This window comes from Cognatundibacterium curvum (assembly GCF_014284235.1).
In the GTDB taxonomy this organism is placed as follows: Bacteria; Pseudomonadota; Gammaproteobacteria; order Burkholderiales; family Burkholderiaceae_D; genus Undibacterium; species Undibacterium curvum.
Map to the genome: position 1 here is coordinate 115,344 of NZ_JACOGD010000008.1, position 57,671 is coordinate 173,014.

General features: G+C 53.4%; 50 protein-coding genes and 1 other RNA gene (2 of these 51 cut by a window edge). 9 read left to right on the plus strand and 42 right to left on the minus strand.

Annotated elements, in window-relative coordinates:
• The 7 genes from H8K43_RS15410 to rnpB all read right to left on the minus strand — a co-directional run.
• Positions 1-1,300, minus strand: the 5' portion of a protein-coding gene (locus H8K43_RS15410; protein WP_186904652.1) for a UDP-N-acetylmuramoyl-L-alanyl-D-glutamate--2,6-diaminopimelate ligase. Its footprint begins 221 nt before the window's first position; only the first 1,300 of its 1,521 coding nucleotides appear in the window; it begins with the start codon at positions 1,298-1,300; its stop codon lies off the left edge, out of view.
• Positions 1,300-3,063 carry a peptidoglycan D,D-transpeptidase FtsI family protein gene (locus H8K43_RS15415; protein ID WP_186904653.1) on the minus strand — a complete coding sequence of 588 codons (1,764 nt, stop codon included), beginning with the start codon at positions 3,061-3,063 and terminating at the stop codon, positions 1,300-1,302. The genes H8K43_RS15410 and H8K43_RS15415 overlap by 1 nt, the downstream gene beginning before the upstream one ends.
• Entirely contained in the window at positions 3,060-3,332 is a 273-nt protein-coding gene (gene ftsL, locus H8K43_RS15420) for a cell division protein FtsL (RefSeq protein WP_186904654.1), read from the minus strand. The genes H8K43_RS15415 and ftsL overlap by 4 nt, the downstream gene beginning before the upstream one ends.
• Positions 3,329-4,291 carry a 16S rRNA (cytosine(1402)-N(4))-methyltransferase RsmH gene (gene rsmH, locus H8K43_RS15425; RefSeq protein ID WP_186904655.1) on the minus strand — a complete coding sequence of 321 codons (963 nt, stop codon included), beginning with the start codon at positions 4,289-4,291 and terminating at the stop codon, positions 3,329-3,331. Before rsmH ends, ftsL begins: the two co-directional genes overlap by 4 nt.
• A 9-nt stretch (positions 4,292-4,300) precedes the next feature.
• Positions 4,301-4,729 carry a division/cell wall cluster transcriptional repressor MraZ gene (gene mraZ, locus H8K43_RS15430; protein ID WP_162020737.1) on the minus strand — a complete coding sequence of 143 codons (429 nt, stop codon included), beginning with the start codon at positions 4,727-4,729 and terminating at the stop codon, positions 4,301-4,303.
• Positions 4,730-5,129: 400 nt separating this feature from the next.
• Positions 5,130-8,348 carry an EAL domain-containing protein gene (locus H8K43_RS15435; protein WP_186904656.1) on the minus strand — a complete coding sequence of 1,073 codons (3,219 nt, stop codon included), beginning with the start codon at positions 8,346-8,348 and terminating at the stop codon, positions 5,130-5,132.
• Between the two features lie 528 nt (positions 8,349-8,876).
• An RNA gene (gene rnpB, locus H8K43_RS15440) (RNase P RNA component class A) lies at positions 8,877-9,227 on the minus strand.
• Between the two features lie 334 nt (positions 9,228-9,561).
• Here rnpB and H8K43_RS15445 point away from each other — a divergent pair.
• The gene (locus tag H8K43_RS15445; RefSeq protein WP_186904657.1) at positions 9,562-11,268 is read left to right on the plus strand and encodes a thiamine pyrophosphate-binding protein; all 1,707 of its coding nucleotides are present in this window, start codon (positions 9,562-9,564) and stop codon (positions 11,266-11,268) included.
• Positions 11,269-11,364: 96 nt separating this feature from the next.
• On the opposite strand, the gene H8K43_RS15450 is transcribed toward H8K43_RS15445, so the two are convergent.
• Positions 11,365-11,652 carry a hypothetical protein gene (locus H8K43_RS15450; RefSeq protein ID WP_186904658.1) on the minus strand — a complete coding sequence of 96 codons (288 nt, stop codon included), beginning with the start codon at positions 11,650-11,652 and terminating at the stop codon, positions 11,365-11,367.
• A gap of 300 nt (positions 11,653-11,952) precedes the next feature.
• On the opposite strand from H8K43_RS15450, the gene H8K43_RS15455 reads away from it, so the two are divergent.
• A complete protein-coding gene (locus H8K43_RS15455) occupies positions 11,953-13,494 on the plus strand; it encodes a sigma 54-interacting transcriptional regulator (RefSeq protein WP_186904659.1) in 1,542 nt (513 codons plus the stop codon).
• Positions 13,495-13,582: 88 nt separating this feature from the next.
• Here the strand turns inward: H8K43_RS15455 and H8K43_RS15460 are convergent, their stop codons facing one another.
• The 3 genes from H8K43_RS15460 to H8K43_RS15470 form a co-directional block, all read right to left on the minus strand.
• Positions 13,583-13,996 carry a hypothetical protein gene (locus H8K43_RS15460; protein ID WP_186904660.1) on the minus strand — a complete coding sequence of 138 codons (414 nt, stop codon included), beginning with the start codon at positions 13,994-13,996 and terminating at the stop codon, positions 13,583-13,585.
• A gap of 22 nt (positions 13,997-14,018) precedes the next feature.
• Positions 14,019-16,256, minus strand: coding sequence for a serine/threonine-protein kinase (locus H8K43_RS15465; protein ID WP_186904661.1), 2,238 nt, complete (start codon positions 16,254-16,256; stop codon positions 14,019-14,021).
• Between the two features lie 172 nt (positions 16,257-16,428).
• The gene (locus H8K43_RS15470; RefSeq protein ID WP_186904662.1) at positions 16,429-16,611 is read right to left on the minus strand and encodes a hypothetical protein; all 183 of its coding nucleotides are present in this window, start codon (positions 16,609-16,611) and stop codon (positions 16,429-16,431) included.
• Between the two features lie 286 nt (positions 16,612-16,897).
• On the opposite strand from H8K43_RS15470, the gene H8K43_RS15475 reads away from it, so the two are divergent.
• Entirely contained in the window at positions 16,898-17,641 is a 744-nt protein-coding gene (locus H8K43_RS15475) for a DNA/RNA non-specific endonuclease (protein WP_186904663.1), read from the plus strand.
• Between the two features lie 107 nt (positions 17,642-17,748).
• On the opposite strand, the gene H8K43_RS15480 is transcribed toward H8K43_RS15475, so the two are convergent.
• From H8K43_RS15480 to pxpB, 25 genes are all read right to left on the minus strand, one after another.
• On the minus strand, positions 17,749-18,525 hold the full coding sequence (locus tag H8K43_RS15480) for an enoyl-CoA hydratase (RefSeq protein ID WP_186904664.1): 777 nt from the start codon (positions 18,523-18,525) through the stop codon (positions 17,749-17,751).
• Between the two features lie 153 nt (positions 18,526-18,678).
• Positions 18,679-19,875, minus strand: coding sequence for an acetyl-CoA C-acyltransferase (locus H8K43_RS15485; protein WP_162020725.1), 1,197 nt, complete (start codon positions 19,873-19,875; stop codon positions 18,679-18,681).
• 178 nt (positions 19,876-20,053) lie between these two features.
• Positions 20,054-22,441, minus strand: coding sequence for a 3-hydroxyacyl-CoA dehydrogenase/enoyl-CoA hydratase family protein (locus H8K43_RS15490; RefSeq protein WP_162020724.1), 2,388 nt, complete (start codon positions 22,439-22,441; stop codon positions 20,054-20,056).
• 187 nt (positions 22,442-22,628) lie between these two features.
• A complete protein-coding gene (locus H8K43_RS15495; RefSeq protein ID WP_186904665.1) occupies positions 22,629-24,419 on the minus strand; it encodes an acyl-CoA dehydrogenase C-terminal domain-containing protein in 1,791 nt (596 codons plus the stop codon).
• A gap of 113 nt (positions 24,420-24,532) precedes the next feature.
• Positions 24,533-25,135 (minus strand): TetR/AcrR family transcriptional regulator, encoded by a 603-nt coding sequence (locus tag H8K43_RS15500; protein WP_162020838.1) that lies wholly within the window; start codon positions 25,133-25,135, stop codon positions 24,533-24,535.
• Between the two features lie 238 nt (positions 25,136-25,373).
• Positions 25,374-25,796 carry an RNA-binding S4 domain-containing protein gene (locus tag H8K43_RS15505; protein ID WP_408058555.1) on the minus strand — a complete coding sequence of 141 codons (423 nt, stop codon included), beginning with the start codon at positions 25,794-25,796 and terminating at the stop codon, positions 25,374-25,376.
• 133 nt (positions 25,797-25,929) lie between these two features.
• Positions 25,930-26,748, minus strand: a complete 819-nt coding sequence (locus H8K43_RS15510) for a DUF429 domain-containing protein (RefSeq protein ID WP_186904666.1) — start codon at positions 26,746-26,748, stop codon at positions 25,930-25,932.
• Positions 26,748-27,911: a cardiolipin synthase ClsB gene (gene clsB / locus H8K43_RS15515; protein WP_186904667.1), complete on the minus strand. Its 1,164-nt coding sequence runs from the start codon at positions 27,909-27,911 to the stop codon at positions 26,748-26,750. Before clsB ends, H8K43_RS15510 begins: the two co-directional genes overlap by 1 nt.
• On the minus strand, positions 27,908-28,726 hold the full coding sequence (locus H8K43_RS15520; RefSeq protein ID WP_186904668.1) for an endonuclease/exonuclease/phosphatase family protein: 819 nt from the start codon (positions 28,724-28,726) through the stop codon (positions 27,908-27,910). The genes clsB and H8K43_RS15520 overlap by 4 nt, the downstream gene beginning before the upstream one ends.
• Positions 28,723-29,205, minus strand: a complete 483-nt coding sequence (gene nudB, locus H8K43_RS15525) for a dihydroneopterin triphosphate diphosphatase (RefSeq protein ID WP_186904669.1) — start codon at positions 29,203-29,205, stop codon at positions 28,723-28,725. The genes H8K43_RS15520 and nudB overlap by 4 nt, the downstream gene beginning before the upstream one ends.
• A gap of 159 nt (positions 29,206-29,364) precedes the next feature.
• A complete protein-coding gene (locus H8K43_RS15530; protein ID WP_186904670.1) occupies positions 29,365-29,874 on the minus strand; it encodes a DUF1648 domain-containing protein in 510 nt (169 codons plus the stop codon).
• 319 nt (positions 29,875-30,193) lie between these two features.
• Entirely contained in the window at positions 30,194-30,673 is a 480-nt protein-coding gene (locus H8K43_RS15535; protein ID WP_186904671.1) for a cache domain-containing protein, read from the minus strand.
• 309 nt (positions 30,674-30,982) lie between these two features.
• Positions 30,983-31,780 carry a CsgG/HfaB family protein gene (locus tag H8K43_RS15540; RefSeq protein WP_186904672.1) on the minus strand — a complete coding sequence of 266 codons (798 nt, stop codon included), beginning with the start codon at positions 31,778-31,780 and terminating at the stop codon, positions 30,983-30,985.
• A gap of 125 nt (positions 31,781-31,905) precedes the next feature.
• Entirely contained in the window at positions 31,906-32,433 is a 528-nt protein-coding gene (locus tag H8K43_RS15545; RefSeq protein WP_186904673.1) for a GNAT family N-acetyltransferase, read from the minus strand.
• A 117-nt stretch (positions 32,434-32,550) separates the two neighbouring features.
• A complete protein-coding gene (gene aspS / locus H8K43_RS15550; protein WP_186904674.1) occupies positions 32,551-34,356 on the minus strand; it encodes an aspartate--tRNA ligase in 1,806 nt (601 codons plus the stop codon).
• A gap of 62 nt (positions 34,357-34,418) precedes the next feature.
• Positions 34,419-35,021, minus strand: a complete 603-nt coding sequence (locus tag H8K43_RS15555; RefSeq protein WP_186904675.1) for a DUF502 domain-containing protein — start codon at positions 35,019-35,021, stop codon at positions 34,419-34,421.
• A gap of 56 nt (positions 35,022-35,077) precedes the next feature.
• Positions 35,078-35,443 (minus strand): FmdB family zinc ribbon protein, encoded by a 366-nt coding sequence (locus H8K43_RS15560; protein ID WP_186904676.1) that lies wholly within the window; start codon positions 35,441-35,443, stop codon positions 35,078-35,080.
• A gap of 79 nt (positions 35,444-35,522) precedes the next feature.
• Positions 35,523-36,947 carry a high affinity choline transporter 1 gene (locus H8K43_RS15565; protein ID WP_186904677.1) on the minus strand — a complete coding sequence of 475 codons (1,425 nt, stop codon included), beginning with the start codon at positions 36,945-36,947 and terminating at the stop codon, positions 35,523-35,525.
• A 164-nt stretch (positions 36,948-37,111) separates the two neighbouring features.
• A complete protein-coding gene (locus tag H8K43_RS15570; protein ID WP_186904678.1) occupies positions 37,112-38,161 on the minus strand; it encodes a M20/M25/M40 family metallo-hydrolase in 1,050 nt (349 codons plus the stop codon).
• A gap of 35 nt (positions 38,162-38,196) precedes the next feature.
• Positions 38,197-38,847 (minus strand): pyroglutamyl-peptidase I, encoded by a 651-nt coding sequence (pcp, locus tag H8K43_RS15575; RefSeq protein ID WP_186904679.1) that lies wholly within the window; start codon positions 38,845-38,847, stop codon positions 38,197-38,199.
• A gap of 76 nt (positions 38,848-38,923) precedes the next feature.
• Positions 38,924-39,907 (minus strand): DUF979 domain-containing protein, encoded by a 984-nt coding sequence (locus H8K43_RS15580; protein ID WP_186904680.1) that lies wholly within the window; start codon positions 39,905-39,907, stop codon positions 38,924-38,926.
• Positions 39,904-40,635 (minus strand): DUF969 domain-containing protein, encoded by a 732-nt coding sequence (locus H8K43_RS15585; RefSeq protein ID WP_186904681.1) that lies wholly within the window; start codon positions 40,633-40,635, stop codon positions 39,904-39,906. The genes H8K43_RS15580 and H8K43_RS15585 overlap by 4 nt, the downstream gene beginning before the upstream one ends.
• Positions 40,636-40,685: 50 nt before the next feature.
• Positions 40,686-41,414: a 5-oxoprolinase subunit PxpA gene (locus H8K43_RS15590; protein WP_186904682.1), complete on the minus strand. Its 729-nt coding sequence runs from the start codon at positions 41,412-41,414 to the stop codon at positions 40,686-40,688.
• On the minus strand, positions 41,371-42,342 hold the full coding sequence (locus H8K43_RS15595) for a 5-oxoprolinase subunit C family protein (RefSeq protein WP_186904683.1): 972 nt from the start codon (positions 42,340-42,342) through the stop codon (positions 41,371-41,373). Before H8K43_RS15595 ends, H8K43_RS15590 begins: the two co-directional genes overlap by 44 nt.
• Positions 42,335-43,063 (minus strand): 5-oxoprolinase subunit PxpB, encoded by a 729-nt coding sequence (gene pxpB / locus H8K43_RS15600; RefSeq protein WP_186904684.1) that lies wholly within the window; start codon positions 43,061-43,063, stop codon positions 42,335-42,337. Before pxpB ends, H8K43_RS15595 begins: the two co-directional genes overlap by 8 nt.
• Positions 43,064-43,200: 137 nt before the next feature.
• Between pxpB and H8K43_RS15605 the strand changes: the two genes are divergently transcribed.
• A complete protein-coding gene (locus tag H8K43_RS15605; RefSeq protein WP_186904685.1) occupies positions 43,201-44,421 on the plus strand; it encodes an exonuclease SbcCD subunit D C-terminal domain-containing protein in 1,221 nt (406 codons plus the stop codon).
• On the plus strand, positions 44,418-48,380 hold the full coding sequence (locus H8K43_RS15610) for an SbcC/MukB-like Walker B domain-containing protein (RefSeq protein WP_186904686.1): 3,963 nt from the start codon (positions 44,418-44,420) through the stop codon (positions 48,378-48,380). Before H8K43_RS15605 ends, H8K43_RS15610 begins: the two co-directional genes overlap by 4 nt.
• 53 nt (positions 48,381-48,433) lie before the next feature.
• Here the strand turns inward: H8K43_RS15610 and H8K43_RS15615 are convergent, their stop codons facing one another.
• Positions 48,434-49,627, minus strand: a complete 1,194-nt coding sequence (locus H8K43_RS15615; RefSeq protein WP_186904687.1) for a glycerophosphodiester phosphodiesterase — start codon at positions 49,625-49,627, stop codon at positions 48,434-48,436.
• A 320-nt stretch (positions 49,628-49,947) separates the two neighbouring features.
• Here H8K43_RS15615 and H8K43_RS15620 point away from each other — a divergent pair, with 320 nt between their 5' ends.
• Entirely contained in the window at positions 49,948-50,265 is a 318-nt protein-coding gene (locus tag H8K43_RS15620) for a DUF2322 family protein (protein WP_186904688.1), read from the plus strand.
• A gap of 119 nt (positions 50,266-50,384) precedes the next feature.
• Positions 50,385-51,137: a substrate-binding periplasmic protein gene (locus tag H8K43_RS15625; RefSeq protein ID WP_186904689.1), complete on the plus strand. Its 753-nt coding sequence runs from the start codon at positions 50,385-50,387 to the stop codon at positions 51,135-51,137.
• Between the two features lie 15 nt (positions 51,138-51,152).
• On the opposite strand, the gene H8K43_RS15630 is transcribed toward H8K43_RS15625, so the two are convergent.
• The 3 genes from H8K43_RS15630 to H8K43_RS15640 all read right to left on the minus strand — a co-directional run bounded on the left by H8K43_RS15630 (position 51,153) and on the right by H8K43_RS15640 (position 53,974).
• Positions 51,153-51,686, minus strand: coding sequence for a hypothetical protein (locus tag H8K43_RS15630; protein WP_186904690.1), 534 nt, complete (start codon positions 51,684-51,686; stop codon positions 51,153-51,155).
• Between the two features lie 117 nt (positions 51,687-51,803).
• Positions 51,804-53,411, minus strand: a complete 1,608-nt coding sequence (locus tag H8K43_RS19205; protein ID WP_186904691.1) for a methyl-accepting chemotaxis protein — start codon at positions 53,409-53,411, stop codon at positions 51,804-51,806.
• Between the two features lie 314 nt (positions 53,412-53,725).
• A complete protein-coding gene (locus H8K43_RS15640; protein ID WP_186904692.1) occupies positions 53,726-53,974 on the minus strand; it encodes a hypothetical protein in 249 nt (82 codons plus the stop codon).
• A 523-nt stretch (positions 53,975-54,497) separates the two neighbouring features.
• Between H8K43_RS15640 and H8K43_RS15645 the strand changes: the two genes are divergently transcribed.
• Entirely contained in the window at positions 54,498-55,292 is a 795-nt protein-coding gene (locus H8K43_RS15645) for a type 2 periplasmic-binding domain-containing protein (RefSeq protein ID WP_186904693.1), read from the plus strand.
• Between the two features lie 90 nt (positions 55,293-55,382).
• Entirely contained in the window at positions 55,383-55,685 is a 303-nt protein-coding gene (locus H8K43_RS15650; protein WP_186904694.1) for a single-stranded DNA-binding protein, read from the plus strand.
• Positions 55,686-55,731: 46 nt separating this feature from the next.
• Here H8K43_RS15650 and H8K43_RS15655 read toward each other — a convergent pair whose 3' ends face one another.
• Both H8K43_RS15655 and H8K43_RS19210 read right to left on the minus strand, forming a co-directional pair.
• Positions 55,732-56,943 carry a hypothetical protein gene (locus tag H8K43_RS15655; RefSeq protein ID WP_186904695.1) on the minus strand — a complete coding sequence of 404 codons (1,212 nt, stop codon included), beginning with the start codon at positions 56,941-56,943 and terminating at the stop codon, positions 55,732-55,734.
• A gap of 209 nt (positions 56,944-57,152) precedes the next feature.
• A protein-coding gene (locus tag H8K43_RS19210) for an NHL domain-containing protein (RefSeq protein WP_186904696.1) crosses the window boundary here: on the minus strand, positions 57,153-57,671 show its 3' portion. Its footprint extends 1,842 nt past the window's final position; the window shows 519 of its 2,361 coding nt (coding positions 1,843-2,361); its start codon lies beyond the right edge, outside the window — the gene reads right to left on this strand; its stop codon occupies positions 57,153-57,155.

Here is a 57,671-nt window from a genome sequence, read left to right on the forward strand (position 1 = left end):
TCTGAGTGATGATGGCGGATGGATCTTCGGTACGCGGATTATCGCTGGTGACCACGATATGCTGTGCGGTTTCCGCCACCAGTCCCATTTGCGGACGCTTGCCCGGATCACGGTCGCCACCGCAACCGAATACACACCAGAGCTGGCCTGCGCGTTCAGTCGCGACCGGCAGCAGGGTTTCCAGGGTTTTTTGTAAGGCATCCGGTGTGTGCGCATAGTCGATCACGACCATGGCGTGACCAGGCGAGCCGAGTAACTGCATACGTCCCGGAACCGGCTCCAGTTTTTCTATCACCGCGACTGCCTTGGCAAAAGGAATGCCCTTAGCCAGCAGTACCGCAATCACAGCAAGTACATTGCTGATATTGAAGCGACCGATCAAATGCGTTTTGACCTGGGCATGACCAAATGGCGAATCCAAATGAAAGCTGGTACCGGCATGCGTAGTCTTCAAATGCGTCGCCAGCAGCGTCGCACTGCCGTCTTCAGCATTTTTTTCCAGACTATAGCTAAGCAGATTGACTTCGGGATGCTGAGCACGCATGTGCTCCAGCATCTGTGCACCGAATGCGTCATCCAGATTCACGATCGCATTTTTCAGACCTGGCCAGTCAAACAGACGCTGCTTCGCCGCTGCGTAGTTCTGCATATCGCCGTGGTAATCAAGATGATCACGGGTCAGATTGGTCAGCACTGCGGTATCAAAATGCATGGCATCCAAACGCCCCTGATCCAGACCGATAGACGAAACCTCTATCGCCAGTGCCTGTGCGCCCTGATCGCGCAATCCGCCTAAGGCACGCTGCAGTTGTATCGCATCCGGCGTGGTGAAACCGGTTTCCTGCAAATGCGCGACGCTGCCCTGCTGATACAGGCCCACACCCAATGTTCCGATCACTGCGCTATCGCATTTGAGTAAGGACAAGGCCTTGGCTATCCATTGACTGCACGAGGTCTTGCCATTGGTACCGGTGATACCGACGGTATGCATAGACTGATCCGGATGTGCATACCAGGCCGCAGCCAGTTCAGCGACACAGCTGTGTAAATCCGTCACCGCCAGATGCGGCACGGTCCAGTCGGCTTGCCAGCTAAAATCTGCTGCTTCATAGACGATGGCAGCCGCGCCCTGCTCGATAGCTTGCGCAATGAAATTGCGGCCATCGCCCTGATGGGTAAGCAGCGCGAAAAATACGTCACCCGCAAGTATCTGTCGGGAATTCGAACACAGCTGCGCATCTGCCGCATGTGTTCTGAGCCAGCTTAAGATTTCGTTCATGGAGACATCGGTGTTGATCATTACATGCTCTCCTGCACACTGTTATCAGGAATAATGCTGGTCACTGAAGAATCAGGAGGAACATTCATAGAGCGCAAAACATTGGCCGTGATGGCCGCAAATACCGGTGCGGCGACGATACCACCGTAATAGCCACCAATAGTCGGTTCATCAATCATCACCGCCACAATTACGCGTGGTCTGGAGACCGGTGCAAAACCGACGAAATCGCCTATGTATTTTTTGACATAGCGACCGCCTTCGAGTTTATGCGCAGTTCCGGTCTTACCGGCCACGCGGTAACCGGCGATACGGGCTCGGGGTGCAGTACCACCCGGCTCAGTCACAGACTCCATCATCAGGCGCATTTGCTGCGCGGTTTTTTCTGAAATCACGCGCTGACCATGCGGCATTTCTGAGGTTTTTTCAAAGGTCAAAGGAATCAAGTCGCCATTGCGTGCAAAGATGGTGTAAGCACGCGCCATCTGGATCAGCGACACCGAAACACCATGGCCATAACTCATGGTCGCCTGTTCGATAGGACGCCAGTTTTTATGATTGCGTAAGCGACCTGCGACTGCACCAGGGAAACCGATTTTTGGCTGCTGACCAAAGCCCACCGTGGTAAATAACTCCCACATTTCTTTAGGCGGCATTTGCAAAGCCATTTTGACGGTACCAATATTCGAGGATTTCTGTATTACCTGCGACACCGTCAGCGAGCCTTGTTTATGCGCATCATGAATCGTTTCTGGACCGATTTTCATCACGCCTGGCGCTGTTTCTATGATGGTGTCCGGCGTCACACGACCGGTTTCCAGCGCCCATGCGACCGGAAACGGCTTCATGGTCGAGCCGGGTTCAAAGGTATCGGTCAAAACCCGGTTACGCAATTGCGCACCGGTCAGTACCGAACGGTCATTCGGGTTATAGGTGGGCAGATTCACCAGCGCCAGCACTTCACCGGTCTGTACGTCGATCACAACCGCACCACCCGCCTTGGCCTTGTGTTTTTCGACTGCCTCTTTCAAATGAGTGAAAGCGATGTACTGGATTTTGCTGTCTATCGACAGGGTCAGTTCCTTGCCATCATGCGGTTCACGAATCGCCTGTATATCTTCAACGATGCGGCCCAGACGGTCTTTGATCACACGGCGGCTGCCCGGCTTACCGGCCAGATTTTTTTCCGAGGCCAGCTCTATGCCTTCCTGCCCGATATCTTCCACGCTGGTAAAACCAACCACGTGCGCCATCACCTCACCTTCGGGGTAATAGCGTTTATATTCTTTACGCGCTTCGATGCCTGGGATGCCCAGTGCCAGGATTTTTTCTGCCACCGGCATTTCCACCTGGCGCTTCAGATACACCAGCTGACGGTCAGAATCGAGCTTCTTACGCAAATCGGGCTCGCTCATTTCCAGCAGGCTGGCCAGCTGGCTTAATTTTTCTGCGGGCGCAGCGCGCACATCTTCCGGATCGGCCCAAATCGCACGCACCGGTACAGAAGACGCCAGCACCTGACCATTTCTGTCAGTGATTTTGCCGCGCGTGGCAGGTAATTCTATATTGCGGGTATAACGGCTGGCGCCCTGCTTTTGCAAGAAATCTGTACTTTTCACTTGCAGGAATAAGGCACGCGCAATCAGCGCAAAAAATGCGCTGAACAACAGGAACAACACCAGACGTGAACGCCAGGTCGGCAGTTTCACTTCCAGTAAAGGATTCGACGCATAGGCGACGCCGCGTGAGGCGGCAGTGCGGGACATATTGCGGCCGCGACTCATTTGACTTCCACCGCTTTCAGATACTGCGTGCGATCCGGTGTGATCGGCAGCATATTCAATTCACTGGCCGCTGTGGCCTGGATGCGCGAATGCTTACCCAGCGTGGACTGATCCAGCTTGAGCTGGGTCCATTGCAATTCGTACTGACGACTCAGGGTCTGTTCGCGCTCGAGCTCAATAAACAGGCGACGCGCCTGATATTGCGCATTGATCAGCAGCAGTGCGCAGCTGATCAGTAAGGCGGCGAGCACGATATTCAGCTTGGTCATTGCGCGCTTCCCTCCGGCAAACGCTCTGCCACACGCAAAATCGCTGAGCGGGAACGCGGATTCACGGCGATTTCCTGCTCAGACGGTTTGATACGTTCGATCAGCCGCATTTTGGGTTGCGGCAGTTCAGTCTGACGTATAGGCAAACGGCGGTCCGGTTGCTCGACCTTGACCTTAGAGGCAAAGAATTGCTTGACGATGCGATCTTCCAGCGAATGGAAGCTGATCACCGACATGCGTGCCTGCGGTGCCAGCGCCGCATAGGCGGCGTCCAGACCTACTTCGAGATCTTCGAGCTCTTTATTGATGTAAATCCGTATAGCCTGAAAGGTGCGAGTTGCCGGGTCCTTACCCTTCTCGCGAGTTTTGACGGCGTGTGCGACCAGTTGTGCAAGTTGTCGGGTTCCAGTAATGGGATCCGTTTTCCGGCAAGCAACAATCGCCTTTGCAATCTGAAAAGCAAACCGTTCTTCCCCATAATTCTTAATCACCTCCCTGATTTTTTCCTCGTCTTCTTGCGCCAGCCATTCTGCAGCAGAGATACCACGGGTGGTATCCATACGCATATCGAGTGGACCATCGGCCCGAAAACTAAAACCACGTGCGGCATCATCCACCTGCGGCGAAGAAATGCCGAGGTCGAGTAACACACCGTCTACGTGCTGAATTTGCAATTGCGCCAGCGCTTCTGTGATGGTCGCAAAACTATTGTGTACGATCGTAAAACGCGGATCGCGTATTTCTGCGGCATTGGCGATGGCCTGGGTATCTTTATCAAAAGCGATCAGACGACCGCGTTCCGATAACTTTTCCAGGATCAGGCGACTATGCCCGCCACGCCCAAAAGTGCCGTCTATATAAGTGCCATGCGCACGCTCGCCACTCAAATCGAGGGCATCCACCGCCTCGTGCAAAAGCACGGTGGTGTGCGTGAATTCTGTCGCCTGCTGATTGGTCATTGCTCGCGATCAGAAAGTGAAATTATTTAAAACATCCGGCGCACCTGCCGCTTTGGCATTGGCTTCATTCTCAGCCAGACGACCGGCATCCCAGATTTCGAAATGACTGCCCATGCCTAACAGCATGATGTCGCGCTGTATGCCCACTGCATTACGCAGCTCCGGTGCCAGCAGGATGCGCCCTGCGCTATCCATGTCGACATCGAAGGCATTACCAAGAAAAATACGTTTCCAGTCACGCGCCTGGATAGGCCAGGCAGCGATTTGTTCACGGTGGGATTCCCAGGTGGGGCGCGGAAACAGCAACAGACAACCGTCAGGATGACGGGTCAGGGTGATTTGCCCCTGATAGCGTTCGCTCAGGGCATCACGATAGCGCGCAGGAATACTCATCCTGCCTTTCGCATCGAGATTGAGTGCGGATGGACCCTGAAACACGCTATTTACCTTTTGTCTGAACTTGTACGCGGAAGTGGTTTGGTGAAGATATAAGAATGCTGGGATTTTTTCCCACAAAATTACACTTTTTCACACTAATGCCCACTTTAGAGGATGCATGAGACATGGTCAAGCAAAATTACAGGCGAAAAAAGCAATTTCTTTAATGAAGTCAATGACTTAGCTCGCAATGCAAAATGTTTCCAAAATAAAATTCTTAGATAAATGAAAGACTTACACAGCTTTGTGCAAGTGAGACCTCAGAAATAAACACAAAATGCCGGAATTTCCCGGCATTAAATTTTTACAATTTGGAAGAATTTAAGCGATCTTAGCGACGGCTTCCCGCTTTTTACAGGCGGGAAAAGCCGTCACAGCGGCGCTGGCGGCCGGTTCTGCGTCAGATGCTATCAATCGCGATAGGCTGACCGCTACTGACCTGCTTTTGAAGCAGAGTCTGGAAGTCTTTAGCAGTAATCGCTTTGCTGAAGTAAAAGCCCTGATATTCATCACAGGCAAAGTTAAGCAGGGTATCAAGCTGCATGCGTGCATCCACCCCTTCCGCGATCACCTTCAGGCCCAGCGTGTGCGCCATCGCGACGATGGCCAGCACGATCGCCGTGTCATTCGGATCATCGGGGATATCTTTGATGAAGGAGCGGTCCACCTTCACGCTGTCGACCGGGAAGCGTTTGAGGTAGGCCAGCGAAGAATAGCCAGTACCAAAATCATCAATAGACAAGGTGAAGCCCGCATCCTTGAAGCCATCCATCAGCTTGATCGCCTGTTCCCGGTTATGCATCACCATGCTTTCGGTGATTTCAAATTCGAGTGCATTGGCCGGTACGCGCCAGAAGTCGACTACGCTTTTGACCTCTTCCAGCAAGCCCATATCATTGAACTGTGAGCCGGACAAGTTAATCGCCACACGTCCGAACTGCGGGTCGGTTTGCCTGAAATTGAGCACGTCACGGCAGGCAATATCCAGCACCAGCATACCCAGACGCGGAATCAGCCCGGCCTCTTCTGCCAGCATGATGAAGTCATTCGGATACAGGATGCCGCGCTCAGGATGATTCCAGCGCACCAGCGCTTCTGCGCCAACGATCATGCCGCTGTCGACTGCGATCTTAGGCTGGTAATACACCACGAATTCACGTCGTTCCAGCGCCTTACGCAGGCGCGCCTCAAAGGCCAGCCGCTCGACGGTATGGGTATTCATTTCCGACGCATAGAACTGGTAATTATCCTTACCTTTGTTCTTGGCGCGGTACATCGCGATATCTGCATTTTTCAGCAAGGTCTGCGCATCCTTACCATCGGTCGGGAAAGTCGCAATCCCGATACTGGCGCTGAGCTGACATTCCTGTCCGTCGATTTCAAACGGCTGCGAGGCTTCATACAGCAATTTGTCGGCGATATCACCCAGGTCGCGTGGCTCATGGAACTGATCGATCAGCAGTATGAATTCATCACCACCGATACGCGCCACAATATCCGATTCACGCAAGGTATGGCGGAAACGCTGAGCCACGCTGCGCAATACTTTATCCCCCTCGTCATGACCAAAGGTATCGTTGATATTTTTAAAGCGATCCAGATCCAGGAACAGCACCGCCAGCCGGCTGCGATTCCGCTCCGCCAGCGCCAGCGCCTTCGCCAGATGCTGGTTATACAGAAAGCGGTTGGGCAAGCCGGTCAGTTCATCGTAATGCGCGAGCTGCAGGATTTTTTTCTCGGACCGGCGGCCTTCTATCGCGATACTGGCGATTTCTATCATGATCCCGATCAGGCCCATGTCTTCATCATTCAGCACAGGCTTCGCCGGAAACAGCAAGCTAAACGATCCCAGTACCTGGCCATGCTTATCCATCAGTGGCCAGGCTGTGGCCGAATTCAAATGACTAATGGCCTCCAGCTGATTTACAAACTGCATACTGGGCGCAGTCAGCAAGTCATCACTCTGGACCGGGCAGGCAACCAGCACGGCTTCGCTCCAGATACCATTCCCATGTGTGACCGGCAAACCCGACAACTGATTCAGCAGCACCTCCGGAAAGCGCTTGCCCACGCCCTGTACAAAGGTACGCTGATCGTCTGACAGCAGCTGTATGCCAGCTATCCACTGCGGGCGCATCTCTTGCACAAAGTCGCAAACCGCATTCAGTATGTAGATAGGATCTTCATTCCCGCCTATCAGCTGCAGCAAGCGGTTCTGACCTTCCAGCAGCCGCTCTGTGCTTTTGCGTGAATTGATATCACGCTCCATACAAAATACCAGCATCTCGCCATTCAATTCGACCCGGCTTAAGCTGACTTCATTGTAAAACGGCTTACCATTGCGGTTCATGACCCATTCAAAGCGCTGCGGAATACCGGCGAATGCACGGTCTACCAACAGTCTGACCAGCTCATCACGTTCAGTTTGACTGAAGCCAGTCACAGACTGTGCAGCTTGCGAAAAACAACCGACTGGCTTGCCAATAATTTGCGATTCATTATTCAGTCCCAGTAAAGTGACTGCAGCCGGATTGCAATCGACATATAAGTAATCGCGGCTGATCAGCATGATGGCGTCCTGCGCACCGGAAAACAGCAGACGGTAACGGCTTTCACTCGCATCAAACCTTGCCTTGGACTCCTGCAAGCGCCTGAGCTGTATCAGTAACAATATCGCCAGGACCAGGATGAAGATCACGGTGGTGGCAGTAAACATCGTCCTTTGACGTACCCGGCCATTCCAGTCGGCCAGGATATCGTCGATATTCCTTGCATATACCAGCGTCAGCGGCACACCGGTGATCTTACGATAGGTGTACAGGTAATCCCCTGCGCCGCCCATCAGCGGGCCGCTTTGTAATGAACCTTCGTTACTGACATCGGTAATCGCCTTCATCACGTTGCTTTGCGTGAGCGGCGCATCCAGATAGGCTTTATCAAAAGGCGCACGGGCCAGCACATTACCACTGCTGTCATGCAAAGAAATCGCCGCTGCACTGCCGCGCGCGACCAGTTCATAAAAATCCTGAAAATAGGCCAGACGGATGTCAACCTCAAGTATCGCCAATAGCTGACCATCCTCACTGTAGACATTGCGAGCCACTGGCAAAATCCACAAATCAGATTCATCCAGCCTGAGCGCGGAACCAATCGCCAGCGACCGGTCTTTAGGATTTTTCAATAAGGTAGAAATATGCGTCTGACTATGGCGCTGAAGATTTTTTTCTGTCGTCATCTGTTCAGCCGGACGACTCGCAACTTCACGCAGACCGGCGCTGTTATAGACCGATACCGCATAGATAAACTGGGTTTCCTGATGCTGAGTGCGCAGAATTTTTTGCAGCCTGGCTTCCTGCTCAACGCTGCCAGGATTTTGACGGATTTCTGCACCGATCAGCTCCATTTCACGCAGGGCTTCACTCAAAGCCCGGCCCGCATGCTCTTCCAGGATGCGTACCGTGAAATAGCTATTCTGCTGTGCATCGGCCAAGGTCAGGCTATGGTCTTCGCGCACCGACCACCAGCTTTGCGCAATGATGACGAACAACACTAACGCGATGCAAATGACAAAGGCCATCAAGGGCACATCGCGCACTTTTTTAATCCCTGTTGTCTCCATGCGTTTCGTTTTTATGTGTTGTAGGACTGATGCAAAACCGCCCCAGCAAGGTTATAGCTCAAGGTTACGCCTGTACACTGCGTACTGCCTGCGCCGCCAAGGTGCAGCCAGCGTTTCAGGCAATATGTTACCTGCTGGTGTAACGGACATCGCTTACCAGGGAAGTTTCCCAAAGCACCAAAGAGTTTTTTAGCCTTGCCGGGACAATTTTGCGTAAGTCCTATGTTGTAATGAGTAGCTTTTTACGTCGAAGCTTGTTATCAGACACGGCAGACCCGGCAGACCCGGTACACCAGCTGCCACGCTGCATACTGCGACATACAGCTGCGATGGCAGCAGGAAAACGGCTAAGTGTAACACCAGTGATTTTGATTTTGCCTGAAACTTTGGACTGAAACTTCGATTTATCTCATCCTGAGCGTGAGCAGCGGTGAAATAGACCGGAAAGCGGGATGCGCGGGCTGATTTGCCCATGTGCTGCGGCCCTCAGCCCTAAGCTGCGCCGCACCGTGACAAGAAGTGAATTAGAAGTAAAGCAGGCCGGTAGGCCGGATTCTGTTACGGTCTTTCATATTGCTATGAGCGACTATGACAATCATTCCTCTAGGCGACGGATTGCTCCGCCGCTCAAGCTTTCTACCCGCACGCTCCGCGAGCCACATCAACGCGTGCCTATTTGAAATTGCTCCGGGTGGAGGTTACCGCGTTTCACCGTAACTAAATACGCTCGTCTCTGTGGCCCTATTCCTCGTCTTATATCGCAAGCTAAGCCTGCGACTTTCAACGTACGGCCGTTAGCCGTCACCCTGCTCTGTGGAGTCCGGACCTTCCTCCCGTCACCACATTGCTATGGCAACCAGCGATTGTCTGGCCTGCTTCGGGCGCTATTGTAACCGAAAGCAGGCCATCCCGCCCTGATTATCCACGCCGCGCCCTGATAGCGCCGCCATCCCGGCTAAGACCAGTTGATTGCCGTTGTTGTGATTTCCCTACGCCCGCACAGAGCTGAAATGACTGATTTTCAAATAGAAGACCTATATTCCATGCGGCTTTCCAAGCCAAAATGGCCTGTCATCCAGTCTGTATCAGGGCTATGGATTCCATTCCAAATATGGCGCAGTTTCTGGTAGCGTACGGTTTCCTTTGATAAAACACAGGCTTACCCAAACTTGCTGCGGCAGATCAGGTAAGACCAACAACGATAAAAAATAGAATGAAGACATTACGCTCTGGTGGTCAGTTGGTGGTGGACGCATTGCGCGTACACGGAGTTGAGACAATTTTTGGTGTACCCGGCGAGAGTTACCTGCCGGTGCTGGATGCGCTGCATGACAGCGCGATACGCTTCATCATTAACCGCCAGGAAGGCGGCGCGGCATTTATGGCCGATGCCTATGGCAAGATGACAGGCAAGCCCGGCATCTGCTTCGTCACGCGCGGACCGGGTGCCACCAATGCCTCGATAGGCGTGCATACCGCGTATCAGGATTCGACGCCGATGATCTTATTCATCGGCCAGGTCGGCAATGATTTTGTGGAACGCGAAGCCTTTCAGGAAATCGATTACCGCCGCATGTTTGGTCCTATGGCGAAATGGGTGGCGCAAATAGACCGTGCCGACCGTGTGCCCGAATACATCGCGCGCGCCTTCCAGGTTGCCACCAGTGGCCGCCCTGGCCCGGTGGTGCTGGCACTGCCGGAAGACATGCTGGCCCAGACCGTGGAAGTCGCAGACACCCTGCATTACACGCCGGTACAGGCTTACCCTTCACCAGCACAACTAAGCCAGTTGCGCAGCATGCTGGAGGCGGCTGAGCGCCCTGTGCTGATACTGGGCGGCAGCGGCTGGGATCAGACCGCCTGCACGCAGTTGCGTGAATTCGCAGAACTGAATCATTTGCCGGTCGCCTGCGCTTTCCGCTTCCAGGATTTGCTGGACAATGCGCATCCTAACTACATCGGTGATGTCGGCATCGGCATCAACCCACAGCTGGCAAAACGCATACAGCAAGCCGATCTGGTGATCGCAATCGGCCCACGTCTGGGTGAAATGACGACCGGTGGCTATACCCTGCTGGAAGCCCCGATACCCAAACAAACACTGGTCCATGTACACAGCGATGCGCTGGAACTGGGACGCGTGTATCAGGCACCGCTGATGATCAACAGCGGCATGAAGGAATTCGCGCATGCGCTGTCTGAACTCAGCAAACAGGGCAAGTTAGCAAGCGCCGCCCGCTGGCAGCAAAGCGTGGCTGAAGCCAAGGAAGAACTGCATGCCTGGCAGCAGGAACCCGCCATTTTTGCCAAAGAAAATGCGCCGCTCAATCTGTGGCAAGTGGTACAGGACATCATGCGCCTGGCACCGGTTGACAGCATCATTACCAATGGCGCAGGCAATTACGCGACCTGGGCCCATCGTTACTTCCGTTATGCCGGCATGCGCACCCAGCTGGCACCGACTTCAGGCGCGATGGGTTACAGCGTGCCGTCCGGCGTGGCCGCCAAGCTCACCGCACCGGAACGCTGCGTGATCACATTTGCGGGTGATGGGGAATACATGATGAATGGTCAGGAGCTGGCCACCGCCGTGCAATACCGCGCCGGCATCGTCATCATCGTGTTTAACAATGGCATGTACGGCACCATACGCATGCATCAGGAGAGGGAATTCCCGGAACGGGTGTCCGGCACGGAATTACATAATCCTGATTTTGCCGCGCTGGCGCGTGCCTATGGTGCGAGTGGAGAAACCGTATTGACGACGGCAGAATTTGGCCCGGCACTGGAACGCGCGCTGCAGCACACCCGTGACCACCAGTTGCCTGCGCTGATAGAATTGCGCTATGACGGCAATCTGATTACGCCGGGCGCGAGTCTGATGCAATTGCGTGCGCAGGCCAAAGCCAGCGGGAGATAAGTCATCGGAATAAGTCAGCAAAAAATCCTGCCATGATCGCGTAAAGACCAACGCCGCATACGCTCAAGCGTTGCGGCGTTTTCTCTTGCGGCAAAATCAGGATGCGCGAAAAGTCTTCAGCGCTGAATTCCAGGCAAACTCATCGGCATACGGTGCTTTTTGTCTGAGTACGTCCAGACATTCCTGCGTTTCCATCACCTTATCCTCCAAGGTATCCAGTTCTTCAAACTGGCTCAGCAATTCCTGATGCACGTTAGCGTAATACACATCATCCAGGATCAGACGCAGCGTCATTTGACGTGTTAATTTTAGTTTTCTGTGCAAGTACAAGACGCTGATCGCCAGAATCAGAATGACTGTTCCAGATAACAGATGTACCGGCATGCTTTTCTCCTGTGTATTCGTTCAAAATAAGCTCAATATCAGTTCCAAATGAGGGCATGCAAATTGCATGTTCCACCCGGCTGCTGTCAATCTACTGTAAAGCTGTCGGCTCAGACAGCAAAACTAATGCCAGCTTTAATGTCAGTGGCAAAGACAGCAATGTCAGCAGCTAACTCGTCCGGGGCATCTGGACAGCGCGTAACATGCGCTGCGGAGCAGCTGCTTTTATATGTAAATTGACATGACAGGCAATGAAATTTACATTCACTGCTTTACATGTATTTTCAAGAAAAGGTCTCCATGAGTTTCAGCGATCACACCATGACCTCTCCTTCTCTGCTGGTCGCAGGCAGTAACAGTCCGATGCTGGGGCTGACCATCGCCTGGCATCCGGACAGCAATCGCGTCGGCGAGCAGTTTATCGTTGCTGATCCCCAGGCCGAAATGGAGCTGAGCCGCTTCAGCCCCGCCTTCCGGCTGGCTGGCAAAGATGCACTGCCACTCGGTCATGGCGGCATATCGCGCGAGGCGCTGCGCATACAACGCAATGGCGATCAGGGTGTACTGATTACGCCGCCCGCCAGCCGTATGGTGGTCGAAGTCAATGGCGTACCTATCCATGCCGCGGTTCACATCACGCAGGAACAACTGAGCAAGGGTCTGATACTCGGACTCGGGCGCGCCGTGCTGCTTTGTCTGCACTGGATGCAATGCCTTCCTAAGATGAATGAGATGGAAGGCGTGATCGGTGTTGGCAGCAGCGCGATACTGCTGCGCGACCAGATCCGTCAGGTGGCCAATACCGATTTCCCTGTGCTGCTGCTGGGCGAGACCGGCACCGGTAAAGAAATTGCGGCACGAGGTATACATCAGCACAGCCAGCGTCGTCACAGCCAGATGGTGACCGTCAATATGGCGGCCTTGAACGAATCACTGGCCGCCGCCGATTTGTTTGGCGCAGCGCGTGGCGCATACACCGGCGCACAACAGGCACGTAAGGGCTTATTTGCCGAAGCGGAAAACGCCACCCTGTTTTTAGATGAAATCGGCAATACCCCGGCCAGCATACAACCCATGCTGCTACGGGTATTGGAAACCGGCGATTACCGGCCACTCGGCGCGGCCCAGGATTTACATGCCAGTGCACGCCTGATCGCAGCGACCGATCAGGATTTATACGGTGAGAATTTCAATCAGGCCTTGTTACGCCGTCTGGAAAGTTTTGTGATTCATTTGCCGCCACTGCGTGAACGCCGCGAAGACATCGGTGTACTGATCCTGTATCTGCTCAAGCAAAATAAACTCGAGTATCCGGTGAGCTTACCCACTTCACTGATCAGCGACTTATTGATTTACGACTGGCCAGGCAATATCCGTCAGCTCAGTCATGTACTGCGCCGCATACTGCTTGCACTGCAGGCCGGGCAGCCCGCCGACTTCCATCAGCTGGTCGGCGCCAGCAAAGAGCGCAGCAGCATCGCATCAGCTAAGCCAGTCACACCCACGGCGAGCCTTGCAACGAAAGGCATAGAGGCACCGCCTGCGGTACGTAAGAAACTGGCTGACCTGAGTGAAGACGATGTACTGCAGGCGATGGTACAACATGACTGGTATATCCAGGGCGCAGCGCAGGAACTGGGTATTTCGCGGCCCTCCATGTATAAATTGCTGGAGCAGCATAGCCAGATACGCAAAGCAGAACAGATACCGGTCGCAGAATTACGCGCCGTGCTGGATGCAAGCCAGGGCATCATCGAGCAAGCTGCCCACAAACTCAAAACCCCAGCCGAAAGCCTGCGCCGTTACGCACGCATCATCGCGATTAGCGCACTCAGCGGATAAGCTGCTGGCCTGATCGCCTTGCTCGTCGCAGTAAGAATGAAAACAAAAAAACCGGCCTCAGCCGGTTTTTTTATCCATGCAGTACAGATCAGATTGGACCCGGGCCCATTCCCGTCCCTACGTCTGCTTCAGGATCAATCAGGAAAGGGATGCTGATCGCTGCATGACCAAAGGTCAGGGTTGCCTGATAGGTACCCGTGATCACGAAGCTCCAGTTACCGGACTGTCTGTCGACGGTAAATGTATCGCCTTCTTTCACTGGAAATTTAAATCCCTCCTGCCCGGCAAATGGATTCAGTGGCAAATCATTTGCCAGCGGGCGCCAGTACATCGTACCATCCAGGACTTCACGTCCTTTAAATGAGAAACTAAGCGTGTCACCGTAAGCCAGCGGGGGCATGGTATTCAAAGGCAGGATATCCTTGCCATCCAAGAAGATCAGAAAAGATGGCGTGGTACCGCCGTATCTCAAATCCACAGTAAATACATAATTCTTTGCCATTCAGACTCCGCAATATTAAGTTCTACTTCAAATAAGCCGGATCACGGCGCAGGGCCATTAAATCCGGTTCCGCTTCTATTAACTTGAGCGAGACGCCAAGTTGCACAGCTTTTTTAACCTCAACCAAAGCCTGCTGCCTGTTACCTAGCAATTCATATGCCAGACAGGCATAAAAATGTATTTTCCCATTGTTAGGCGCCAGTTCCAGCGCATGCCGCATATGGCGCACCGACTCTTCTTTTTGGCCCAGCCTTGCGTTGTATAAGCCCATCCGATACAACAGCGTCACATTTTCAGGCGCACGCTGCAATTGCGGCATCAATAATTCCCTGGCTTTCAGATAAGCATTGCGCGCTTCTGGCTTACGGCCAGGTATCCATAGCAAAGTATCCGCCAGATTGGCCCAATACACATAATTGGCAGGATTCCCCTTGTCGGGTGCCACGGCCAGCTCGAACGCACTGGCAGCCCCCAGATAATCAGCCTTTTGAAATAAAGCGAAACCCAGCGCCGTATTCAGCCTGCCACTGGAGCGTATCTGTAAGCCCTGCTGAAGGACGTGTAGTGCATCTTCTGTTCGACCCTGAGCGCTCAAGGTCGCACTCAGATTTGCGTAGGCATTCACTGCGTCAGGTTGCAAACGTATACTGTCACGGAAGGCTTGTTCGGCAGAGGTGTAGTTACCAACAGTGTAATATGTCGTGCCCAAACTATCGGCAAATAAACGATCGTTTGGAAAGCGTTTACGTCCTTCCTGCGCAAAATTACGTGCATCTTCCAAACGCCCCAAAAACAAAAGAGCTTCAAACTTCCCATACCAGGCAAAGCAATTCATTACATCCAGTGAAAGGGCTTTATCGAAAATCTCCAACGCTTCTTTTCCGCGTCCTTTATTCATTTGAAAAAAACCATTGGCAGCATGCGCAATAGCGAGATTTGGACTAAGCTTCAGCGCATGCTGCACACTCGCATCTGCCTTGCTTAGCCAGATTTCATCTTTCTCATCACTGGTATAGCGAAGACTGTACACCAGTGCTATGCCAGCCATGGCAGCTGCGTTTTCGGGGTTGTGCCTGAGTATGGTTTCAAAATGCTTAGTCGCTTTATTCAGGTTACCCGGGCGGTCAAACAACTGCACAGCCTGTATGCCTTGCTGCATACTCAATGCTTCTGAATACGGTTTGAGCAGACTGAAATTATCTTCCAGATAAGGATAAGTCTTCCATACGACCAAGCTCAGTACTGCCATGACGCCGACGATACCGATATAACGTCGCCAGGAAGCCGAGAGTATCTGACTTTGCCCGGAAATCAGCTGGGCAGGCGCAGCGACTGGCAGCGTATCGGATACTGTCGTGCGGGCAAGCATGCCGCTGGCATCCGCATGCTCCAGCAAGTCTTGCATGCGTTCCAGCACTGCTGCCATGCCCACAATCCGGCGCTCAGGCTGGCGTGCCGTCATGCTGAGTATCAGTTGTACGACCGTGGTTTCTAACTGTGGCGGAAAGCTCCAGCTGTCGGAATTGGATTGCATATGTGCTGCTGCCAGTGCCAGCCCCTGTAATTCCGGAAAGGGCCGGTGACCAGCCACGGCCTCATACAACATCACACCGAGCGCATATACATCAGCCTGCGCATCGGCGGCGCGTCCTAACAAACGCTCCGGCGCCATGTAAGCAATCGTTCCTTGCGGATCCGCATAACTGACCGAACCGGTGGCCTGGGCATCGTCTTGCGAAGCCAGTCCAAAGTCCAGAATGCGTACACGGCCCGAAGCTTCCACCATCAGGTTCGAGGGCTTGAGATCGCCGTGTACCAAGCCAGCCTGATGCGCAATCTGCATCGCGGCCGCCACCTGCACCAGCCATTCGATTGCACGTAGCGCCGATACCGGGCCTTGCTGCATGAACTGCTTCAGGGTTTTCCCCTGTACCAGCTCCATCACAATAGCGGCCGGGGAGACATCATCTTCAATCGCAAATATCTGCACAAAGGCGGCATGTTTGAGCGAGGCGGCCAGGCGCGCTTCTTTGAGCAGCTTAGTGCTTGCCGGGCCAGATTCCTGACTGTCGATTTTCAGCTGTTTGATCGCGACATGGCGGCACAGCTTAGGGTCCCAGGCCTGAAAGACATGACCGAAGCCACCTTCACCCAGCCGCCCCTCGATCTGATAGTGCTTGTAATAATGCTGTGACGCTAACTGGGCCGCGTTGTCCGCATCGCTTGCGCCGCTGATCGTCACTGTAGGCTGGTTTTGCATGTGGTTTCAGAAATAAGTCCAGTGTGAAGTTGTGTTCTGCCTGCGCCAGCTACACGCAAACGATGTCAACAATTGCCATATGATAAGCATTTTATATGTAAATAACATGTCAATGAGAAATATGACTTGAAGTTGCCATCTGCTTGGCCAGCTTTGCGCCCCATGCTATTGCTCAATCCTCGCCCAGACCATTGCGCGACCTGGCGAGGGCCGAACGTAATTGTTGCTTTTGCTTACGCCTGTCCTCACGCAAAGGATGCGGCCCGCTATGGGCTCCGGCATTGCGTAAGCGCGCCGCCAGCGCATGCGGATTACGTGGCTTAGCCAGCGCAGATTGCAAATTTTTGCGTTTCATAGCGAAAAAATTCCTCTTTCAATTTCATCTGTTACGGCTGCGACAAGGATTTCTTTTGGCTATCCCGCGTAACTGAAGCATAAGCAGATTATCAATATTTACTCTAATTAACATTATCTTTCACGGAATTCAATCTTTCTTTTCTTATATTGCTGGACTTCAATAGATTTCTCGGTAGAATCTTGCACCGATACAAACATGCTGTATTGGAGACAATCCTGTCCCTGGATTATCCGCCGGATACGCATGCAGTAACCCCGTTTTTTGTCCTCTGAATTGCCCAGATATGTTCAAGAAGTTTGCTTTAAGACTGGTACTCGCTGCCGCAACCAGTATGGCCAGCGTCGTCAGCGTTGCCAGTGCCACTACTCCGTTTTCAGATTGCCCTCAGTTTTTTGCCAAAGAAACTGCACCTGTGATTCCGAATGCGCATCAGCTCAACACCCGGCCTCTGTGTTTTTCCAAGTTTGCGGTCATGCATTCCGGTAAAAGCCGCACCCCATTGTACGTCGCAGAAAAGCTGAACCGGCGCAGTGTGCTGGATGCCCAGGATAAGGAAAGAACCAATCGTTTCTTTGCCGATGCGCGTTTACCACGCGCAGAACGGGCCGAGCTGGAGGATTACAAAGGTTCTGGTTTTGACCGTGGTCACATGGCACCGGCTGGTGATATGGCGAGTGATGAAGGCATGGCGCAGAGCTTTTCTCTGGCGAATATGGTGCCGCAAGCGCCGGAAAATAATCGCAAGACCTGGGCCAATATCGAAAAAGCTGCACGCAAATACGCAATGCGCGCCACCGGCGATGTCTATATCGTGACTGGCCCGGTATTCGACACCCAGCCACAAACCATAGGCAGGAACCAGGTCTGGGTACCTAAGTATTTATACAAACTGATGTATGACCCGTCTGAAAAACGGGCCTGGGCGTATTGGGTGGAAAACGCTGACGATGCCAAAGCGGGCAAGCCTATCAGCTATGAAGAACTGGTGAAACGTACCGGCATCCAGTTCCTGCCCGGCATACTGTAAATCCGACAGCCAGGCTCAGAATGTGCATAAGGCCAGCATGATGCTGGACTTATTCACATATTCGTTGGTGCGGCGACCGCAAACCTGAGTTACAGCTCAGTGTCAGCTTAGTTGAACTGACTGAAATCCGGCTTACGTTTTTGGAAGAAGGCCATGAAGGCTTCACGCGCTTCCGGTGCTGCCAGCATCGCAGCGAAATGCTGGTTTTCCTCTGCCATCTTGGCTTGTATCGCGGCTGGCTGGTTCGCCTTCATCAGACGTTTAGTGACGCGGATGGAAGCAGCTGGCAAAGCGACCAGTTTAGCAGCAACCTGCTGCGCATAAGGCAGTAACTCAGCCAAAGGCAATACCTTGTTCACAAAGCCCATCTCCAACGCTTCCTGTGCGCTGAAGGCCTCGCCCAGCATCAGTTTTTCTGCTGCACGCTGATAACCGACGATTTGCTGGAACACCATGCTGGATGCGAATTCCGGGCACAGACCCAGTTGCGTGAAAGGCATGGACAGCTTGGCATTATCGGCCAGATAAATCAGGTCACAATGCATGAGCAGAGTGGTACCGATACCCACTGCTGCGCCGGACACGGCTGCGATGACCGGTTTGCTGGATTCATTCAGCGCCTGCATGAATTGGTACACCGGCGGTACCGCAGTGCTGGTGGCAAAGCTGCTGGCGTTTTTCATGAAGTCTTCCAGATCATTGCCCGCCGTGAAAATCTCTGGCTGGCCGGTGATCAGGATGGCGCGCACTGCGCTATCGGTTTCCGCTGCACGCAAGGCATCGGCCATGGTCTGGTACATGCTTTGGGTGATCGCATTCTTTTTTTCCGGACGATTGAACTGTATGGTCAATACGCCTTGTTCGGTCTGAGTCTGAATATCCATGTTGTGTCCCGTTATATGTTCTGTGATGTTCTGTAATGTGTTTGCACGTCTGGCATTGTAGCGTCAGCGGTCAGCGCCTGCGCGGACTTTGGGTCTGAAAAAAAACCGCACAAATCGCTCTGTGCGGTTTTTCTCAGAACCCAATGCGGACTATCAGCAGCGTTCGAAAATACCTGCTGCGCCCATACCGGTACCCACGCACATCGTGACCATACCGTATTTCAGGTTGTTACGATGCAGCGCATGGATAGTGGTTGCGGAACGGATGGCACCGGTTGCACCGAGTGGATGGCCCAGAGCGATCGCGCCGCCCATAGGATTGACCTTGGCTGGGTCCAGACCCAGATCCTGCACCACGGCCAGCGATTGTGCTGCAAACGCTTCATTCAGTTCAAACCAGTCGATCTGATCCTGAGTGATGCCAGCGGCACGGCAAGCAGCCGGAATCGCTTCTTTAGGACCAATACCCATGATTTCCGGTGGTACGCCACGTACTGCGAAAGACGCGAAACGTGCCAGCGGTGTCAGGTTGAACTGCTTGAGGATTTTTTCGCTAACGATCAGCAAAGCACCTGCGCCGTCGGAAGTCTGGGAGCTGTTACCGGCAGTGACAGAACCTTTGGCAGCGAACACTGGCTTCAGACGTGCCAGGCCTTCGATGGTGGTGTCTGGACGTGCGCCTTCATCACGGCTCACAGTGCGGGTTTTCAGTTCGATTTCGCCAGTGATCAGATTTGGTACACGGTCGATGATGTCCACGGAAGTGGTTTCTGCATCGAAGTAACCCGCATTCTGCGCAGCGATCGCGCGCTGGTGCGATTGCAGCGCAAATGCATCCTGCGCTTCACGCGAGATTTTCCATTGCTGTGCGACTTTTTCAGCTGTCAGACCCATGCCGTAAGCCATGCCGACGTTTTCGTCGTTCAGGATCGCCATGTTCATGGATGGGTTGCTGCCCATCATAGGCACCATAGACATGGATTCCACACCAGCTGCGATCATCACATCAGCCTGACCAACACGGATACGGTCCGCTGCCATCGCCACGGCAGTGATACCGGATGCGCAGTAACGGTTGATGGTGACGCCACCGATGGTATTCGGCAAACCAGCCAGCAATACGCCCATACGTGCCAGATTCAGACCCTGTGCGCCTTCCGGGAAGGAGCAGCCAACAATCGCGTCTTCAACCAGTTTAGGATCCAGATTCGGTACCTGTGCCATAGCCGATTGCAGTACGCGCACCAGCAGATCATCCGGACGGGTGTTACGGAACATACCGCGACCGGATTTACCGATAGGGGTACGGGTAGCAGAGACGATATACGCGTCTTGGAGTTGTTTAGTCATTTTTGATTACCTCAATTCGTTAAGGTCAGCTCAGGCTTAATCTTCAAAAACCCCTCACCACAGAGGCACAGAGACACAGAGGAAAAACAGAGGAAGTCAACACTACAGGGTGCTCTCTGTGCCATCTCTGTGTCTCCGTGTCTCTGTGTCCAAGGGTTTTTGGTCTTTAAGCTTTTAATTAGTTACGTACTGGTTTGCCGGTTTGCATCATGCCCATGATGCGCTCTTGCGTTTTCGGATGATTCAGCAATTCCATAAACGCTTTACGCTCCATATCGAGCAACCATTGTTCGCTGACCAGACTGCCATTGTCGATATCGCCACCGCAAACTACTTCTGCAATCATCTTGCCGAGTTTGAAGTCATGCGCAGAGATGAAGCCACCGTCACGCATATTGATCAACTGTGCGCCTATGGTCGCGATGCCATGACGGCCAGTGACAGGTACCAGTTTTTTCATCGGTGCGCGGTAGCCTGCATCGAACATCGCACGAGCCTCTACTTTCGCTACATGCAGCAACTCATAAGGGTTGAACACGATTACGTCGCTATCAGACAGGTAACCCATTTTCTTCGCTTCCAGCGCAGATTTGGAAACCGCTGCAGTCGCTGCATTGGTGAAGTAGTTCTTCAGGAATTGCAGCAAGTCTGTGCCTTTGGCATCCGCTGCAGCACGTACTGCGGCTTCTTTCAGACCACCACCGCCAGGAACCAGACCAACGCCGACTTCTACCAGACCGATGTAGGATTCGATCGATGCCACACGCTTCGCAGCATGCATCATCAATTCACAACCGCCACCCAGTGCCAGACCGGAGACCGCAGCCACGACCGGGATGTTCGCGTATTTCAGTGCCTGATGGGCATTTTGCAGACGGGAGATCGCAGGCTCAATCGCCTTGATGCCACCGGACATGAACAGCGGCAGCATCGCTTGCAGATCAGCACCGGCAGAGAATGCACCGCCATCGGCTGCATCCGCACTCCAGATCACCAGACCTTTGAAATTCTTCTCGGCTTCAGCGATGGCTTTTTCCATGCCTTCGATCACGCCTGGGCCAATCACGTGCATCTTGGTTTTCATGGACAGGATCAGCACATCATCGTTCTGATGCCAGATGCGGACCGATTCATCTTCGAAGAAAGTCGTGCCTGCATTGGCACCGCTTTCTGCGCCTGCACCCAGTACCGGTGCACGGAATACCTGACGGTCATATACCTTGAGTGCAGAGCGTGGTACATAGCTGCTGCTGACTGGCGACCAGGAACCTTCTGCGCTGTGGACGCCGGTGCGGCCATCGAATACCCAGGCTGGCAATGGTGTGTTGCACAGTGCCTTGCCTGCTTCGATATCTTCTTTGACCCAGCCTGCCACTTCCTGCCAGCCAGATGCCTGCCAGGTTTCAAACGGACCCACGTTCCAGCCAAAGCCCCAGCGCATTGCGAAGTCGATATCGCGTACATTGTCAGCGATCGTTGCGCCATGCACAGCGATGTAGTGGAAAGCATCGCGGAAAATCGCCCACAGGAACTGTGCCTGTACATGGCTGGATTCACGCAGAGTCTTCATTTTCTTGACCGGATCTTTTTCCTTGAGCATACGCGCAACTACGTCGTCTGCCTTGGCTCCACCCGCTACATATTCGCCGGATGCGAAATCCAGACGCTGGATGTCTTTACCGACTTTTTTGTAGAAACCGGCACCGGTCTTGGAACCCAGCGCGCCCGCCGCTACCAGCTTAGCCAATACGTCCGGCGTTTTGTAGACAGCGAAGAAAGGATCATCCGCCAGGTTGTCCTGCATGGTTTTGATTACATGACCCATGGTGTCCAGACCAACGACGTCCGCAGTACGGAAAGTACCGGAAGAAGCACGGCCCAGTTTTTTACCGGTCAGGTCATCCACTACGTCTACGGTCAGACCAAATTTTTCTGCTTCATAGATGGTGGCCAGCATACCGAAAATACCAACGCGGTTAGCGATGAAGTTCGGTGTGTCTTTAGCGCGTACCACGCCTTTACCCAGCGTAGTGGTCAGGAAGCCTTCGAGCTGGTCGATGATCTCAGCACGGGTAGACACGGTAGGTATCAGTTCCACCAAATGCATATAGCGTGGTGGATTGAAGAAGTGTACGCCGCAGAAACGGGCTTTCAGTTCTGCCTCGAAGCCTTCAGACAAGGCAGTGATGGACAGACCGGAAGTATTCGATGCGAAGATCGCATTTGGCGCAATGTGTGGAGCAACCTTTTTGTACAGGTCATGTTTCCAGTCCATGCGCTCAGCGATGGCTTCAATAATCAGATCGCAGCCAGCCAGTACATCGAGGTTGTCTTCGTAATTGGCGACTTCGATTAATGCTGCATCATCTTTGTTACCCAAAGGAGCAGGATTGAGTTTTTTCAGGTTTTCTATCGCGCGCAGAACGATGCCGTTTTTTGGACCTTCTTTTGCTGGCAGATCGAACAGGACTACAGGTACTTTTGCATTGACGCAGTGAGCGGCAATCTGCGCACCCATCACGCCAGCGCCCAGAACAGCGACTTTTTTAACGATGAAATTGGTCATTTTTAACCTCGGTTGAAATTCGTAAAACAACGAAAAGCAAATTATCTGTGAATGATCTTTTCCCTCAACAGCGGGTTGAACCGACAGGCCGCGCATCGCGCAGCCTGTCAATCCGGAAGATCATGGTGTGTTATCACACCTCACTACCAACCCGCAGCGTGCAATGCACACCCCGGGTGTTAAAACATCAGAACAAATCTGCTTCAAGCGACAACAGGTTAGCGGAACCGGAACGTGCCTGACGGATCAGCATCGCTGTTTCAGGATACAGACGGGCGAAGTAGAAACGTACGGTCGCCAGTTTCGCTTTGTAGAATGTATCGCCGGAATCCTGTTTTTCCAGAGCGATTTTCGCCATTTGTGCAAAGAAATAGCTGTACACCAGATGACCGACAACGCGCAGGTAAGGCACGGCAGCAGCGCCGACTTCATCCGGATTCTGGAAGGCTTTCATGCCGATTTCCATGGTCAGCTTAGTGACTTTATCACCCAGCTCAGCCAGCGGTGTCACGAATTCAGCCAGTGCTTCGTTAGTACCGTTGGCTTCAACAAAGGCTTGTACTTTAGCGCCGAATTTACGCAGTTTTGCACCGTTATCCATCAGGATTTTACGACCCAGCAAATCGAGCGACTGTACGGTATTGGTACCTTCGTAAATCATGTTAATACGTGCGTCACGGACATACTGTTCCATGCCCCATTCTGCGATAAAGCCGTGGCCACCGTAGACTTGCAGACATTCAGAAGTCGACGTCCATGCGTTGTCAGTGATGAAGGCTTTGACGATAGGTGTCAGCAGAGCGACTTCGTCAGCGCAATCTTTACGGGTTGCTTCGTCTGGGTGGTTCAGTTCTTTGTCGAGTTGCAGTGCGACGTAAGAGCAGAATGCGCGCGCACCTTCAGCATAGGCTTTAGCGGTCAGCAGCATACGGCGTACGTCAGCGTGTACGATGATAGGATCTGCTGGTTTGTCCAATGCTTTCGGGCCGGACAGGCTACGCATCTGAATACGGTCTTTTGCATACACCAGCGCGTTTTGATACGCGACTTCAGTCAGACCCAGACCTTGCATACCAACACCCAGACGTGCTGCGTTCATGAACACGAACATCGCGTTCAGACCTTTGTGCGGGCCGCCGATCAGCCAGCCAGTTGCGCCATCCAGATTCATCTGGCAGGTAGAGTTACCGTGGATACCCATTTTTTCTTCGATCGCGCCGCAGAAAATCGGGTTACGTGCACCGTTAGAACCATCTGCATTCGGCAGGAACTTAGGCACGATGAACAGGGAAATACCTTTCGAACCTTCCGGTGCGCCTGGCAGACGTGCCAGTACCAGATGGACGATATTGTGTGACATATCGTGTTCACCAGCCGAGATGAAAATCTTAGCGCCAGTGATTTTGTAGGTACCGTCTTCCTGAGGTTCTGCTTTAGAACGCAGCAGACCCAGATCGGTACCGCAGTGTGGCTCAGTCAGACACATGGTGCCTGTCCATTCGCCGGAAATCAGTTTAGGCAGGTACAGCGATTTTTGTTCGTCTGTGCCGTGCTCATGAATGCACTCGTAGGCGCCATGGGACAGACCTGGGTACATGGTCCATGCCTGGTTGGCCGAGTTCAGCATTTCATAGAAAGAGTTGTTGACGACCAGCGGCAAGCCCTGACCACCAAATTCCGGATCGCAGGACAAAGCAGGCCAGCCTGCAGCGATGTATTGTTCGTAGGCTTCTTTAAAGCCTTTTGGTGTCTTGACAGTGTGTGTCGCTTTGTCGTGGTGGCAGCCTTCGCGGTCACCGGAATGGTTCAGCGGGAACAGTACTTCAGAGGTGAATTTGCCGCCTTCTTCCAGAATCTGGTTGATGATATCGGCATCGACTTCCGCGTGTGCTGGCAATTGCTTGAGCTCGGATTCGACATTCAGTAATTCATGCAAAACAAACTGCATATCACGCAATGGAGCGATATATTGACCCATGATTATCTCCTGACGGCAAAATTAAATAGTTAAATTTACGAAACTAGTGACAGGCATGTCCGGCACATGACAAGCGCCCCTGTCGCTACTGAAAAAAACAGTCTGGTATCGGCTTAAGCAGCTTCTCCGACTGGTGCATAGCATTCGATCATACGTTCAAAACCTGCCTGGGCCCGGTCGACACTGCCAGGTTTGCGCAAGAAGCGCGCATCGTGGTGTAACGCCAGTATCAGGCCATACATTTCATACACTATCTGCTCCGGATCGACCCCGGCGCGCAAATGCCCAAGCTGAATTGCCTGGGTGGCAGCGCGGTGCAATGCACCCTGCCAGGCTCTGACCATGCCGACCAGTTCATCCCTGATCGGACCAGGCCGGTCATCGTATTCCGCCGCACCACTGATGTAGATGCAACCGGAAGCGATTTCCACCGTCACGCGCTTAATCCACAATGCAAACATCGACTGCAGGCGCGGTAAGCCGCGCTCTTCTTTCATACTCGGGTAGAACACTTCCTGCTCGAAGTGATGGTGATACAGCTTCAGCACTTCGATCTGTAAATCCTCGCGTGAGCCGAAATGGGCAAAAACGCCAGACTTACTCATGTTCATCTTGTCAGCCAGCAAGCCTATAGTCAGGCCTTCTATGCCGTCACGACTGGCGGCATCCAGAGCCACATCCAGGATAGCCGCGCGGGTCAATTCCCCTTTGCGCATGAATTTCGATGTCATATTCATATTACATTGCTTATTTTGAAATGCTTTACGTTTAGCAAAAATATGCAAACGAGTGAATTAATCGAACGCTCGTACTATTAGTCAGAGCGCATGAAAAGTCAAACTGCTTTCCGCCTTTAGAGGAGAGTATCTATTTGTTTTGCGACAGCGGTATTTCATTGCTTCAGGCTCCGGCTGTTTTTTCAATGTTGTCTGTGATTGCAAGCGTCCCGGCGACTCAGGAACGGTCAAAGTCGAGCTGACGGCGATCCCGCTTGGTCGGTCGTCCCTGTATCGCAGCGGCCGGTTCGCGGTAATACTTGCGGTTCTCAGCCTGGGTGTGACGGCGCGCCAGGCTGTCCTCGGTTTCCTGATACATGGTCTGCGCCACCGCTGCTGGCCCGCGCATTTCAAGGATGCGCAGGACATGGATTTCCCAGGTTTGCTCACCATGGGTAACCTGGATCAAATCGCCGGGTTTAACGCTGTGCGCCGGTTTAACTCTTTGTTCATTCTGTAACACGCGGCCTAATTCAACGGCGTGGGTGGCCAGACTGCGGGTTTTAAAAAAACGCGCAGCCCAGAGCCATTTATCAATACGGGTGGTGTCTGTCATGGGGATAGGTAAAACGAAGGTGGCGCAGTCAGTGCTGACGGACAGCCAGGCTGCGCAAAATTTTCGTACGTTCATTCTATTTTGAAGCAATGTATTGCAGCCTCAGATGAATTACAAGCCATTTCTGTGCTGCATCAGCGCTAGTACCAACAGCCGACGCAGCTGACGCCGGCATGGCTCAGGGGATCAGCAGATCACAGCCGACGATCCAGCCCTCCAATGCGTCAAAGGAAGGTAAGCCAAACTGTTGTTCCCGCCGCTGCCAGGCCCAGCCCGCCAGCAGCAGACACAGCACCGCATCAAGCAAATCGGCACTGCCATCGGCCAGAATCGCATCGCGCCACGGCCCTAATTGCAGCGGAGTTTGCCAGGGCGTGGCGCCGGTTTCAATGGCAGCGATGATGCGGCTGCGCTGCTCTGTACGGGATGCATCCTGCTTCGCTTTATCATCACTTTTATACGACAGCCGGGTGATGCTGCGTGCAACCATGCCGGGATAGGCTTCCAGCGCAATTTTGTGCGATTGCGCCAGATGCATGCCGGGCACCGAAAAGCCAGCTTGCACTATCAGCGGCATACCCGCATGCAGCATGTAGGCGACGGGTGGATTCACCCATTTCATCGAAGGTGAAGAACCGGCAGGCCGGTCGGTGGCGCGATGGGCAAATTTATTACCGGGTGGTCTGGCATCGCAAAAGGCTTTGCAGACCTCACGCAAACCGGCCCGGCTCAGCGTGCTCAGCTCAGCGATCAGCGCGGGCCAGTGCTGCGGCCAGCCCTGCTGCCCGATCAGTTCACGCGGCAGTGAAAACGGCAGGTCAAACGCGGCCACACAGTGTTCCTGTTGCTGTAACCACGCAGAGAATTCGGCCAGACTATGCAGCCTCGTGAGGCCACTCAGCGCCAGCATTCCATCCTGCGCGACCGCAGTCGCGATCGTCACGCCTTTCCGACGACTGGGTGCGGAGGTGAAATCTATGCCGTGTAGCAGCGTCATCAGCCGTAATGCCCGGAAGTCATGATGCGCATCAGATTGCGGTACACCAGAAAAGCGAAGCCATTCCACAGCTTGCGCGTCCACGGCAGGCTGGAAAAATCCGCCTCCTGCACTTCGCTGCCGTCGGCTATCCCCTGATTGAGTTCTGTCTCTAATTCAGCGGTAAATTCAGCATCCTGAATCACGATATTGGCTTCATGATTCAGAAACAGGCTCAAGGCGTCGAAATTACTCGAGCCGACCGTCGCCCAGTCATCATCGACGATGGCGACTTTCGCATGCAATTGGGTTTTATGATATTCGATAATCCTTACGCCCTGCCGTAACAGGCCAGGATAATAGGACTGCGCCACCGCATCCTGTAAGGCAAATTGTCCAACCCCGACCACCAGTGTTACCTGCACACCACGACTGGCCGCCGCTGTCAGTGCGCGCCGGAATTTCCGGCCCGGCGCAAAATACGGCGTGACCAGGATCGCACGCCGCTTTGCCTGCCCCAGCGCCTGCAGATAAGCTTTTTGGATCGTGCTGCGGTTACGCAGATTATCCCGGACCAGCAAGGCGGCCGGACTCAAACGGGTACGTGCGACTTTAGCTTCATGATGCAAATCCCGCATCAATGCAAAACGGGCGCGTAAATTGAGCTTACCGGTACGCCGCCATTGCGCATCCACCTCGTGAAACACAACGCGTACCAAGGGTCCACGCAGACTGACGGCGAAATCCCAGCGTGGGTAAGGGAGAGGCAAGTCCCAGCCATCATCCGACACCAGATCGTCAATAATATTCAAGCCACCAACCAATGCGACGGCACGGTCGGCCACCAGAATTTTTCGGTGGGTACGCGCCAGTCCACGGCGGAACCAGGGATTGAAACAACGTGCAGCCACACCTGCAGCGCATAAGTCAGCCACCAAGGTTTCTGCCGCCGCCCTGCCACTGCCCAGCCAGTCAATCACGACCCGGACAGTGACGCCACGGCGGGCTGCGGCCTTCAGCGCATCCCTGACCTGGTTGGCAGTCGGGTCGGCAGTGAAGATATAAGTTTCGAGATAAATTTCCTGCTGCGCGGCATGTATCGCGCCCAGCAGTTCCGGAAAAAATTCCTTGCCCGAACGTAGCAAGCGCACATCGTTGCCATCGATGAACGTTAGCTTACTCATCGCTCAGACTGCCCCGGCTGCAGTAACTGCAATTCAGCGCTGATCGGTACATGATCCGATAAGCTAGTCCAGGGCTTACCATTGAGGACCCGCGCCTGACTGACTTCAAAGCCGCGCAGATACACGCGATCCAGGCAGAGCCAGGGTAAGCCAGCCGGAAAAGTTCTGGCATGATTTGGGCGCGACGGCTTCCACAGACGATGCAGACTGGCCGGTAAAAATGCGGGATGCCGGTGCCCGGCATCGATATCAAATGCCTCGCGCACACCCAGCGCTGTGTATAAATCATGACTCAGACGCTGATTCCAGTCATTGAAGTCGCCTGCAATAATCAGCGGCGCATCGGCGGGCGTATCGCGTTCTATGGTCGCAATCAGCGCCGCAATCTGACGCTTTCTGCTGGCAGCAAACAAACCCAGATGAATCACAAAACAATGGATAGCTGCAGCCGGATGATCGACCACCGCATGCAGAATGCCACGCTGTTCATACGCATGATCAGACACATCATGGTTAGCCTGAGAATGAATCGGGAAGCGGCTCAGCAACGCATTGCCATGGTGTCCGTGGTTATAAACAGCATTCATGCCATAGGCGGCATGATGCGAATCTCCGGCCAGGAATTCATGCTGAGCCTGCTGTGGCCACAGTGCATGACGGCGTGCATGCAGATCATGCTGCCCCTGTACTTCCTGTAAAAACACCAGATCCGCATCCAGCGTAGCAATCGCATCTTTTAAATGATGGATACGGGCCTGACGACCAAATGCGCTGACGCCTTTATGAATATTGTAGCTGGCGATTTTAAGTGTCATACGCTGGTGACCTGTTCAACAGCACCGGGATGAAACTTCGCATGCAGGCGCGGCAGCTGCAAAATCGCTTCCGCATTGGAGGGTGAAAAACAGGCATCGGCGGCAGCATGCCAGGGCAGCCAGCGATACTGCAAATGTTCGCGCGGCGCCAGCGTGACCGCCTGAATCGCATCGACGCACAGTCCGAATACATGTTCGGTATTTTGGGTGACACCCGGCGCATAGCGGTGACGCCAGACCGGGTAAATGTCATAGACATTGCACAGTTCCCAGTCATGCAAGCGATGCAGGCTTGCGTCTATTCCGGTTTCTTCTGCCACTTCACGGGCGGCGGTATAGGCCAGCGCCTCATCGGGCGTATCTTTGGAGCCGGTCACCGATTGCCAGAAACCAGGCTTGTCAGCGCGCTCCAGCAAGAGTACATCCAGCGCAGGGGTATAAATCACGACCAGTACAGACTCAGGAATTTTATAAGGCATAGCAACAAGTCAGAAGCAGAACCGTCATCAACACTGACCTGCGGTCTGAATACACATGCTGCAAACAGCACATATATCTTCATCACGGAGGCCAGCAACAGCGCTATTCTAACTGGTTTCGGTCACAGCGCTGTGACGGGCGCTATCTGCGCGCTGCGGCTAATTGCAGTCTAGCGGAGGGCGCGCAAAATGCCGGATCAGCATGCCTACGCCACCCAGCGTCCCGGCCAGAAAAATCGTCAACCCCAGCATGCTGGCAGTGGCGGGCAACTGAACCACAGCCGCCTGATTAGCCTGTACGATAAGAATGTGGGTGTAGCCGAAGAACAGCACCATCCAAACCTGAATCAACATAACAAAGGAGCGCAGACAGGCAATGGTCGCGGCTTTACGCTGATCCGCCAGCCAATAATCTGCATGTGGCACATTGATGGGTACATCGGCACGTAATACGGCCGAAACCAGTCCTGTGACCAGCGCTGGTAAACCGACGATCAGCAAAGTCATCAGTATCAGATGGGAAGTGCGTGAAGCATAACGATCAGGCAGACCGGCCGCATTAAAATGGGCGGCCAATTCCGGCGGCAAGCCGGCAGCTGACCAAAACAGAAAAATCAACGTCAAACCCTGAGTGGCAATCAACAGTTTGTGTGCATTACGTAGCAACATGAGCGCCTCGTCAAAACAGTGAAGTGTATTTCTAAGGCGCGGCATAGCCCTCTGCAGCAGCGCCCAGATTGCGTGAAAGACTGCTTCTCAGTATAGACGATTTAAGCGCATTTTCAGGCGCTGCCCGGATACCTGCGTAGCGGACACAACAAAAGCATAAGAAAAAAAAAGCATGGCGCTGATGAGACGCCATGCCAACTCTCGTTTTGATTGTTATTGAGGAATGACGCAAGATAGTCTCGGCAAGGCCTGGCGAGGCAGTACGCTAAAGTACGACAAGAAGCCAAAACGCAGCTGGGGCCGATTTGCGTCAGTTCTTTTATTTAGATGCGTAGACGCCCACGCATAGCATGCTGTCTCCTGCACCACGCTCACAATAGGATTTTTTCAGATCATAGGACTGGGTGGCCGGGTTATTGAATTTATAGGGTCCATACCAGCCTTTACCCGACGCTTTGACCATGTCTATCATGCCTTTGATGAAGGCATTGCCGTCCACATCTTTCATGCCTAATAAATTTTTTCCGACCATCTTGGCATTCGCTCCCTGGGCCAGACAATTGCCCTCAAAATCATAGGCGAATACATACAGGTCGCGGTCTTTAAACGCACCGTCAGGATGTTCAGTAAAGGTTTTATAGGCTTTGTCCGCACCGGCTGACTTCACCAGCGCGATACCGTCTTTCACCATTTTCTGCGCTTCGGCTTCACTGCCGTGTTCGGCCGCGCTGGCCAGACCAGAAAAGAAAACAGCGATACCAAAAGTGCTGGCAACGAGAGAGGCAAAACGTAGTTTCATAAGGGCTCCTAACAGTGCGGAACAATCAGTCGGCTGGATGTGTACGTTATAGCACTTTCCCCACGGAAAATAAGTGTCATATGGAGAATTGACAATACTTAACTTAATGCAGCGCAATATTTCTTAATAAAACTATCGCCCCATTTTTCTATCCCGGCCCAATAGGCGTTCCGATCTCAGGCCATCACCTGCGACGCTGTGCAATGCAAACATTCTGTGCAGCCTCACAGCCTGGAGCAGACTAAACCGCAACATAGCAAAAAGGCTGACAGCTCACACTGTCAGCCTTTTACTGGCGATACGCTTCGCTTATTTCTTCGGCACTGCAGGCGGCAATTCCTTGCTCTGTAATTGCTGCACCTGGCTCACCAGCTTGTTATGCGCATCCAGAAAAGCCGCCACGATGACTTTGGCTTCGTTAGTATTGCTCCAGCCTGCACCCAGACCACCACCGCCCGCACCGAAGCTCAGTCCCCCCATGCCGAGATCGGTGGATTTGGCGGCACCCGTTGCAGCTGCAATTTGCTCCGTGGTTTCGTTATCAGTCAGCAGCAAGGCGACTTGCGCCTCTTTGAAAGTGACTTTCTCGGCATAGCCTGTGAAATTTTTGAGGAAAGGGATCATGCCCATGATGGCGCCTATGCCACCACCGGCGTGGCTTTCTGAAAACGTCAGGCTAGGGATCATGGTGTATTGCGCTTCGTAGCCTTTGCCCTTATGCACCGTGGTGTTCTTACGGATGATGCCTTGCGCCTGCAAATCCTGTTCCTGTATCACAGACTTCAGGCCGGACGCGCGGTCCACCACGCGGAAGCAGCCGCTTTGCTGCGCCAGCAAACGGATCAGCGGAACGGGTGAAGTTGGCAGATTATACGAACTCTGCAAAGTGTAACCATTGGGATTTTCTACCATCGCCAGTGTGGCGACCGGTGCGCTACATTGCGTCAGGGATTTGCTGGCACCTTTGGCACCCGCCGGACCGGCAGAGCCTGTGACCTCCGAAGTACCTTGTCCGAGCTCGGTTTTTTTCTCACCGCAGGCACTCAGTGCGAGCACGGTGATCAGGCATAAGCCGATTTGATACGGGGTAGTGGTGCGCAGTGTCATGTATCCTATCCTGAATAGCATTAGAAAACGGGAAATTTACACTAAGCAAGGCGAAAAGTGGCCTTTTCAATATGTAAAAATTGTAACTTTTACCTTACAACCGTGTTCATACTCTCCGCCGTTTGCTATTGCCCCATCAGGTAATTCAGATAACGCCCCTCACCGAGCTCAAAATACCAGTCACCCAGGCGTTGGTAAGCGTGTTTTTCATAAAAGCGGATCGCCTGGTTATTTTCCGCATTGACCTTGAGCCATAGCCGCGCTTGCTGGCTCGCTGCGAGCTGCTCTGCATGCCGTAGCAAAGCGCTGCCTATGCCCTGCCCGGCTGCATGGGCCTGCACATACAGAGTCGCCAGTTCCACGCCATAAGCGGGCTGCGAGCAGTCAGCCATGTTGAGTCCGGTGCTACTTGCGGTATCCATCAAAGCATAAGCCAGCAAAAATCCGTCCTGCTCCACCACAGACAGACGCAATTGCGGCTGATTTAGCATAGCCAGAAAGGCTGCAGGCGTGAGGCTGCTCAGCACATAATCTGCTATATCCTGATTGATACCCTGCTTACAGTAGGTATGGGTCCAGACCTGTGTCGCGAGCACGGCCAGCCGGTTTGCATCACTCACTACAGCGGGACGTAGTGTCCATGTGGTCACCATTCTGATTTCCTTGTTCGATACATTGCGGCCATCGTTGCAGCCTGAAAAAAAAGCGCGGACATCATCCGCGCTTTTTTTCTTAAGCGATCCCGCACCAGTTCAGCGGGATGGGCTGCATCATGCCTTGATGGCTGGTTCAGCTGCGCGCAAACGGATGTGCAGTTCACGCAATTGTTTTTCATCCACCGGGGATGGTGCATGGGTCAGCAAGTCTTGTGCACGTTGTGTTTTCGGGAAAGCGATCACGTCACGGATAGACTCTGCACCGGCCATCATGGTCACGATACGGTCCAGACCGAAAGCCAGACCACCGTGTGGAGGCGCGCCGTATTGCAGTGCGTCCAGCAGGAAGCCGAATTTCAGTTTTGCATCGTCGTCACTGATCTTCAGAGCACGGAATACCTTGCTTTGTACATCAGCACGGTGAATACGCACAGAACCACCACCCAGTTCCCAACCGTTCAGAACCATGTCATAGGCTTTAGCGATACATTTGCCCGGATCAGTTTCCATCAAGTCTTCGTGACCATCTTTTGGTGCAGTGAAAGGATGATGCACAGCGGCCCAACGGTCATTTTCTTCATCATGTTCAAACATAGGGAAGTCGATCACCCACAGTGGCTTCCAGACGTCGTCGAACAAGCCATTGGATTTACCGAATTCGCTGTGACCGATTTTCACGCGCAATGCGCCGATCGCATCGTTGACGACTTTGGCTTTGTCGGCACCAAAGAAAATCAGATCGCCATCTTTCGCGCCGGTGCGTTCCAGAATCTGAGCCAAGGCAGCGTCATGGATGTTTTTAACGATAGGCGATTGCAGACCATCACGGCCTTTTGCCAGTTCGTTGACCTTGATGTAGGCCAGACCTTTAGCGCCGTAAATCGCGACAAACTGGGTGTAAGCGTCGATTTCGGAACGTGGCATGTTGGCACCGCCCGGTACCAGCATACCAACCACACGGCCATTGTGCATATTGGCTGCACCGGAGAAGACTTTGAAGTCTACGTCTTTCATCACGTCGGTCAGTTCTGTGAACTGCAGCTTGACGCGCATATCCGGTTTATCGGAGCCATACAGGCCCATGGCTTCTGCATATTCCATGACCGGGAATGGGTCAGGCAGATCGATGTTCAGGGTGTTTTTGAATACCAGACGGATCATGCCTTCGAACATGTCGCGGATTTCCTGTTCAGACATGAAGGAAGTTTCGCAGTCGATCTGGGTGAATTCAGGCTGACGGTCAGCACGCAGGTCTTCGTCACGGAAGCACTTGGTGATCTGATAGTAACGGTCAAAGTTAGCCACCATCAGCAATTGCTTAAACAATTGCGGCGATTGTGGCAAGGCGAAGAATTCACCGGCGTTCACACGCGATGGCACCAGGTAATCACGTGCGCCTTCCGGTGTGGATTTAGTCAGCATCGGTGTTTCGATATCGATGAAGCCGTTCGAATCCAGGAACTTACGCACTTCCATCGCGACTTTGTAACGCAGACGCAGATTGTTTTGCATCTGTGGACGACGCAGGTCCAGTACGCGATGTGTCAGACGTGTGGTTTCAGACAGGTTGTCGTCATCCAGCTGGAACGGTGGCGTAACGGATGCATTCAGGATTTCTACCTGATGCGCCAGCACTTCGATTTTGCCGGATTTCAGATTTGCATTACCTGTGCCTTCAGGACGTGCGCGAACCAGGCCAGTGATGCGCAGGCAGTATTCATTACGTACAGTTTCAGCAGCGGCAAACACATCTGCACGATCCGGATCGCAAACCACCTGCACCAAGCCTTCGCGGTCGCGCAGATCGATAAAAATCACACCGCCGTGATCACGACGACGATGCACCCAGCCGCACAGGCTGACGGTTTGGCCGAGTAATTCCTCAGTAGTGAGGCCACAGTAATGGGTACGCATGGACATATTTCTTACCTGTCTGTTTTCAAAATTAATAATGTGTAGGAAGCGCAGAATTCCGCGCTATCTTATTTTGGTGGTTGATGCTCGGGAGCCACCACGCCCATGGAAACGATGTATTTGAGTGCTTCATCCACACTCATATTAAGTTCTATGGCATCTGCCTTAGGCACCATCAGGAAAAAACCGGAAGTCGGATTCGGCGTGGTGGGTACATACACGCTGACGTAATCGCCTTTCAGGTGATTCACTACGTCGCCCCCCGGCACGCCGGTCAGAAAACCGATACTCCAGGAACCCTGACGCGGATACTCTATCAACACGGCTTTGCGGAAGGCATTGCCGGACGAAGAGAACAGCGTATCCGACACCTGTTTCACGCTGGAGTAAATCGAATTCACGATAGGGATACGGTTCAGTAAACCTTCCCAGATGCGCACCACGTAATTGCCGATGAAATTCTGCGCCAGCAAACCGGTCAGAAAAATAATCAGCACCGTCAGCACTGCGCCGAAACCCAGAACCTGAAAACCGAATAATTCTGCTGGTCGCCATTGTGGCGGCAATAACAACAGAGACTGATCCATGGTGCTGATGATGGCATGCAGCACCCATAGCGTAATCGCCAGTGGAACCAGTATCAGTAAGCCCGTCAGGAAATATTTACGCATGGTGAACATTCTATGTTGATCAAAAAAATCGGTCTTTACAGACTGCTACTAAGTGCTCAGACGCTGTCGCCTGAGCCGGATGCAGTGCTGGCTGCGGCTGGTGTAGCCGCTGCAGCAGCTGTAGCGGGCGCTGCAGCAGGTGCCGTCGCAGCTTTTACTTCGCTGGAGACGGCAGGTGCAGACGTACCGGGTACACTGGCAGTTTCACCGGATGCCCCCGCAGCCGCAGAGCCACCCGAGCCACCGCGGAAATCGGTCACATACCAGCCACTACCCTTGAGCTGGAAACCGGCCGCAGTCACCTGCTTTTTAAATGCAGACTTGCCGCACTCAGGACAACCGGTCAGCGGCGCATCAGAAATCTTTTGCAATACATCTTTGGCAAAACCACACTGTTCGCAACGATAAGCGTAAATCGGCATACTCTCGCCCTAAAAAACTGATAAAACCCTGAATTATAAAGGTTTTACCGGAAAATTTGCGCATTGCATCAAGCCTGATTCAGACTTCCGTCACTTGTCGTGTATATTGTGGCAACAGAGAGCCCAGTAGCATACCCGCCATACTCATCAGCACGCCCACCAGCTGCGGCGGCCAAAAGCCTTCCGGCGCGGTGATTTCGAGTGCAATCCAGCTGCTCAGCCCTAACAATATAGAAACCAGGCCACCCTGGGCTGTGGCAGGCTTCCAGTACAAGCCAAAAGCCAGCGGGACAAAAGCCGCCACCAGCGTGACTTTGTATGCGTTTTCCACCATCTTATAAATACTGGATTCCGTATTCATCGCAAACAAGGTCACCACAGTAGTGAACAGTAAGACCACAATACGCATCATGCGCAGGAATTGTTTGTCGCTTTGCTGCGGGAAAAACGGCTTCAGGATATTTTCTGAGAACGTGACTGATGGCGCCAGCAAAGTCGCACTGGCACAGCTCTTAATCGCCGATAACAGCGCACCGAAAAACATCACCTGCGCCAGCATAGGCACCTTGGTCATGATCAGGGTAGGCAAAATCAGCTGCGAATCCTTTTCGATCAGGCTGGCCACCATAGATGGATCGATCAGGGTCGCCGAATAAGCCAGGAACATAGGGATAAAGGCAAACCCGAAATACAGCAAGCCACCCAGTACCGAAGCGCGTCCGGCGATGCTTTCATTTTTAGATGAAGCCACGCGCTGGAATACGTCTTGCTGCGGTACCGAGCCCAGCATCATGGTAATCCAGGCAGCGAAGAACCACAGCATTTCACGTGCGGTCGGGGCTGGCCAGAATTCAAATTTACCGGCATTGGCCGCATGCTCTATCACCACACCGGCTCCACCGACCATGCCAGACACTTCCCAGCCTATATAGACCATACCGATCACGATGATGATCATTTGTAAAAAATCGGTAATTGCGACCGACCACATGCCACCCATCAGAGTGTAAATCAACACACTGGCAGCGCCGATCACCATACCTACATCCATAGGAATGTAACCACCGGACACCACGTTAAATACTAGCCCCAGCGCCTTGATCTGCGCGGCTACCCAACCCAGGTAAGACACCACGATACACAGGGTGACCAGCACTTCAACTGCACGGCCAAACTTATTGCGGTAATAATCGCCGATAGTCAGCAAATTCATGCGGTACAGCGGTTTGGCAAAAAATAAACCAACCAGAATCAGACACATGGACGAGCCAAACGGATCAGCCACCACGCCCTTGAGCCCCTCTTTGACGAAGGTAGATGAAATCCCCAACACCGCCTCAGAACCGAACCAGGTCGCAAACACGGTGGCGGTCACCACATACATAGGCAGCGAGCGGCCAGCGACAGCGAAGTCTTTGGAGTTATTCACATAGCGCGCAGCATATAAGCCGATACCAACCGAGATCACCCAATACAGGATGACAAACCAGATAAGTGTGTTCATGTAGGCGTGTATACCAATAGTTCAATAAAAAAAACCCGCATTTTTTGCAGCGCGCATTATAGACCTAAGTAAGCAGGGCTTTAGAAAGCAGTTAAAGGATTTTTGTCGCTAAAATCACGAATTAGTCCATGTTTTCTAAATACCCAGATACCGTCAATCCGGTCTTAGCCGGGTGCGCCCTTCACAGTAGCAGGTGCAGCATCCTTTTTCCGGGCTTGCAGGCCAGCTTGCAAACCACCTTGTAATATCCGCTGGTCCGCCGCTCTGAGCGCCTGCGCAATCAGATCGACCGCGGCCCGATAAAAGGCGGGCTGGATTTTATCCGGCGTATCCCCGGGCTGATGGTAGTCGGCATGGTCTTCCACGCCAAAGTACAAAAACGGTATCCCGGCCCGGAATAAGGGATAGTGGTCGGACTGGGTGGTCCAGTCGTCCTGACCCTGCTCCGGTCTGTCATGCCCCAGCTTCAGGCGCAGGTCCGGCGAGGCTGGCAAGGACAGCAACAATTCGCGCAGAGCAGGCGTATGGTAACTGCCACTGGCATACAATTCCCCATGATCACCACGCCCGACCATGTCCAGATTGATATTCAGCGCGATTCGTTGCAGTTCAACCGGTGGCTGAGCGACCAGCGCTTTGGCGCCCTGCAGCCCCAGTTCTTCTGCATCGAAGAATGCCAGCACCACATCATGCTGTAAGGGCTGAGTCTGTAATCCACCCGCAATCGAGAGTAAGGCTGCCACACCGGAAGCATTATCATCTGCGCCAGGATGCACTTTGCCATTGCGTACACCCAGATGGTCATAGTGGGCCGACAATAACAGCATGGGGCGGCTGGCATGATCCGGCGCACTGCCTGCGCGGCAGGCCAGAATATTTCTGCCCTGCGTATCCTGCCCACGCACAGTAAAACGGAAATCCTGAATAAAATCCGCACCACAAGGACGCAGTCCCAGTTGCTCTAAACGGGAGATAATCCAGGCCGCTGCCTGCCGGTTTCCTGCCGTATCGGTCGCACGTCCGGCCATCTCCGGCGCGGCCAAGGTGTACAGATCCTGCATTAATTGCGTCTGCACGGATGGCGTGCTGTCTGGTGCCGCAGCCTGCTGCGCCTGTGCCAGACCACCCAAACAGGCCAGCCCCATCAGACTCATACCAGTACAAAGACGCAACGCACGGCTCCATCCATGCTGACCAAGGGACATTGAAAACATAGTAGCTATCCTGAATATCGTAAAAAATACACCGTTCAATGCGTCGTACCGGCACTCATGCGCACATCCTGCCTGACCGCCACTGCAGTTTCTGCGATCAGCCGCAGTCCCAGCATGACCTGCGACAAACTCATACTGGGCTGGCCGGGGTGACGCACAGCCTGCTCGGGCATATACGGGATATGCACAAAACCTGCGCTACGCAAGCCCGGATGCTGACTTGCGAAATGCATCAGCGCGTAAAACACATGATTACACACATAAGTGCCCGCCGTATTTGACACGGAAGCGGGCACGCCCTGCAACTGCAGCTCCTGCACAATAGCCTTGAGCGGCAGGCTGGAAAAATAGGCAGTTGGCCCGCCTGGCACCACCGGAATATCAATCGGCTGCGCACCCGCATTGTCTGCAATTCTGGCATCAATCAGATTGATAGCCACCCGCTCCACACTCAGATCACAGCGTCCGCCCGCCTGTCCGACCGCGATCACGATCTCAGGCTGCAGCGCATTCAGTGCCTCATTGAGTACGCTGAGCGAGGCCTCAAATTCACACGGCAATTGCAGCCCTATGATGCGGTGGCTGCCCGCAATCAGACTCTGATCGAGTTGCGACACGGCTTCCCACGAAGGATTGCTGCTCTCTCCGCCGAAAGGCTCAAAGCCTGTCATCAGTATTTTTTTCATGCTTAACCATCCTGTCAGCTGTTAATTCGACATGCGGGGCTGTGTTCAACCCAAAACGCGGTTGCCAAAGTCCTGCCTAAAAGGCCAGAAAATACATCAGCATCACATTACAGGCCAACACGGCCAAAGCGGTCGGTATCTGGATTTTGATGACCTGATACTGATCACGCAGTTCCAGCAGTGCGGCCGGTACGATATTGAAATTCGCCGCCATCGGCGTCATCAGTGTGCCGCAATAGCCGGAAAACATGCCTATCGCCACCACCGCAGCAGGATGCGCATGCTGCCCCTGTATCAGGAAAGGCAGCGCTATGCCCGCTGTCATCACAGGAAAAGCCGCAAAGGCATTCCCCATAATCATGGTGAACAAGGCCATCCCGCCGCAATACATCAACACCAGACCTAAGCGGCTGTCTGGCTGTATCAACAGACTGACCACTTGCTGTATCGCCTGACCGGTATGCGCAGCCACAAACACGCCACCCAGCATTGCCAGCAATTGCGGCAGGATCAGTGCCCAGCCCATCGCATCGACTAAGCGGTGCGCTTCGCGTACTGCCTGTAAGGGCGTATCGCGACTCAGCCAGCAGGCCGCAGCCAGCGCGCACAGGCTGGCCAGCACCAGCGAAGCAAGCGTCAGATTACCCTGATCCAGCAATGGCCAGCCCGCCAGTTGCCAATGCTTTCCGGCGAGGGTCAGAATCACGGTGATGAATGGGATTGCCAGTGCGGGCAGGAATATTTTTTTGCCTATGGCTTCAATGCGGCTGCGCAGCCGCGCCGTCATGTTTTGTGTATGCTGACCTGTTCCTAATCCTTTGCAACCGGCGATCAGCGCCAGTATCAGCACGATGCCACCCACGATGCGGTAAGTGAGCGGCTTGCCCAGGCTGGCCTGCATCGCGTCGCCCGCAATGAAGACACTGCCAAATAAAAACCAGAACAAGCCACTGCTCCAGCGGCGCGGGTTACTCGCATCGCGCCAGCTCATGAATGCAATCAGCATCACCACGATGCCTATCAGGTAAAACACGACTTGCAAGCTGATCCAGGCCTTCATTGCGCGCCTCCTGATGCAGCAGTCACGCCCTGCTGTTGCTGCCAGGCGTGTACCTCACGCGCAATCGAGGCATCCAGCCGCGACAGCCGGAACAAGTGAATCAGCAGCGCACATAAGGCGGTTGGTATACCCCACAAACCTATCGCTAAAGGCTCTACCGTGTGGATACCGTTTTCTTTCAAAAAAGCGGTCATCAGCAAGACCGCGCCGAACGCGATAAACAGGTCTTCACCAAAAAACAGCGCCACGTTATCGCAGGCTGCGGCATGCGCTGCGATACGTTCGCGCAGTGCCAGCGGCAATTCACCATGCTGATGGCGGGCGGCACCCTCCGCCATCGGGGCCAGCAAAGGGCGTACCGTTTGCGGATGCCCACCCAGGCTCAGCAGACCGAGCGCCGCACTCGCTTCGCGTACCACAAAATACAGCATCAAAATACGTCCGGTTGTGGCGCTGCGTATGCCTGCCACCCAGGCCTGGGCACGTTCGCGCAAGCCATAGCGTTCCAGCAAACCGATCACCGGTAAGATCAGCAAAGCACTGGCCAGCTGACGGCTGTTCATGAATTTTTCACCAAAGGTTTCCAGCAACAGCCAGAAATCCATGCCAACTGCGAGGCCGGTCACCAGACCTGCCAGCGTGACCACCAATACCGGATTGAAACGCATGGCAAATCCGATCACTACAATCGGAATACCGATCAGCGCCAGCCACTGCTGCATCTCCATACTTAGTCTCCTGTTTTTTGAGTTCTATATCTATTTTTTTGAATTCAGCGTCAGCCAGCATCCAGCCAGTCACGCAACTGCCGAGCCAGTGCCAGCGCATGCGCACCATCACCATGCAGACACAGGGTATCGACTGCCAGCGTCAAGCTGCTGCCATCATGCGCGGTAACGCTGTGATGTTCTACCATTTGCTTCGCCTGCGCCAGCGCCTGTGCATTATCCGTGATCACGGCAGCAGCCAGCTGACGCGACATCAGGCTGCCATCCGGGTTATAGCGGCGATCGGCAAAAGCTTCCTGCGCAAACGGCATGCCAGCTTCACGCGCAGCGGCAATCAGCGCGCTGCCCGCCAGGCCGACCACGCACAAATGTTCGCCAGCGGCACGAATCGCACTCACCACCACCCGCGCCAGCGCCAGATCACGTGCTGCCTGGTTGTATAAGGCGCCATGCGGTTTCACATGCACACATACGGCACCTTCTTCAGCGCAGATCGCCTGCAAAGCACGGATTTGTGCACTGACCTGTGCGTACACAATCTCGGCCGGTAACTGCATTTCCGAACGCCCAAAATTCTGCCTGTCTTCAAACGAGGGATGCGCGCCGATTTTCACCCCCAGCTTATGTGCAGCCCTGACTGCCGTGCGCATACTGTCGGCATCACCGGCATGTCCCCCGCAGGCGATATTGGCGGAACTGACGCAGGCCAGTATCGCCTCATCATCGCCGCAGCCCTCACCCAGGTCTGCATTCAGGTCTATGCCCCAATCCTTTGCCATATAAACTCCATTCCATACGGTATAACTCTTGTTCCCATTGTTTTCTGGCCAGTGCCGCGCCGTCCCTGTCGGTCGGTACAAAGCAAAAGCGCGCACCGCTCTGAGCCTGCGCCAGTTTCCACATATCGGCCGCAATCACCGTCGCGATACGCGGATAGCCACCCGTCGCTTGCGCATCGGCCATCAGTACAATGGGCTGACCGGAGGGCGGCACCTGCACCACACCGGGAAACACTGCATGCGAAGGTAAATCCTGTTGCACACTGCGCTGCAAGGGTGTGCCTTGCAAACGAAAGCCCATGCGATTGCTCTGCGGACTGACCTGCCAGGCGGCACTGAAAAAATCATCTTGCGCAGCGGCATTGAACTGTTCAAATTCCGGACCGCGCAAGACACGGATTTCCGGCGTCCAGCTGCGCTGCAAAACGCCCACGCGTGGGCCACCCACATAGGCCGGGCCAGTGGCGAGCCAGTCGCCATTCCTGAGTGCCCGGCCATCCAGGCCACCCAATTTAGCGGCAAAATCGGTAGAGCGTGATTCCATGACGGGCGCAACATCAATCCCCCCATCGACCGCCAGATAGGCACAGCGCCCGCTGACTGGCCCCTGCAAACGCAAGACCTGGCCAGCACGAATCTGCGAACGCCAGCCGTTGGCAATGATCTGGCTATGATGACTGCCTTCTATACTGGCCTGAAACACAGCGCCGGTCAGCGCAATCCAGCTGTCGCGGTGGAAGCGTATCACCACCGGGCCAGTCATTATTTCCAGACCGGCAGCACCGCCCGCATTTTGCACCAGCCGGTTAGCCTGCCACAAGGCAGCCGCATCTAATGCGCCAGCCTGCGCCACGCCCAGATGACGAAAACCGTAACGTCCCTGATCCTGCACACTGTTGTGCAATCCTGCCCTGACCATCTCAAGCATCAGCCACTCCTTGCGTAACCGGGACAAAGCGCACCAGATCGCCACTTTGTAGCAGACTGGGTTCTGCGCGTGCCGGATCAAATAAGCTTAAAGCGGTACGCCCTATCAATTGCCAGCCACCCGGGCTGGCAGCCGGATAAATGCCGGTCTGCGCACCACCGATACCAACCGAGCCAGCTGGCACGCTGAGCCTGGGCTCAGCCCGGCGCGGTGTGACCAGCGATTCAGGCAAACCACCGAGATATGCAAAGCCCGGCTGAAAGCCCAGAAAATACACCCGGTATTCCGCCTCGCTATGAGCGGCAATCACCTGCGCTGGCGACATGCCGCAATGCGCGGCAACCAGCTCCAGATCAGGCCCATCCTGACCGCCATACTGCACCGGTATCTGCACCAGCCTGGCAGCAGACGCTGTGTGCGAAACAGGATTAGCGGCGGTACTCTGCGTTTGCCATTGCTGCTGCAAGGCGGACAGCATTTGCTCAGGGTCATAACGCCTGATGTCGAAGCGTACGCTCAGATTATTCATACCGGGTACCACCTCGATGATGCCTGGCTGTCCGCGCAAGCTAGCGGCCAGTGTCCAGCAGATTTGCTGTATCTCCAGGGTGGCAACAGGCTGAGCTGCCGCTTGCAAAACAGCGACATCCTCTCCCAGCAAATAGGCCTGCACCGGCGATTTGCCACTGCGTGCCGCCACAGTCTGTCTTTTGGGTACCATATTCTGCTTTCAGGTCGGTCCGGTGTAAGCCGAGATGCTAACAGAGCCCCTGTGCTTTTGGCGCAGCTTTAGCCTTATTTGCCGGACGCATGCGAAAATAGCCGCTTTGGCTGGCTCCGTTTTCACAGGAAATCCCTTTGCGACTTTTACATACTTCTGACTGGCATCTGGGCCAGACTCTGCAGCAATTTGACCGCAGCGCGGAGCATCAGCATTTTTTGGACTGGCTGTGCCAGCAAATACAGGCGCAGGACGCCGATGTACTGCTGATTGCGGGCGATGTATTTGATACAGCCAATCCCTCGGCAGCGGCGCAGAAAATGTTTTACCGTTTTCTGCAGCAGGCCAGAGCAATACAGCCGCATCTGCAAATTGTCGTCATCGCGGGCAACCATGATTCGCCGGGACGGCTGGAATCAGCCCTGCCTTTGCTGGAGCAATTCAACACCCATGTGATCGGCTTTGTACCGCGCCTGCAGGATGGCAGCATCGATCTGGACAAGCTGATCCTGCCTCTGCGCGACCGCCACGGAGTCACGCGTGCTTATGCACTGGCACTACCATTTTTGCGTCCGGCCGATGTGCCGCGGGTGGACGATGCGCTTGATCCGTATATGGCGGGCATAGGCCTGCTGTACCAGCAAGTGCAACAGCGTGCGCTGGAATTACGCAATGAGGATCAGGCAATCGTGGCACTCGGCCATTGTCATCTGGTCGGTGGTCAGGTTTCTGCCGCATCCGAGCGCAGTATTGTGATCGGTGGCAGTGAGGCTTTATCAGCCAGCATTTTCGACAGCAGCGTGGCCTATGTCGCACTCGGCCATCTGCATCTGGCACAACAAGTCAGCCAGCAACAGCACATACGCTATTGTGGCAGTCCGCTGGCTTTATCGTTTGCTGAAACTGATTATCTGCATCAGATACTGTGTGTTGATCTGGCCGGTGCGCAGCTTGCCAACGTGACGCCGCTGCCAGTGCCGCGTGCTGTGTCTATGTTGCGCGTGATGCCGCAGCCAGCGCCGCTGGCTGAGGTACTCGAAGCACTGTGGCAACTCGATTTGCCGGCGACAGACTACCCACCGTATCTGCAGGTACGGGTACGTTTGCAAGAACCGGAACCTGCGATCCGCAGTCTGGTTGAACAGGCACTGCAGGGAAAGACGGTACGCTTAGTCCGCATAGAAGTGGCTTATGCGAAGGCAAACAATGACCCGGATGCGCAGAGCGCGCCGCAAGAACTGGCGCAGCTGAACCCAGCCCAGATGTTTGAACGCCTGTATCAAAGCCGTTATCAGGAAGCCCCCTCACTGGAATTACGGCAGGCATTGAATGAATTAATGCACGGAGCCGCACAATGAAAATACTGGCGATCCGTGGCAAAAATCTGGCTTCACTGGCCGGAGAATTTGCGCTTGATTTTCAACAGGAACCGCTGGCCTCGGCCGGTTTATTTGCGATCAGTGGCGCAACCGGCGCTGGTAAAAGCACCCTGCTCGATGCGCTGTGTATGGCCTTGTACGAAAACACGCCACGCCTGCTGCGTGCGGCCGCTGGCAAGGTTTTGCCGGATGGCGAAGACCTCATTTCCCAGCAGGATGGTGGCAATCTGTTACGCCGTGGCTGCAGTGAAGGCTATGCCGAAGTCGATTTCGCTGGCATCGATGAGCAGCACTACCGCGCGCGCTGGAGCATCAAGCGTGCTTACAACAAAGCCAGCGGCAAATTGCAGGCCGCCAGCATGAGCCTGCACAAGCTGCCGGAGCTGACGCCAATAGGCGGAAAAAAAACCGAAGTCAAAGAAGAAATCCGTTTCAGGATAGGCCTGGAATTCGAACAGTTCACACGCGCCGTGCTGCTCGCGCAAAATGAGTTTTCCGGTTTTCTGAAAGCTGAAGACGATGAACGTGGCGCACTGCTGGAAATGCTGACCGGCAGCCAGATTTACCGCGATATTTCGCGCCGCGCCTTTGAACGCGCCAAGACCGAACGCGAAGCACTGGATCGCCTGACACAACGCCTGAGCGACAATGCCGGACTCAGCGATGAACAGCGCGCCGCACTCGATCAACAACTCACAGACAGCCAGCACACAGTACAGCAACTGAATAGCCGCAAAGAACAGGCGGACGCTGCCTTGCGCTGGCTGGACACCGCACAAACACTGGCTGCGCAGGCAGAGCAGGCAGACAGCCAGGCGCAGCAAGCCTCGCAGGCATGGCAGGCGGCACAGCCGCGCCAGCACACGCTGAGCCGGGTGGAGCAGGTGCAGGCGGCGCGCCCCTTAGTGCAGCAGGCAGAACGCGGCCAACAGCAATACCAGGTCAGCGTCCAGCGTCTGCAAGACATACAGCGGCAACGCGAAGCCACGGCACTGCGCAGCAGCACAGCCCAACAACAGCTGGAGCAAGCACAGGTCGAGGCACAACAAGCGCTGACAACTTGGGAGCACAAGCAGCCGGAGTTACAACAGGCGCGTCAGCTCGATACGGAGATTGCACAGCAAGCGGCGCAGTTACAGCCGCTGCAGCAACGTCAGCAGCAGCAAAGCAGTACGCTGCAGCAGGCCACACTCAGCCTGCAACAACAGACCACACACCAGCAACAATTACAGCAACAATTGCAAGACAACGCGCAATGGTTGCAGCAGCACACACACTGGCAAGCGCTGGTCACAGTCTGGCCTCTGGCCGACCGCGTATTGCAACAGGCCGCAGAACAGCGCAGCCGCTTACTGGCGGATCAGCAAACGCTGCAGACACTGGAGCTGCAACTCAAGGAGCAGCAACAGCAATACGCTCATGCGGCAGAACAGGCGCAGCAAGCCGAACAGGCACTGCAACTGGCACAAACGGCGCGTGAAGCAAGCCTGCAGGCAGTGGCAGCGCTGGATCAGCAGGCATTACAGCAAACAGCACTACAACTGGCGCAGGAAAAACAGCAACTGCAGGAGGTCCGTCTTTACTGGTCACAAACGCAGCAAAGTACCCAGCAGTTACAGCAGCTGGAACAACAACTCAGCCAGGCACAACACACACAGCAGCAAAGCAACGCACAACTGCAGCAAGCACAAAGCGAACTGCCGACACTACAAGCCGCCACACACCAGGCACAGCAGGCATTGAAGATCGTCGAAACCGCCTGTGCTCAGGATGTGGAAAGTTTGCGCGCTGGCCTGCACGATGGCGAAGCTTGCCCTGTGTGTGGCAGCGCCAGTCATCCGTATGCAGCAGAGGGTCAGCAAACCCGGCTGCATAATGCGCTGACAGGCTTGCAGTCAGCGCTGGACGCCTGTCGCCAACGTGAAGCCGCCTGCCGCGATCAGATCACTATCCTGACTGCGCAACTGAAGCACGGCGCACAGCGACTGCAAGAGTTACAGCAGGCAGAAACAGCAGCCAGACTGACCCACAGCCAACTACAAACACAGTGGCAGCAATTACAGCACCTGCGCTGGGTGTTGTGCCAGCCACAGCCTGATGCCAGCTTACCCGATGTGGAACACAGCGCGCAGATTCAGAGCTGGCTGGATCAGGCGCAAATGCAGTGGCACCAGCAGCATCAGCAAGTGCAGCAACAAGAGCTGCAATGGCAGCAAGCCAGCCAGCATCATTCTCAACAACAGGCAGCATGGGAGCACCAGCAACAACGGCAGATACAGTGCCGCGAACAACTAGGCCAGATCGGTCAGGCACGCGAGCGCTTAAGCCAGCAACAACACAGTTTGCAGCACCAGTGCGTACAGGACGCAGCACAAATACAGCAAGACTTAGCGCAAATCGATGCAGCCATGCAGAGCGCGCTGCATACGGCCGAAGCGAGCCAGCAAAGCGCTACGCCGACATGGCAAATGCAGTGGCAAGTGCAGTGGCAACAGGCCGCAGCTGAGATCCATGCACACTGCCGCACCCAGGTCGGGCAGTGGCAGCAAACCCAGTTGCAGCAGCAAGCGCTGGAGCGCAGCCTGCAGGACGCCAGCCATGCACGTGATCTCGCGCAACAACAGCAAGAAGCGGCACAGCAAGCGCTGCAACTGAGCACGCTACAAACGCAGGAAGCACAGGCCCTGCTGCAGCAAAAACAGCAGCAACGTCTGCGCTGTCTGGATGGACAAGCGACTGAGGTCGTCGCACAGACGCTGCAACAGCAAGTACAACTGAGTCGTGAACAAGTCGCACAACAGCAACAACAGGCACAGCATCAACAGCAGGAATTAATCCGTTTGCAGCAAGCAGCTGAACTGCTGCAGCAACAACAGCAAGAAACGCAGCTAGCCTGGCACAATGCGTCAGAAGCGCTGGATACCTGGCTGCTGCAACACGCGGACTTACTCCTCACTCAAGCTGTTGAGGATGACAATGAAAGCAGCACTACGCAAGTCAGTCAGGATGCAGCATCGCCTGCTTTGCCTGCTTTGGCTGCCTTGCATGCACAGTGTGCACACTTGCTGCACTTTGACGGCGACTGGATACAGGCAGAAAGAGATGCACTGCAAGCCATCGCCAGTGCGCGCTTGCAGGCTACTACCATCCTGACTGAACGACGCCAGCAAGTCGCACAACATCAACAGTCTATGCCCGCCTCCCCGCCATCATTTGAGGCTGACAGCCCACACCAGGCGCAGTCAGTGCATACAGCAGAGCACCCGGAAGCACAAACGCTGGAGCAGGCATGGCAAGCCCATGCGGGCAGCCTGCAACAGCAATGGCAGCAGGCGCAGCAGGCCTACAGCGAGCTACTGGCGCAACAACGTCAGGATGATGCACGTCGCATGCATAACAGCAGCCTGCGTCAGGAATTGCAACAGCAGTCCACACAAACCCGCTTATGGGAACAGATGCGTGAACTGATCGGCTCTGCTGATGGAAAAAAATTCCGTAATTATGCGCAGCAAATCACGCTGGATGTATTGCTGGCCTATGCCAATCGCCATTTACAACAACTGGCGCGACGCTACCGTCTGCAACGCATACCGGATACGCTGGCGATGATGGTGATTGATCAGGACATGGCAGATGAACAGCGTTCGGTGCATTCGCTATCAGGCGGTGAATCCTTCCTGGCTTCGCTCGCACTGGCACTGGGTCTGGCGTCTTTATCGAGTCAGCGTGTCAAAGTCGAATCTTTATTTATCGATGAAGGCTTCGGCAGTCTGGATGCAGACACCTTGCAAATCGCCATGGATGCACTCGACTCGCTGCAAGCGCAAGGGCGTCAGGTCGGTGTGATTTCTCATGTACAGGAAATGACCGAACGCATTGCCACCCGCATTCTGGTGCAACGCGCGGCCGGTGGGAAAAGCGCCATCACAGTCAGTTGAGGCAGGCTGGCCAGCTAACACAGCTGTCCAGCCTAATCAGCAGATCAGCGCGATCAGCGTCCCATTTCTTTCAGATAGTCAGCGCGGCTGCTGAGTGCGGTGTCCGCAAAATCCGAGAACAAGCCATCTACACCCAAACGCAGGAATTGCAGATACTCCGCTTTAGGATCGCCTTTGTAATTCGCAGCTAAACGGCGCTGTTCATTACGGAAGGTGTATGGATGCACCAGCAAACCGGCTTTATGCGCATCGGCGATCAGGCTGCCCGGTGCCAGCGTGGTCGTGTCAGCATCATTGATTTTGCCATCGCCATTGATGTCCTGCAGCTTACCATCGGCACCGACTGTGCCCTTCACGCTCACGATGTAACGCTTCCAGGGACCGATGCCATCAGCATAAGTTTTGATTTCAGCCAGACCGGCTGGTGTGACCATATCAGAGAACATGCGTTTATCACCAGCCAGTGCCCAGTCATACGGTCTGTCATACGGCGCGGCATAAGTCAGGGCACCGGTTTTGAGATCGACATCATCCGCATCGATCAGCTGTATCAGGCGTACATTCAAGCCTTTCTTGCGCATTTCCTTCAGGCTGCCCGGCTCAAATGACTGCACCAGTATTGGCGCAGTTTTACTATTCCAGCCAGCTTTGTTAATCAGGTCTATCAGCTTGTCTTCCAGGGCTAATCCTAATGCACGATGGTAGCTCGGGTTCTTGGTTTCCGGATATACCTGGATAGTACGGCCAGTCTCTTTAGACTTAGCTTTGACCAGATCGATGATCTCTTGAAAACTCACGATTTTATACAAGCCATTGTATTGCTGAGGACGTTCAGCGTCGGTGGAAATGCCGCCCAGCGTTTTGATTTCTGCGAAAGTAAAATCGCTGGCGAACCAGCCAGTCTGTACTTCACCATCGACACTCACCGTTTTTTTGCGGGACGCAAATTCAGGACGTTTATCAACGTCAGTGCTGTAAGCCAGATTCGGATCATGGCGCGCAATCAGTACACCATCTTTGGTTGAAATCAAATCCGGTTCTATCGCATCCGCACCCAGCTCTATCGCCTTGACATAGGCTTCATAGGTTTCTTCCGGCAGATAGCCGGACGCGCCGCGATGCGCAACCACCATCGGTTTTTCGCCATCCAGCGTCAGCAAAGGGAGTGCTGGTGTGGAATTGCCGCCACATGCGCTCAGGGACAAGGCAGTAATTGCCAGCATGATTTTTTTGGGAGTAAAGGACATAGTCAGCGATCCGTCAGAAAAAACCGAACGATATAGAACAGTTGTGACGAGCAGATGACGCGATACGATTCTTTTGAAAAAACAGGGTTTCCACAAGCTTTGGATTAATCCGTGCAATATGGAAAAAAATGACTTTTATAAAAATGAGCATGAGTACGATGTGTCTCCAGTCATGCTACGTAATTGTTGTAAGCTTGCCCCTGCCCGCAGGGCAGGATAGCTTTGCGTGATCTCACAGCAGTGCCAAGCAGGAGCACTGCAAAACATCAGAAGCACGCTTACAATATGCCCCTTTCATCTTTACTTTTCGCTGACCGCATATGCAATTCTCAGAAATCTTATCCACCCTGCCCACCGTTGATCATCTGGCCGCCATCGCGCTGTATCAGGATGGTACTTTGCTGGCACGTATAGAAAATCAGCCTGGTTCGGCTGGCAGTGTGCGCGTCTATCACGCGCTGATCAATGCAGCATCGCAGATTGATCAGGTGGCGGCACAGCAGGGTCTGGCATGGTATGCCGAACACACTGCCGATGCGCAGCAGCACCCGGGCAAACATCCGAATATAGATCGCTTGCTGCAATTGTCGCAGGCCGCCCCGGGCAGCTTTTTTGACGCAGAACTGATAGAGAAATGAACTGACCTGCCTGTCCAGATAAGGACTTAATATCCAATTAAATTAGTCATTTAACATAGTCTGACTTGCCAAGTCCCCCACGTTCACCTAGAGTCAGACTATGTGACAGAAAGGGACTTATGAAGCTGATTTACTATGTTGCGTGCGGCTTAGCGGTATCAGCGACTGCGCATGCACAAACCCGTGCCTGTGGCGGCGAGAGTCAATGGCCGCCATTCTCTTATCAGGCCACAGGGAGTAATGAAGTACAAGGCATCTCTGCTGACGTATTACGCCAGGTCTTCCCCAATCCGCTCATCAAACTATTACCCTGGCTACGCTGTCTGACCGATATGCAGGCAGCTACGCAAATAGATATCGCGATGTCTACCTTAAAAAGCCCGGAACGGGAACAGATCTATTTATTCTCTCGCCCTTACTTTTCGCTGACTCCGTCTTATTTGTATGCAAGCCAGCGCTTTCCTTCTGCACCCGTCACTCAGCTCAGTGATCTGACTAAGTTTAAAGTCTGTGCCTTGCGCGGCAGCTATACCGCATACAGCAAGCTGCCCGCAGCCAGCATAGACAGTGGTGCGCCGAATTACGCGAGCCTGTTGAAAAAGCTCGATATCGGCCGCTGCGATATTCTGATCGATATGCAAGAGATTTTCGGCGGTTTCGCGCAATTAGAAATCCTGCCCTTTGACAGCGAGCGTTATCGCATTCTGCCTTTGCCTGAAACCAGTCGTGTGGCGCTGCATTATGCGGTCAGCAAATCCCATCCTGAAGGCCTTAAGCTGATTCATCAGATCGATAAACGCCTGGATGAAATGCAGCAATCGGGACAATTAAACCGCATAACGCGCAAGCATCTGGCTGAGCGCTCAAATTGAATGCATGCAGTCATTTCACCGCGATGCGCCTAAGGCCTGGCGTGGTGGGAAGCGTAAACTGTATTGAAATTCGCCATCTGGTTTCATTGTTGAACGCAGTGCATCCAGTTCATTAAGTAAAGCTACGAACTGCTCTGGCCTGATCTGCGGGCCCAGCGTCACTTGTATTTCATAGGTATGCGGCGTATTCGCCACCTCTTTCCAACTCTCTTTTTGTATATCGTTTTGCGTTCCCTCTATCTGCAATTTCACTTGCCGGAACTGCGTGACATCAAACGGGCTGATTGCAGTATGCCGGAAGATCACGGCGGCCAGCGCCTGCATCAGCGCCGGCTGACTATCCCGGATCAGGATGCTCTGGGACAGCACGGGCTGCTGTTGCGGATAATTCTGTCCATACAAATCTTCCAGTTGAAAACGGCCAGGTAACACAGTGGCTGCTGTAGCTGACTTTGATGCGCTGGCAGCAGCGGGTTTGCGCTCACAGGCAGTGGATGCCAACACTGTCAGTAACACCAGCAGAGTAGCTAAACTTCGGGAAGCAGACATGATGGAAACGCGCAGGCTGCGTCAAAAATAAAAAGCGCAACATACCATTTTCGCGCCAGCTGCGCCAGCCTGACAGCTGCGCAGCAAGCAAACAAGGTAGTGGTCGCTGATCAGCGATCAGGTGCGCAGCAAAGCCAGGTTTGAACCAGCTTGCTGCTGCATCTTAGCCGCTGCCGGGAACTGATTCTGCAATTTAAACACACTGACCACCTGCACCAGCTCTTCTGCCTGATCCTGCAAGGATTGGGCCGCGGCAGCAGCCTGCTCCACCAGCGCCGCATTTTGCTGAGTCACGCCATCCATGGTGATAATTGCCTGATTAATTTGCTCTATGCCGATTTCCTGTTCACGGCTGGCGGCAGTGATTTCACTCATAATGTCAGTCACCCGTTTGACGCTGTTGACCACTTCTTGCATGGTACTGCCAGCTTCGCTGACAAGACGATTGCCCTGCTCTACATTTTCTACAGAATCTGTGATCAGCACTTTGATTTCCTTAGCGGCAGCAGCAGAACGCTGAGCCAGATTACGTACCTCTGATGCGACCACCGCAAAGCCCCTGCCCTGCTCACCGGCACGTGCAGCTTCAACTGCCGCATTCAGTGCGAGGATATTGGTTTGAAATGCGATGCCATCAATCACGCTGATGATGTCAACAATTTTTTGCGAAGAGCTGTTGATCGAGCCCATGGTATCGACCACGCGCGAAACGACCTCCCCACCTTTGACTGCGATCTCTGAGGCGGACAAGGCCAGTGTATTGGCCTGGCGCGCATTGTCGCCGTTTTGACGTGTGGTGGAGGTCAGCTCCTCCATAGAAGATGAGGTTTCTTCCAAAGAGCCGGCCTGTGCTTCAGTACGTGCGGATAAATCCATATTGCCGCTGGCAATTTCAGTTGATGCGGTAGTGATGGTTTCCGTCCCCATCCTGACCTGATGTACGATTTGCTGAAGATTGCCACCCATTTTTTGCAGCGCCTGTAACAGATCCCCGATTTCATCCTGAGAATCAATCCGGATCTGACGCGTTAAATCACCTTCTGCGATTGCATCTGCAAAACCTACCGCCCTGCTGAGCGGGGCAGAAATCGAGTTAATCAGCCAATAGCGCATGCCCAGCGCCAGACACAGTCCCAAAATCACCGCAATGCCGGCAATCCAGCTAAAACTGCTGAATGTGGCCTGACTTGCCTGGTATTCCCGCTTTGCCTCCCTGAGCTGCAACTCCAGTAAGTCATCCATGTTTTTTTTGACGGCTTCAAACTCAGTCCGCATCGCCCCCCGAAACAAGTCAGCGGCTGCTTTTTGGTCTTTTTGCTGCAGAGTGGCTAAGGCCGGAAGTAATCCGCGCTCAAGAAACTGCTTACGGCTTTGGCTAAATTGGTCCGCCAGTAGTTTTTCTTCCGGGGTCAGATAGGTCGCCATATAATCGGCCCACTCTTTATCTGCGATCTCTTTATTTTTTTTGACGGCATCAAGATGAGGCTGTATCGCATCCGGTTCGGCCGATAAGGCTGAGGCGACTTCAATCTGATTGCGTAAAATGGCACGTATTACTGCGTCAAGCTGTCCCATCGCGATCAATCTGTCGTCATACACCGTTTGCACTGCATGATTAGATTGACGCAAGCCTATGAATCCACCAATGGCAATCAGCACCAGCAGCGCACCCAGACTGAGCATGGCAAAATTCAATCTGGCGCGTATGGATATATTCCACATCATTCTTCTCCGTATAAGAATTACTATAAAAAGATATGTACTTACGAAGCAGTAATGCTGCCTGCACCCAGCTGGCTGGCGGGTGTAAGCCGGCGGGCATACAGTGCTCAGTGAAATATGTGCAGACGGCAAACAGACAGCCTGACGCTTCCGGACAGGTTATCGGCAAGGAAGAACGTGGGATTCAATGTAGCAGAAATTTCTGCAGATAAAGGTTCACTTAGGCCAAATTAACAGAAAGAAATGTTATTTAACATTTACAAAAGTGAAATGCCGTGGCAATCAATCCACATACAAGGCTTTAGCGCAGGGAATGATTACTTACTGCGTGCCTTATTGCTACGTTTTGCCGGTACATGAGGACGTGAGGCATGGCGCTGATCGTAAATCGTTTGTGCATCCTGTACCGCGCGCTCGAGCGTACGCATCGCAGGGATGTCATCGTGTAAGGTGAAAAAGTCATTCGCCTGGGCGCGCATCACATATTTGATCGCAGCTTCATCGGACAAATCAAAATTTTCTGTCATTAAGGTGGTGACTTCATCCAGATATTCTTCGTAACTCATGCTCATCTTCATTGCTCCGGTATATGCTGAGGGATCAGCATTGTACCCGTATGTCAGACTTTTCCTCGGTTTTCTGCTGTTTGCACAGCACACAGGCATGCTGTAACGCTCAAGGATGTCAGTCTTCCGCGCAGCAGTCTTGTCATTTGCGACAGAAGCAAAATCACCCTCAGAATATTGCAATAAAAATATCACCATCACATTCAGCTGACAGATGACTTATCCCATGAGAATAGCGCAGACATGCTTACCTGTAGACAATCATCATGCATCAGCAAAATGAGCACAAGCTGGAAACCAGTTCAACAGATTCACATAAGTAAGATTTTTATCAAGCAACTCCCCATAAACTGGATGAACATTCTTAACAATATTTGACAGGACTTTGCGCAGTTATTGCTTATACATCGTGCGATTTCCTGGAAAGTAAAACCTATAATAACAAGGTTACCGATTACTCCGAATCAGTATCAGGCTGCCACCCTGCTTGTACTGAAAGCGCATCTCTCCTTTTTTCTTCAATATGCGTTTACCTCTGAAACTGCTCCTCGCCAGCGGCTTAAGCTTACTGCTGAATGGCGCCTCAGCCGCTGATTTGAAAGCCGGGCTAGGTTATCTTCCATCGCTGGCAGAGAAAAACGGCAGTGGCCCGTTTGTTGATCTGCTCAAGGCCATCGAGGAAGTGTATCCGGAAGTCAGAATCCAGATTGAGGTTTTACCTTTCGCGCGCTCTATGCGCAATATAGAGCTGGGCTTACAAGACTTTCATGCCCCAATGATGGTAAGCCCTTATGTGGATCAGGAAAAGCTGCCCTATCGTTTTGTGAAAAAACCTATGGGTCAGGTTTGCCATGTGCTGTACTCACGAAAAAATGCGACAGTCAGCAAGGAACAATTATTTACCGCAGTCTCCCATACTGTCTATCCTTACCGGATTGAAGTCATACGTGGCGCCAAAGAATTCTTTAATTTCCCCTTTCCAATTGCCGAGGCAACCTACTTTGAAGAAGGAATGAACCGCGTGATCAAAGGACAAAGCGATGCCTTTATCGCCGCACAGGAGGAAGGTGATACGATACTGCGCGGATTATCCGGTAAGGAACAGATACACCGTTCATTATTAGCCTGCTGGGATGACCAGATTGTGATTCCCAAAGGTCCTCATGGGGATGAAGTCGACCGTATCCTGACTGAGGCGTTAAATCGCCTGGAGAGCTCCGGACGACTCAAAAAACTGCGCCAGAAAATACATGGTTCCTACTCTGACTGGCAGACTGGCGTAACTGAAGCGATGTTACCGGTGCCAATAAAAAAATAATCAGCCTGCAACCCGCCTGTGAAGAGATTTGCAAAATAGCGCTATCCATCGTCTAATGCGCGTTATTTAAAAATTTTCAGGAAGAATTCCATGATAGATGGCTTAGTGGCAGGGCGTATGTATGGCATTGCAGAGCAGCGATCTGGCCAGTCAGGCTCTGTGTATGTGACCTGCAAGCTGAAAGTCGCCACTGATGAGGGCGATACCATCATGTGCAATGTGATCACTTTTCAGCAGAACGTACGCAACGCACTGATGGCACTGGGTGATGGTGAAAGCGTATGCCTGTCCGGTGCACTCACGCCCAAAGTCTGGACCGACAAGCAAGGTAACACCCGCCCCGCGATCGATCTGATCGCCCATGCCATACTGAATGCACAGCGCGGGCAATAAAGCCATTCTGTTCTGTCAGCGCCAGTCGATGCGAGTCAAGGTCAGTTCAGTCCATCATAGATGCGCTGACCGGTGTACGCAGTAATTCAGTAAACACTTGCCAGCGCAGCGCAGCATCGGTTTTACCAGCCCGTTTTTCGACAAAGGCCTGCACCGTATCCTGACCCAGGTTGTAGTTAATTACATAGGAACGGTTATGCTCTATAAAGCGCAGGCGCTGCGCAGAGCGGTCTGCATCTGACAGGCTGTACTTCATCAGCATCGAAATTGCCGCTTCACGCCCTATGTCTCCATCGAGATAGCGTTTGGCGACCATATTTCCGGAATAGGATAATTGCTGCAGCACTGCCTGTATCCGGTAATACAGGTCGGCCTTTTCCGGATCTATGCCCGCCAGCGGAAATAAAACCGTCTTTTCAAACTCCATACGTTCATCGTGCGGAAACGCGATTTCTATACCATAGTTGGCGCTGCCTTCTGCCAGAAAAGACATGGGTGAATACAAAGGATAGACCGCATATTCCATCCAGGCTTTTTGCTGCACCATGTCTTGCTCAAGCAGCAAATTGAATACATGGTGGCCAGGATAAGCTTCGTGGCTGGCCAGGTCTATGGCACGACTGATAAACATGGGGAAGTCAGTGTTAACTTCGATCAGACTGCGGTTATTTCCCTTGTACCAGTTATATGCACTCCAGACTTGATTATTGACATAGGCAATTTCAAAACTCTCATTGTCGGGTAAAGCAATATAGCGCCGCGTTCTGGCACGCGCTTCATTCACGGCAGCCGTAAATACGGCATCGAGTTTATCACGCGGAATTTCGAATTGGCGGTTGTAGTCAGACAGCCGTGCATTGAGCTCACCCTGCCCCGGTACCAGCGCATCCAGTTCTGCCAGTGTCGCATCCAGATCGGCTGGCGTCAGCGGCGGGGAAACCGCATCATATAAGGCCAACGATTCCTGATCAAAGGGCAGTAACTGGCCCATCAGTTGCTCTATATATGTCTTCACTGAAGCGATCTGCAGGCGCAAAAACGCCTGCCGCGCACTTTGCTCTGTTTCGATGTCAGTCAGCGCACTGATACGCTCCAATAAACTAGCGGCCTGCTGCTGCAACTGCGTCAGCGGCAACTGCTGCGCCTCATCCCGCCAGGCCTGCGGCCCAATGTAGGCATCGACATAACCAGGATCATGCAAACCGACAGCCAGGACTAAGCGAACATAGGCCTCAGCAATGGAAGAAAGTTCTGACATAGATGGCCCTTAGCAAAAACTGCTGAGTAAAAATGATGGATAAGAAATACTAAATGGGGAAATAATTCCTGGTAAGCATTGTGTATAAAATTACAAAAATTAACAAGTTTTATTCAAACAGCCATATAAAAAAACCCCGTCTGATCACTAAACGGGGTTTTATCTGTGCAGATCAGCTTACAGCTAAGCTGCGCTTTATCAGCGAAGCATCAAGGCAACACGACCCGGAATAATGCTGACTCAGCAGTCACCAGCAAAGAACGGCTGCTTTTATCATAGGCCAGCCCGGATATTCCAGTCAGATTGGCAGGCAGTTTACCGACAGAGGTTAAATAGCTGCCATTACCCACCAAGGTAGTCACATCGCCTTGCGGGGTGATTTTACGAATGACTTCACCTCTGTTATCCATTACATAAAGATTATCCAACTCATCAGCAACCACAGCTCTGGGGCAAAAGAATCTCGCATTTGTGCCGTTGCCATCAACTTTACCTCTTTCACCAGAAGGCGAACCGGCAATAGTAGTAACATCTCCATTCGTAGAAAGTTTTCTGATTCGATTCGAAGCGCAATCTGCAAATACCAGATTAGCTTTACTGTCCGTCGTCATCCCATAAACGCGCCCCAAACCAGCGTTCAATGCTTTCCCATCTGGATAGACCAACACCGGTTTCTTACCTGAATAGTCGTAGTATTGGTGGCCGCCAGCAACGATAGAAACCTGACC

Excerpts from the sequence above, each read along its gene's own strand:
- H8K43_RS15415 (WP_186904653.1), bottom strand. The coding sequence starts at position 3,063 with ATGAGTCGCGGCCGCAATATGTCCCGCACTGCCGCCTCACGCGGCGTC.
- ftsL (WP_186904654.1), bottom strand. The coding sequence starts at position 3,332 with ATGACCAAGCTGAATATCGTGCTCGCCGCCTTACTGATCAGCTGCGCA.
- rsmH (WP_186904655.1), bottom strand. The coding sequence starts at position 4,291 with ATGACCAATCAGCAGGCGACAGAATTCACGCACACCACCGTGCTTTTG.
- H8K43_RS15435 (WP_186904656.1), bottom strand. The coding sequence starts at position 8,348 with ATGGAGACAACAGGGATTAAAAAAGTGCGCGATGTGCCCTTGATGGCC.
- H8K43_RS15445 (WP_186904657.1), top strand. The coding sequence starts at position 9,562 with ATGAAGACATTACGCTCTGGTGGTCAGTTGGTGGTGGACGCATTGCGC.
- H8K43_RS15450 (WP_186904658.1), bottom strand. The coding sequence starts at position 11,652 with ATGCCGGTACATCTGTTATCTGGAACAGTCATTCTGATTCTGGCGATC.
- H8K43_RS15455 (WP_186904659.1), top strand. The coding sequence starts at position 11,953 with ATGAGTTTCAGCGATCACACCATGACCTCTCCTTCTCTGCTGGTCGCA.
- H8K43_RS15460 (WP_186904660.1), bottom strand. The coding sequence starts at position 13,996 with ATGGCAAAGAATTATGTATTTACTGTGGATTTGAGATACGGCGGTACC.
- H8K43_RS15465 (WP_186904661.1), bottom strand. The coding sequence starts at position 16,256 with ATGCAAAACCAGCCTACAGTGACGATCAGCGGCGCAAGCGATGCGGAC.
- H8K43_RS15470 (WP_186904662.1), bottom strand. The coding sequence starts at position 16,611 with ATGAAACGCAAAAATTTGCAATCTGCGCTGGCTAAGCCACGTAATCCG.
- H8K43_RS15475 (WP_186904663.1), top strand. The coding sequence starts at position 16,898 with ATGTTCAAGAAGTTTGCTTTAAGACTGGTACTCGCTGCCGCAACCAGT.
- H8K43_RS15480 (WP_186904664.1), bottom strand. The coding sequence starts at position 18,525 with ATGGATATTCAGACTCAGACCGAACAAGGCGTATTGACCATACAGTTC.
- H8K43_RS15485 (WP_162020725.1), bottom strand. The coding sequence starts at position 19,875 with ATGACTAAACAACTCCAAGACGCGTATATCGTCTCTGCTACCCGTACC.
- H8K43_RS15490 (WP_162020724.1), bottom strand. The coding sequence starts at position 22,441 with ATGACCAATTTCATCGTTAAAAAAGTCGCTGTTCTGGGCGCTGGCGTG.
- H8K43_RS15495 (WP_186904665.1), bottom strand. The coding sequence starts at position 24,419 with ATGGGTCAATATATCGCTCCATTGCGTGATATGCAGTTTGTTTTGCAT.
- H8K43_RS15500 (WP_162020838.1), bottom strand. The coding sequence starts at position 25,135 with ATGCGCAAAGGGGAATTGACCCGCGCGGCTATCCTGGATGTGGCTCTG.
- H8K43_RS15510 (WP_186904666.1), bottom strand. The coding sequence starts at position 26,748 with ATGACGCTGCTACACGGCATAGATTTCACCTCCGCACCCAGTCGTCGG.
- clsB (WP_186904667.1), bottom strand. The coding sequence starts at position 27,911 with ATGAGTAAGCTAACGTTCATCGATGGCAACGATGTGCGCTTGCTACGT.
- H8K43_RS15520 (WP_186904668.1), bottom strand. The coding sequence starts at position 28,726 with ATGACACTTAAAATCGCCAGCTACAATATTCATAAAGGCGTCAGCGCA.
- nudB (WP_186904669.1), bottom strand. The coding sequence starts at position 29,205 with ATGCCTTATAAAATTCCTGAGTCTGTACTGGTCGTGATTTATACCCCT.
- H8K43_RS15530 (WP_186904670.1), bottom strand. The coding sequence starts at position 29,874 with ATGTTGCTACGTAATGCACACAAACTGTTGATTGCCACTCAGGGTTTG.
- H8K43_RS15535 (WP_186904671.1), bottom strand. The coding sequence starts at position 30,673 with ATGAAACTACGTTTTGCCTCTCTCGTTGCCAGCACTTTTGGTATCGCT.
- H8K43_RS15540 (WP_186904672.1), bottom strand. The coding sequence starts at position 31,780 with ATGACACTGCGCACCACTACCCCGTATCAAATCGGCTTATGCCTGATC.
- H8K43_RS15545 (WP_186904673.1), bottom strand. The coding sequence starts at position 32,433 with ATGGTGACCACATGGACACTACGTCCCGCTGTAGTGAGTGATGCAAAC.
- aspS (WP_186904674.1), bottom strand. The coding sequence starts at position 34,356 with ATGTCCATGCGTACCCATTACTGTGGCCTCACTACTGAGGAATTACTC.
- H8K43_RS15555 (WP_186904675.1), bottom strand. The coding sequence starts at position 35,021 with ATGCGTAAATATTTCCTGACGGGCTTACTGATACTGGTTCCACTGGCG.
- H8K43_RS15560 (WP_186904676.1), bottom strand. The coding sequence starts at position 35,443 with ATGCCGATTTACGCTTATCGTTGCGAACAGTGTGGTTTTGCCAAAGAT.
- H8K43_RS15565 (WP_186904677.1), bottom strand. The coding sequence starts at position 36,947 with ATGAACACACTTATCTGGTTTGTCATCCTGTATTGGGTGATCTCGGTT.
- H8K43_RS15570 (WP_186904678.1), bottom strand. The coding sequence starts at position 38,161 with ATGTTTTCAATGTCCCTTGGTCAGCATGGATGGAGCCGTGCGTTGCGT.
- pcp (WP_186904679.1), bottom strand. The coding sequence starts at position 38,847 with ATGAAAAAAATACTGATGACAGGCTTTGAGCCTTTCGGCGGAGAGAGC.
- H8K43_RS15580 (WP_186904680.1), bottom strand. The coding sequence starts at position 39,907 with ATGAAGGCCTGGATCAGCTTGCAAGTCGTGTTTTACCTGATAGGCATC.
- H8K43_RS15585 (WP_186904681.1), bottom strand. The coding sequence starts at position 40,635 with ATGGAGATGCAGCAGTGGCTGGCGCTGATCGGTATTCCGATTGTAGTG.
- H8K43_RS15590 (WP_186904682.1), bottom strand. The coding sequence starts at position 41,414 with ATGGCAAAGGATTGGGGCATAGACCTGAATGCAGACCTGGGTGAGGGC.
- H8K43_RS15595 (WP_186904683.1), bottom strand. The coding sequence starts at position 42,342 with ATGCTTGAGATGGTCAGGGCAGGATTGCACAACAGTGTGCAGGATCAG.
- pxpB (WP_186904684.1), bottom strand. The coding sequence starts at position 43,063 with ATGGTACCCAAAAGACAGACTGTGGCGGCACGCAGTGGCAAATCGCCG.
- H8K43_RS15610 (WP_186904686.1), top strand. The coding sequence starts at position 44,418 with ATGAAAATACTGGCGATCCGTGGCAAAAATCTGGCTTCACTGGCCGGA.
- H8K43_RS15615 (WP_186904687.1), bottom strand. The coding sequence starts at position 49,627 with ATGTCCTTTACTCCCAAAAAAATCATGCTGGCAATTACTGCCTTGTCC.
- H8K43_RS15620 (WP_186904688.1), top strand. The coding sequence starts at position 49,948 with ATGCAATTCTCAGAAATCTTATCCACCCTGCCCACCGTTGATCATCTG.
- H8K43_RS15625 (WP_186904689.1), top strand. The coding sequence starts at position 50,385 with ATGAAGCTGATTTACTATGTTGCGTGCGGCTTAGCGGTATCAGCGACT.
- H8K43_RS15630 (WP_186904690.1), bottom strand. The coding sequence starts at position 51,686 with ATGTCTGCTTCCCGAAGTTTAGCTACTCTGCTGGTGTTACTGACAGTG.
- H8K43_RS19205 (WP_186904691.1), bottom strand. The coding sequence starts at position 53,411 with ATGATGTGGAATATATCCATACGCGCCAGATTGAATTTTGCCATGCTC.
- H8K43_RS15640 (WP_186904692.1), bottom strand. The coding sequence starts at position 53,974 with ATGAGTTACGAAGAATATCTGGATGAAGTCACCACCTTAATGACAGAA.
- H8K43_RS15645 (WP_186904693.1), top strand. The coding sequence starts at position 54,498 with ATGCGTTTACCTCTGAAACTGCTCCTCGCCAGCGGCTTAAGCTTACTG.
- H8K43_RS15650 (WP_186904694.1), top strand. The coding sequence starts at position 55,383 with ATGATAGATGGCTTAGTGGCAGGGCGTATGTATGGCATTGCAGAGCAG.
- H8K43_RS15655 (WP_186904695.1), bottom strand. The coding sequence starts at position 56,943 with ATGTCAGAACTTTCTTCCATTGCTGAGGCCTATGTTCGCTTAGTCCTG.